This window comes from Paenibacillus sp. R-74696, assembly GCF_055814915.1.
The window spans coordinates 57,672-115,342 of record NZ_JBPULM010000042.1 but is presented as its reverse complement, the minus strand read 5'-3'; the positions used below and the strand labels follow the sequence as shown (position 1 = coordinate 115,342).

47 protein-coding genes and 1 other annotated feature (2 of these 48 cut by a window edge) are annotated in these 57,671 nt (G+C 51.2%); of the genes, 35 read left to right on the top strand and 12 right to left on the bottom strand.

The window, feature by feature from the left end; all coding sequences use genetic code 11:
* The 10 genes from ACSR9A_RS20180 to ACSR9A_RS20135 all read left to right on the top strand — a co-directional run.
* Positions 1 to 332: the final stretch of a glycosyltransferase gene (locus ACSR9A_RS20180; RefSeq protein ID WP_473759169.1), read on the top strand. 970 nt of this gene lie to the left of the window's left edge; the window shows 332 of its 1,302 coding nt (coding positions 971–1,302); the start codon falls outside the window, past its left edge; the stop codon is at positions 330 to 332.
* Between the two features lie 103 nt (positions 333 to 435).
* A complete protein-coding gene (gene murB / locus ACSR9A_RS20175; protein WP_341279563.1) occupies positions 436 to 1,311 on the top strand; it encodes a UDP-N-acetylmuramate dehydrogenase in 876 nt (291 codons plus the stop codon).
* Between the two features lie 198 nt (positions 1,312 to 1,509).
* Entirely contained in the window at positions 1,510 to 2,847 is a 1,338-nt protein-coding gene (locus ACSR9A_RS20170) for a UDP-N-acetylglucosamine 1-carboxyvinyltransferase (protein WP_473759168.1), read from the top strand.
* A gap of 1 nt (position 2,848) precedes the next feature.
* Positions 2,849 to 4,156: an oligosaccharide flippase family protein gene (locus tag ACSR9A_RS20165; protein WP_473759167.1), complete on the top strand. Its 1,308-nt coding sequence runs from the start codon at positions 2,849 to 2,851 to the stop codon at positions 4,154 to 4,156.
* 27 nt (positions 4,157 to 4,183) lie between these two features.
* Positions 4,184 to 5,173, top strand: coding sequence for a glycosyltransferase (locus ACSR9A_RS20160; RefSeq protein ID WP_473759166.1), 990 nt, complete (start codon positions 4,184 to 4,186; stop codon positions 5,171 to 5,173).
* Between the two features lie 211 nt (positions 5,174 to 5,384).
* Entirely contained in the window at positions 5,385 to 6,818 is a 1,434-nt protein-coding gene (locus ACSR9A_RS20155) for a sugar phosphate nucleotidyltransferase (RefSeq protein ID WP_473759165.1), read from the top strand.
* 13 nt (positions 6,819 to 6,831) lie between these two features.
* Positions 6,832 to 8,586: a phospho-sugar mutase gene (locus ACSR9A_RS20150; protein WP_473759164.1), complete on the top strand. Its 1,755-nt coding sequence runs from the start codon at positions 6,832 to 6,834 to the stop codon at positions 8,584 to 8,586.
* 38 nt (positions 8,587 to 8,624) lie between these two features.
* Positions 8,625 to 9,956, top strand: coding sequence for a UDP-glucose dehydrogenase family protein (locus ACSR9A_RS20145; RefSeq protein ID WP_473759163.1), 1,332 nt, complete (start codon positions 8,625 to 8,627; stop codon positions 9,954 to 9,956).
* Positions 9,957 to 10,286: 330 nt separating this feature from the next.
* Positions 10,287 to 12,470 carry an S-layer homology domain-containing protein gene (locus ACSR9A_RS20140; protein ID WP_473759162.1) on the top strand — a complete coding sequence of 728 codons (2,184 nt, stop codon included), beginning with the start codon at positions 10,287 to 10,289 and terminating at the stop codon, positions 12,468 to 12,470.
* 108 nt (positions 12,471 to 12,578) lie between these two features.
* The gene (locus ACSR9A_RS20135; protein WP_473759160.1) at positions 12,579 to 13,667 is read left to right on the top strand and encodes a hypothetical protein; all 1,089 of its coding nucleotides are present in this window, start codon (positions 12,579 to 12,581) and stop codon (positions 13,665 to 13,667) included.
* 10 nt (positions 13,668 to 13,677) lie between these two features.
* On the opposite strand, the gene ACSR9A_RS20130 is transcribed toward ACSR9A_RS20135, so the two are convergent.
* Both ACSR9A_RS20130 and ACSR9A_RS20125 read right to left on the bottom strand, forming a co-directional pair.
* Positions 13,678 to 14,046 carry a helix-turn-helix domain-containing protein gene (locus tag ACSR9A_RS20130; protein WP_341279554.1) on the bottom strand — a complete coding sequence of 123 codons (369 nt, stop codon included), beginning with the start codon at positions 14,044 to 14,046 and terminating at the stop codon, positions 13,678 to 13,680.
* Positions 14,047 to 14,454: 408 nt separating this feature from the next.
* Positions 14,455 to 14,709: a GlsB/YeaQ/YmgE family stress response membrane protein gene (locus ACSR9A_RS20125; RefSeq protein ID WP_473759158.1), complete on the bottom strand. Its 255-nt coding sequence runs from the start codon at positions 14,707 to 14,709 to the stop codon at positions 14,455 to 14,457.
* A 538-nt stretch (positions 14,710 to 15,247) separates the two neighbouring features.
* Between ACSR9A_RS20125 and ACSR9A_RS20120 the strand changes: the two genes are divergently transcribed.
* The 7 genes from ACSR9A_RS20120 to ACSR9A_RS20090 all read left to right on the top strand — a co-directional run bounded on the left by ACSR9A_RS20120 (position 15,248) and on the right by ACSR9A_RS20090 (position 23,021).
* A complete protein-coding gene (locus ACSR9A_RS20120) occupies positions 15,248 to 15,676 on the top strand; it encodes an SRPBCC family protein (RefSeq protein WP_473759157.1) in 429 nt (142 codons plus the stop codon).
* On the top strand, positions 15,660 to 16,067 hold the full coding sequence (locus ACSR9A_RS20115; protein ID WP_473759156.1) for an ArsR/SmtB family transcription factor: 408 nt from the start codon (positions 15,660 to 15,662) through the stop codon (positions 16,065 to 16,067). The genes ACSR9A_RS20120 and ACSR9A_RS20115 overlap by 17 nt, the downstream gene beginning before the upstream one ends.
* 167 nt (positions 16,068 to 16,234) lie before the next feature.
* Positions 16,235 to 17,548, top strand: coding sequence for a glycosyltransferase (locus tag ACSR9A_RS20110; protein ID WP_473759155.1), 1,314 nt, complete (start codon positions 16,235 to 16,237; stop codon positions 17,546 to 17,548).
* A 128-nt stretch (positions 17,549 to 17,676) separates the two neighbouring features.
* Positions 17,677 to 19,071, top strand: coding sequence for a threonine synthase (gene thrC / locus ACSR9A_RS20105; RefSeq protein ID WP_473759154.1), 1,395 nt, complete (start codon positions 17,677 to 17,679; stop codon positions 19,069 to 19,071).
* A gap of 95 nt (positions 19,072 to 19,166) precedes the next feature.
* On the top strand, positions 19,167 to 19,913 hold the full coding sequence (locus ACSR9A_RS20100) for an SDR family NAD(P)-dependent oxidoreductase (protein WP_473759152.1): 747 nt from the start codon (positions 19,167 to 19,169) through the stop codon (positions 19,911 to 19,913).
* 705 nt (positions 19,914 to 20,618) lie between these two features.
* Positions 20,619 to 21,365 carry a UMP kinase gene (gene pyrH, locus ACSR9A_RS20095; protein ID WP_473759151.1) on the top strand — a complete coding sequence of 249 codons (747 nt, stop codon included), beginning with the start codon at positions 20,619 to 20,621 and terminating at the stop codon, positions 21,363 to 21,365.
* A gap of 132 nt (positions 21,366 to 21,497) precedes the next feature.
* Positions 21,498 to 23,021 (top strand): stalk domain-containing protein, encoded by a 1,524-nt coding sequence (locus tag ACSR9A_RS20090; protein WP_473759149.1) that lies wholly within the window; start codon positions 21,498 to 21,500, stop codon positions 23,019 to 23,021.
* 191 nt (positions 23,022 to 23,212) lie between these two features.
* Here the strand turns inward: ACSR9A_RS20090 and ACSR9A_RS20085 are convergent, their stop codons facing one another.
* The gene (locus ACSR9A_RS20085; protein WP_473759147.1) at positions 23,213 to 23,617 is read right to left on the bottom strand and encodes a GNAT family N-acetyltransferase; all 405 of its coding nucleotides are present in this window, start codon (positions 23,615 to 23,617) and stop codon (positions 23,213 to 23,215) included.
* Between the two features lie 526 nt (positions 23,618 to 24,143).
* Positions 24,144 to 25,406, bottom strand: a complete 1,263-nt coding sequence (locus tag ACSR9A_RS20080; protein WP_473759146.1) for a glucose-1-phosphate adenylyltransferase — start codon at positions 25,404 to 25,406, stop codon at positions 24,144 to 24,146.
* Positions 25,407 to 25,569: 163 nt separating this feature from the next.
* On the opposite strand from ACSR9A_RS20080, the gene glgB reads away from it, so the two are divergent.
* The 3 genes from glgB to ACSR9A_RS20065 are packed head-to-tail and all read left to right on the top strand — an operon-like array spanning position 25,570 to position 29,875.
* On the top strand, positions 25,570 to 27,483 hold the full coding sequence (gene glgB / locus ACSR9A_RS20075) for a 1,4-alpha-glucan branching protein GlgB (RefSeq protein ID WP_473759144.1): 1,914 nt from the start codon (positions 25,570 to 25,572) through the stop codon (positions 27,481 to 27,483).
* 49 nt (positions 27,484 to 27,532) lie between these two features.
* Positions 27,533 to 28,963, top strand: coding sequence for a glycogen synthase GlgA (gene glgA, locus ACSR9A_RS20070; RefSeq protein WP_473759142.1), 1,431 nt, complete (start codon positions 27,533 to 27,535; stop codon positions 28,961 to 28,963).
* A gap of 30 nt (positions 28,964 to 28,993) precedes the next feature.
* Entirely contained in the window at positions 28,994 to 29,875 is an 882-nt protein-coding gene (locus ACSR9A_RS20065) for a hypothetical protein (RefSeq protein WP_473759140.1), read from the top strand.
* 90 nt (positions 29,876 to 29,965) lie between these two features.
* Here ACSR9A_RS20065 and ACSR9A_RS20060 read toward each other — a convergent pair whose 3' ends face one another.
* Together ACSR9A_RS20060 and ACSR9A_RS20055 are read right to left on the bottom strand one after the other, a co-directional pair.
* The gene (locus ACSR9A_RS20060) at positions 29,966 to 31,711 is read right to left on the bottom strand and encodes an alpha-glycosidase (protein WP_473759138.1); all 1,746 of its coding nucleotides are present in this window, start codon (positions 31,709 to 31,711) and stop codon (positions 29,966 to 29,968) included.
* Between the two features lie 40 nt (positions 31,712 to 31,751).
* Complete coding sequence (locus ACSR9A_RS20055; RefSeq protein WP_473759136.1) at positions 31,752 to 32,564, bottom strand: SDR family oxidoreductase; 813 nt, start codon at positions 32,562 to 32,564, stop codon at positions 31,752 to 31,754.
* Positions 32,565 to 32,832: 268 nt separating this feature from the next.
* Between ACSR9A_RS20055 and ACSR9A_RS20050 the strand changes: the two genes are divergently transcribed.
* The 5 genes from ACSR9A_RS20050 (at position 32,833) to ACSR9A_RS20030 (ending at position 37,878) form a co-directional block, all read left to right on the top strand.
* Complete coding sequence (locus tag ACSR9A_RS20050) at positions 32,833 to 33,567, top strand: response regulator transcription factor (RefSeq protein WP_473759191.1); 735 nt, start codon at positions 32,833 to 32,835, stop codon at positions 33,565 to 33,567.
* Positions 33,564 to 35,033: a sensor histidine kinase gene (locus ACSR9A_RS20045; RefSeq protein WP_473759134.1), complete on the top strand. Its 1,470-nt coding sequence runs from the start codon at positions 33,564 to 33,566 to the stop codon at positions 35,031 to 35,033. The genes ACSR9A_RS20050 and ACSR9A_RS20045 overlap by 4 nt, the downstream gene beginning before the upstream one ends.
* 102 nt (positions 35,034 to 35,135) lie before the next feature.
* Positions 35,136 to 36,230: a TolB-like translocation protein gene (locus ACSR9A_RS20040; protein WP_473759132.1), complete on the top strand. Its 1,095-nt coding sequence runs from the start codon at positions 35,136 to 35,138 to the stop codon at positions 36,228 to 36,230.
* A gap of 59 nt (positions 36,231 to 36,289) precedes the next feature.
* Complete coding sequence (locus ACSR9A_RS20035; RefSeq protein WP_473759130.1) at positions 36,290 to 37,108, top strand: hypothetical protein; 819 nt, start codon at positions 36,290 to 36,292, stop codon at positions 37,106 to 37,108.
* 491 nt (positions 37,109 to 37,599) lie between these two features.
* Entirely contained in the window at positions 37,600 to 37,878 is a 279-nt protein-coding gene (locus ACSR9A_RS20030) for a hypothetical protein (protein ID WP_046233598.1), read from the top strand.
* 76 nt (positions 37,879 to 37,954) lie between these two features.
* Here ACSR9A_RS20030 and argS read toward each other — a convergent pair whose 3' ends face one another.
* Entirely contained in the window at positions 37,955 to 39,655 is a 1,701-nt protein-coding gene (argS, locus tag ACSR9A_RS20025) for an arginine--tRNA ligase (RefSeq protein WP_473759129.1), read from the bottom strand.
* Between the two features lie 67 nt (positions 39,656 to 39,722).
* Positions 39,723 to 39,960: a binding site (T-box leader), on the bottom strand.
* Between the two features lie 53 nt (positions 39,961 to 40,013).
* Positions 40,014 to 40,979, bottom strand: coding sequence for an L-lactate dehydrogenase (locus ACSR9A_RS20020; protein WP_473759128.1), 966 nt, complete (start codon positions 40,977 to 40,979; stop codon positions 40,014 to 40,016).
* Between the two features lie 401 nt (positions 40,980 to 41,380).
* On the opposite strand from ACSR9A_RS20020, the gene ACSR9A_RS20015 reads away from it, so the two are divergent.
* The 3 genes from ACSR9A_RS20015 (at position 41,381) to ACSR9A_RS20005 (ending at position 45,157) form a co-directional block, all read left to right on the top strand.
* Positions 41,381 to 42,412 carry an EamA family transporter gene (locus tag ACSR9A_RS20015; RefSeq protein ID WP_473759127.1) on the top strand — a complete coding sequence of 344 codons (1,032 nt, stop codon included), beginning with the start codon at positions 41,381 to 41,383 and terminating at the stop codon, positions 42,410 to 42,412.
* A gap of 125 nt (positions 42,413 to 42,537) precedes the next feature.
* Positions 42,538 to 43,701 (top strand): iron-containing alcohol dehydrogenase, encoded by a 1,164-nt coding sequence (locus ACSR9A_RS20010; RefSeq protein WP_473759125.1) that lies wholly within the window; start codon positions 42,538 to 42,540, stop codon positions 43,699 to 43,701.
* A gap of 226 nt (positions 43,702 to 43,927) precedes the next feature.
* Entirely contained in the window at positions 43,928 to 45,157 is a 1,230-nt protein-coding gene (locus tag ACSR9A_RS20005; protein ID WP_473759124.1) for an aminotransferase-like domain-containing protein, read from the top strand.
* Between the two features lie 144 nt (positions 45,158 to 45,301).
* Here the strand turns inward: ACSR9A_RS20005 and ACSR9A_RS20000 are convergent, their stop codons facing one another.
* Positions 45,302 to 46,201 carry a YwqG family protein gene (locus tag ACSR9A_RS20000; protein ID WP_473759123.1) on the bottom strand — a complete coding sequence of 300 codons (900 nt, stop codon included), beginning with the start codon at positions 46,199 to 46,201 and terminating at the stop codon, positions 45,302 to 45,304.
* A 194-nt stretch (positions 46,202 to 46,395) separates the two neighbouring features.
* Between ACSR9A_RS20000 and ACSR9A_RS19995 the strand changes: the two genes are divergently transcribed.
* Together ACSR9A_RS19995 and ACSR9A_RS19990 are read left to right on the top strand one after the other, a co-directional pair.
* Complete coding sequence (locus ACSR9A_RS19995) at positions 46,396 to 47,511, top strand: hypothetical protein (protein ID WP_473759122.1); 1,116 nt, start codon at positions 46,396 to 46,398, stop codon at positions 47,509 to 47,511.
* Between the two features lie 74 nt (positions 47,512 to 47,585).
* Positions 47,586 to 49,196 (top strand): SMI1/KNR4 family protein, encoded by a 1,611-nt coding sequence (locus tag ACSR9A_RS19990; protein ID WP_473759121.1) that lies wholly within the window; start codon positions 47,586 to 47,588, stop codon positions 49,194 to 49,196.
* Positions 49,197 to 49,345: 149 nt separating this feature from the next.
* On the opposite strand, the gene ACSR9A_RS19985 is transcribed toward ACSR9A_RS19990, so the two are convergent.
* Positions 49,346 to 49,888 (bottom strand): hypothetical protein, encoded by a 543-nt coding sequence (locus ACSR9A_RS19985; protein ID WP_473759119.1) that lies wholly within the window; start codon positions 49,886 to 49,888, stop codon positions 49,346 to 49,348.
* Positions 49,889 to 50,731: 843 nt separating this feature from the next.
* Between ACSR9A_RS19985 and ACSR9A_RS19980 the strand changes: the two genes are divergently transcribed.
* From ACSR9A_RS19980 to ACSR9A_RS19970, 3 genes are all read left to right on the top strand, one after another.
* The gene (locus ACSR9A_RS19980) at positions 50,732 to 51,088 is read left to right on the top strand and encodes a DoxX family protein (protein ID WP_473759117.1); all 357 of its coding nucleotides are present in this window, start codon (positions 50,732 to 50,734) and stop codon (positions 51,086 to 51,088) included.
* A gap of 69 nt (positions 51,089 to 51,157) precedes the next feature.
* Positions 51,158 to 51,928, top strand: a complete 771-nt coding sequence (locus tag ACSR9A_RS19975) for a pirin family protein (protein ID WP_473759114.1) — start codon at positions 51,158 to 51,160, stop codon at positions 51,926 to 51,928.
* Between the two features lie 37 nt (positions 51,929 to 51,965).
* The gene (locus ACSR9A_RS19970) at positions 51,966 to 52,415 is read left to right on the top strand and encodes a MarR family winged helix-turn-helix transcriptional regulator (RefSeq protein WP_473759112.1); all 450 of its coding nucleotides are present in this window, start codon (positions 51,966 to 51,968) and stop codon (positions 52,413 to 52,415) included.
* Positions 52,416 to 52,587: 172 nt separating this feature from the next.
* On the opposite strand, the gene ACSR9A_RS19965 is transcribed toward ACSR9A_RS19970, so the two are convergent.
* Both ACSR9A_RS19965 and ACSR9A_RS19960 read right to left on the bottom strand, forming a co-directional pair.
* Positions 52,588 to 53,943: a dicarboxylate/amino acid:cation symporter gene (locus ACSR9A_RS19965; RefSeq protein WP_473759110.1), complete on the bottom strand. Its 1,356-nt coding sequence runs from the start codon at positions 53,941 to 53,943 to the stop codon at positions 52,588 to 52,590.
* Between the two features lie 172 nt (positions 53,944 to 54,115).
* Positions 54,116 to 54,997, bottom strand: a complete 882-nt coding sequence (locus ACSR9A_RS19960) for a helix-turn-helix domain-containing protein (RefSeq protein WP_473759108.1) — start codon at positions 54,995 to 54,997, stop codon at positions 54,116 to 54,118.
* Positions 54,998 to 55,353: 356 nt separating this feature from the next.
* Here ACSR9A_RS19960 and ACSR9A_RS19955 point away from each other — a divergent pair, with 356 nt between their 5' ends.
* The gene (locus tag ACSR9A_RS19955) at positions 55,354 to 56,184 is read left to right on the top strand and encodes an amidohydrolase family protein (protein WP_473759106.1); all 831 of its coding nucleotides are present in this window, start codon (positions 55,354 to 55,356) and stop codon (positions 56,182 to 56,184) included.
* Positions 56,181 to 57,671: the 5' portion of a tagaturonate reductase gene (locus ACSR9A_RS19950; protein ID WP_473759104.1), read on the top strand. 21 nt of this gene lie beyond the right edge of the window; 1,491 of the gene's 1,512 nt are visible here — the first part of the coding sequence; its start codon is at positions 56,181 to 56,183; its stop codon lies off the right edge, out of view. The genes ACSR9A_RS19955 and ACSR9A_RS19950 overlap by 4 nt, the downstream gene beginning before the upstream one ends.

The window sequence follows — 57,671 nt, the reverse complement described above, 5'->3', positions numbered from 1 at the left end:
CGCTGCCAGCGGTTCGGGATTATTACTCCTACTGCTATGTTGCGGCAGATGCTGATGCCTTCGACAAGCAGCTGGGGCTGGCGCTGAATGAGGGACTGCTTGGCAATTACGAGCAGTTGATCATGGATCGCGTCGCCGAAGCGAAAAAGCATGACTGGGAATCGCGCATTGATACGATGCTTGCCGTAGTGGAGGCGCATATCAAAGGTGCAGGCGCACCTGAGGCGCTGCGGGCAGCGAACTTGCCAGGAGCAGCGGCGCTGGGCGCACCTGCTTCACCAAGAAGCAGCAAAACTAGCAAAGCCGCTCGCAGCGTGGGCAGCAAAGCGTAGTCTTGCAGCCTAGCATCAGCGGCCAGCTGCTGTATTTGTGCTAGCTGTGCTCTATCATGCAGCGATATTAATCGAAAAAGACGAGGACAGAGGAGTGGAGAGCTTGTTCGAACATATTGTGCACGAAGCGAATGTTCCGCTGAGCCGCATTACGACGATGAGCGTTGGCGGCCCTTGCCGTTATTACGTCGTTCCGAAAAGCGTGGAGGACATTCGTTTTGTAACGGCGATCTGCGAGCGTTTTGGCTGGAAGCTGCTCATTATCGGCAATGGCTCGAATGTGCTTGCAGGCGACGAGGGCTTTGATGGCGTCGTCATGCATGTCGGCAAAGGCTTGAAGGAATACGGTCTTAAGGATGGCGAGCTGTACGCCGAAGCTGGAGTAGCGCTGCCAAGGCTGGCGTATTCCATGGCGAACGAAGGCATCGCCGGATTTGATTTTATGGCTGGCATCCCCGGCAGTGTAGGCGGCGGACTCGTCATGAATGCTGGCTGCATTGGCAAGGAAATCGGCGATGTCGTCAGCAGCGTCACGCATGTCAGCGACACGGGCGAGGTGATTACGAGCAGCGCCGAGGAGCTGCAGTTTTCCTTCCGCCGGAGCTGGTTTCTGGATCGGCGGCACATTATTGTGAGCGCGCGCTTCCGGGCTGAACCCGCAACGGATTCAGCGCAGGTGATGGAAGCAACGAAGCGGGCGGCGGATATCCGCAAGGGCAAGTTCCCTATCAATGTCAAAACGGTGGGCAGCACCTTCAAAAGCCCGCCCGAAGGCCCGCATCCCGGCAGACTGATCGAAGAGGTCGGGTTGAAAGGATTTGTTATTGGCGGCGCACAGATTAGTACGGTGCACGCGAACTGGATCATTAATCAAGGCAGTGCAACAGCCAGCGACGTAAAGCGGCTCATTGAGCTGATGCAGACGACAGTAGCCAAGCAGCTCGGCATCCAAATGGAGCCAGAAGTGTTGTTCGTATAAATAAAACAAAAGGGTGAGGGAAAAGGCGAGCGGAGTGAAAAGGCTGGTTGGAGAAGTGGAACGTCCGATTTTTGCAGCTTGATTTATACCGCTAGAGCGGTTGATTCAATAAATGAAGTTGCAACAGCGGTCGGAAACCAGCCTTTTCGCGCAGCGATGTTCCTTTTTCTGCCCCCTTTAAAAAGGGAGAGAAAGCATATGGTACAAGCTCATTCAAGAGCGCTCGGCACAAAAAGGATTTCGGAGCCTTATTTATTAATTGAGGGAGGTTATCCCCTTTCAGGTGAAGTGTCGCTTCCCGGTGCCAAAAACTCGGCGCTGCCCGCTATTGTGGCCGCCTGCCTCTCCGATGAGGAGGTCGTGCTGCATAATGTGCCGCTTGAGCTAAATGATGTAGCCAAGCTGATCAAGCTGCTGAACGATTCCGGCGCAAACGTCGAAATCAAAGGCGACGAGCTTCACTGCAAGGGCAGCGCGTGGATGGGCGGTACGCTGAATGCCGAGCTGGCGGGCAAAATCCGCCACTCCTTGCTGCTGCTCGGAGCGGCGGCGCACTGGCGCAGCTCGCTGTTCCTGCCACTGCCGGGCGGCTGCAACATTGGCAGCCGCAAGCATGACATGCACGTCAGCGCGCTGCAGGAGCTTGGCTTCGCGATGGAGGAGAGCGAGCTGGGGCTTCACTTGCGCGAGAGCCAGCCGAAGGAACGGACGGTTATTACGTTCCCGTATCCAACCTTTGGCGGGACGCTGAACGTTTTATTCGCATCCGTTCGTTCGAATGCGGTTGTTGAACTGCATAACGCCGCCCGCAATCCCGAGGTGCTGGATGTCATCAAGCTGCTGAACGATATGGGGGCAAATATTGAATGGCTGTCATCGAACAGCCTGCAAATTACGGGCGTAGATCGTCTGCACCGCGCAGACTTTACAGTGATGAGCGACCGTATTATCGCTTCAACGATTATTTCGGCAGTTGGTGCAACGAAAGGCTCGGCAACGATTCGCAATGCAACGACCCGCATCCTGGAGTCTGAAGTAGCCGTATGGCGGCAGGCGGGCCTGAAAATAGAAGAGATCGACAACGGCATTTATGTGGAATGGAATCGGCCGCTGGAAGCAGTGAACGTCACGACGGCTGCTTATCCGGGCTTCCATACCGATATTCAACCGCTGCATACCGTATTGATGATGAATGCAAGCGGCACGAGCGAGCTCAAGGAGACGATTCTCGATGGACGTTTCTCCTACTGCTACGAGCTGAATAAGCTTGGCGCGAACATCGAGGTGAAGGATGGCGGCTTCCTTTGCGTCAATGGGGCAGCGGGACAGACAGCTGTCATTCACGGCGTAGATGAGCTGTATGGCACCGATCTTGTTGCAACCGATATTCGCGGCGGAGCGGCGGTCGCGGTTGCTGCGCTGGCTGCTGTTGGGACAAGCCGGATTACGAATTTGTATCAGCTGGAGCGGGGCTACGGCAACTTCACTGAAATTTTCACAGCGCTGGGCGCGCAGATTATGAAGGTGAACCACTAGCATGCTGTTCCAGATTTTAACGACGATCGGCACCCGGCTGCTTGTATTATTCGGAGCTTTTATCGTTTCGGTACTGACAGCCAGGCTGCTGGGTCCCGAAGGCAAAGGGATGATAACGGCCATACTCGTCATCCCTACGCTCGTTGTGACAATCGCCGATCTTGGCATCCGGCAGGCGGCTGCTTATCTCATCGGTAAAAAATTATTTAACTATAACGATATTGTATCGACCTTATTATTTATGTGGTTAATTTCCTCCTCCCTCAGTGTGGCTGTCGTTATGGGTATATTGCTGCTCCAGTATGGAGGAGAGTACAGCTGGGAGCTGCTCGTCATTTGTACGCTGACGGTGCCCGTCAATCTAGCGATTCAATATTTACGCGGCATTATGCAGGGCAAAGGCAATATTGGCAGCATTAATAAGGTGGAAATTATTAAGACGGCACTTAATTTCATCATTTTGCTTATTTTTGTCTGGGCGCTTGGCATGGGAGTTCTCGGAGCGGCTCTGACGCAGCTGCTGATGGCGGCGTTCACGTTAGGCTACTCCATGAAGCTGCTGCTGGGCGAAGTGAAATTCAAGTTCAAATACATTCACCCCATTCCGCAGCAGATGATGCGGCAGGGCTTCTCTTTTGCGCTTGCGCTGTTCATTATTCAGCTTAATTACCGGGTGGACGTCATTATTTTGGAGCGGTTCACGAATGTCATCGAGGTCGGCATTTATTCGGTTGGCACGAATCTAGCAGAGCTGATCTGGCAGCTGCCGGCTGCTATTGGGCTCATTTTATTTTCACGCAGCGCAAGCTCAAGCAGCAGTCAGGCGGCAGTAGAACGGACGGCAAAGCTGATACGCGTCATTATGCCTGTACTTATCGTGTTCGGCGTCTTCTTCTGGTTCATGTCGCCGCTGTTTATCCGCCTGCTGTATGGCGCTGATTTTGCCGAATCGGGACAGGTTATTCGCTACTTGCTGCCGGGCATCATCGCCATGGTGCTGTTCAAGCTGATTCATTCGGACCTGTCGGGCAGAGGCGCGCCGCTGTTCTCGCTGCGGGTATCGATTATTGCACTCATTATGAACGTCGTGCTTAATTTCATTCTCGTTCCCAAATACGGGGCGGTTGGGGCGTCGATTTCCTCCAGCATCAGCTACATGTATGCGGGCGTCGCTTTTATTATTTTTTACGCAAGGCGTGAATCAATCAGCTTGAGCAGGCTTTTAATTTTAAACAAAGAGGACTGGACGCAAATCAAAAGTAAAATCGGCTCAATCGGCGTTCGTTTCATGAAGCTGCGAAGCCGCTAAAGGGCCAAGGATAACGGAGATGAGGACATGCTGGTATCGATCATCACGGTGTATTACAACCGGGTCAATCAAGTGAAGGAGTCGATTCAAAGCCTGCTTGACCAGACGTATGCGAATACGGAAATTATTTTGGTTGATGACGGCTCGACGGACGGCACGCTGCAGGCGCTGGAAGCTTTTGAAGATCCGCGCATTCGGCTGATCAGCCACAGCAATCGCGGCTTCACCCGTTCGGTCATTGAAGCGGTGAAGCAGAGCAAGGGCGAAGTCGTAGCCATTCATGGCTCTGGCGATATTTCGTTCCCAGAGCGTATTGAGGAGCAGGTAAAGGTGCTGCAAAGCAGGCCGGATGTTGGTGTCGTTGGCTGTATCGTCGAGAACGTCAACAAGGTGACGAACACAACGACGATTTATAACAAGTACAAGCAGGGCATTAAGGGCATCGATCAGCTGCTGCAAAATAACTTCTACACCCACGGCGAGGTTATGTTCCGCCGCGATGCTTACGAGCAGGCGGGCGGCTACCGCGAGCTGTTCAAGTTCACGCAGGATTACGATTTATGGCTGCGGATGGGGCTCGTCACGGAGTTTGCGCTCGTCGAGAAGCTGCTGTATCGCAGATACACATTGCCTGACGGCGTAAGCGGCTCCGTTGAAAAAATGATGGTGCAGCAATATCTTGCTGAGCTGGGCAGACAGTGCGCTGAGCTTCGTATTCGCGAAGGGCGCGATCTGATTGACCGCTACGGCGTGCATGCCCTATTTTTCCTGAAAAGATCGAAGCGCCTCGCGCTCAAGCTGTTTAATCTCGGTGTTTCCGCCATTGTAAATGAACGGGACATGGATAAGGCGAAGCGGCTCGTCAAGCTCAGTCTGGAGCAAAATTGGACGGCAAGAGGCAGCGTACTATCGGGGCTGCTGGCTGTGCTGACCCGTTTCGAGGGCGGCAAAAAAGCGATGCTGTCGATGCTGCTCTTGCTGCGGCAGGTGAAGAAAAAGGTAGAGAAAGCGGCGTAAAGCTAGTGCCGCTATATTGAAGCATTTTGAAGCGTGGTGAAAAAGCGGAGCTTTTCAAAATATAAGAAAGTATAAGTATTCTCTTTATACTTGGCTTATATTTCACCGCGAAACGTTAGCATTACTGCCAGAGGACGGCAAAGCCGTTTACGCTTGTGCAGCGCAGCTTTACTTCACCACAGTTTCAATTGCAAAAGGAGGAGCAAAACCAATGAAGCTGATTCTTTTATCCGGCGGTTCAGGCAAACGGCTGTGGCCGCTGTCTAATGATGCAAGGTCGAAACAATTTTTGCGAATTTTGGATGGGCCCGGCGGGCTAAAGGAATCGATGGTCGAGCGGGTATGGCGCCAGCTTGGCGAGACGGGCCTGCAACGCTCATCCTATATCGCCGCCGGCAAGGCGCAGGAGGAAATGATTCGCGTGCATGCGGGCTTGTCGGTGCCGCTCATTATTGAGCCGGAGCGTCGTGACACATTCCCGGCTATCGCATTATCGGCGGTTTATTTGTACTCCGTTGCTGGAGTCAGCCTGGATGAAGTCGTGACGATTCTCCCGGTTGACCCCTATGTGGAGGATGCCTTCTTCCATAAAATAAGCGAGCTTGCGCAGGTCATTCACGATTCTGGCTGCGATATGGCGCTGATGGGCGTCAAACCGACCTTCCCATCGGAAAAATACGGCTACATCGTGCCGGAGACTGACGAGCCTAAGCTGATTATTAATGCGGCAGGCGACGTCATGGAAGCGGAAGTGATTGACGCAGAAACAGGCAATGCCCGCTCGTACCGGCTTGTCCGGCACTTCACTGAAAAGCCGCGCGAGGACGCGGCATCCGAGCTGATGCAGCGCGGAGCGCTTTGGAACTGTGGCGTGTTCGCCTTCAAGCTGGGCTATTTGATTAATCTGCTGATCGAGAAGCGGATTCCAATTCAATACGATGAGCTCGTCAATCAATACAGCACGCTGGTGAAGACAAGCTTCGATTACGAGGTCGTGGAGCGGGCGAAGCAGGTCGCCGTGCTTCCTTTTGACGGCTGCTGGAAAGACCTTGGCACCTGGAACACACTGACGGAAGAGATGGGAACGTCGGAGCTTGGCGAGCATATTACAACAGAGCTTGCAACGGATACGCATGTCATTAACGAGCTTGGAATTCCGATTACGATTCTTGGCATCAAAAATGCCATCGTCGCTGCGAGTCCTGACGGCATTCTGGTGTCCGACAAGGCGTCCAGTCCGCGTATTAAAGAAGTGCTGAAAAATCGCGACAAGCGCCCGATGTACGAAGAACGCAGATGGGGCTACTATATCGTGCTTGATTATTTGAAATATCCGGACGGCAGCGAGGTCATGACGAAGCGCGTCTGCCTCGATAGAGGGAAAAACTTCAGCTATCACTATCATAACAATCGCTGCGAGGTGTGGACGATTTTGTCCGGCGAAGGCGAAATGATGCTCGATGATCAACTGCGGACTTTAAAGGCTGGCGACATTATTAACATCCCTCTGGGCAGCAGACACTGCCTGCTTGCCCGGACACCGATGGAAATGATCGAGGTGATGAGAGGAACGCAGCTTGTAGAAGAGGAGAGCGTCAGGCTGGAAGCGGATTGGAATGACATTATGCAATATTGCATGATTTGAAGGAGCTAACAGGATGATGAATGCTATTGCAGAGCAGCTGGATTATGCGATTGATCGGAGATACGAGCGCTGGAGGGAAGCAGAACTGCCCTTTTACCTTCGAAAAGAGCTCGGAGAGCTTGGAGCTGGCGATTTGACCGACCGCTTCTACAAGCATCTTCACCTTGGGCCGGAAGGCGTGCGGGAGAAGGTGGGCGCAGGAACGAACCGGATGAATATCTACACGGTGCGCCGCATCGCGCTGGCGCTTGCTGGGGAAATTCGCAGCGGCGGCGAGGAGGCGAAGCAGCGCGGTGTTGCGATTGCTTTTGACAGCCGAATTTTATCGCGGGTGTTCGCGGAACAGGCAGCGCTCGTGCTGGCCAAAAACAGAGTGAAGGTTTATCTTTTCGAGCAGGCCCGTCCTACGCCAGAGCTCTCCTTCGCTGTCCGTTTTCTGCATGCGGCAGCCGGGCTGATGATTACAGCCGGCCATTATCCTTATGATTACAATGGCGTCAAGCTGTTCAGCTCAGATGGCGCTGTTATGGCGCCGGAATACAACCAGCTCGTAGCAAGGCGCATGGAGGGCATCGAGGAGGAGGTTGCGATCAAGCTGATGGATGCGGAGGAAGCGGTGCGACAGGGGCTTCTTGTACTCGTCGGTACGGAGGTGGACAAAGCTTACCACCACAAGCTTGCGGGCATCATCGTTCGCCCAACTGCCTTTCGAGCGGGGCGCACGCGTCTGCGCGTCATTTATACGCCGCTGCATGGCAGCGGAGGGCAGACGCCGCTTGCGCTGCTGAAGCAAATGGGCTATCGCGATGTGGAGAGCGTGCCAGAGCAGTTTCAGCCAGACCCGCTTTTCCCGACCATCGATGAGCCGGACCCTAACAATCCCGATTCTTACAGGCAGGCGCTGCTGCTGGCCGAGCGGAAGCAGACGGATCTGATTATGGCGACCGATCCCGAATCGCAGCAGCTTGGTGCAATGGCAAGGGACAAAAGCGGCAAGTGCCGCCTGCTGTCTGCGAACCAACTGGGTAGTCTGCTGCTTGAATATCTTTGTACGCAGAAGCGGGCGAATGAGCCGGTTTACCCAGCAACGTTTTACAAGTCGCTGCTAACGACGGAGCTTAGCACAGCGATAGCAAGGCGCTACGGTCTTCATATCGTAGAGACGCCGCCGGGCTTCCGCCATATTGCCGCTCGTATAGCGGAAGAAGAGCAGCTCGGGGCGAGAAAGTTTTTTTTCGCCTTTGATGAGACGGGCGGCTGCCTGCCGCAGGCGTTCGTCAGAGATAAGGATGCGATGCAGACGCTGCTGCTCACAACAGAGATGGCGGCTTTTTATAAAAGCCGCGGCCTGACATTATGGGATCAGCTGTACAAGCTTTATGAGGCATATGGCTTTTATTTGGAGGATCAGGTCAGCCTGTCCTTTCCCGGCCTTGAAGGCTCGCAGCGGCTGCGCAATGTGATGCGCAAGCTGCGGGGCGAAGTGCCGGAGAAGCTTTCCTCGCTGCGGATTCTCAGTATTTATGATTCCGAGGAGCACGGCGTGAAAGCGCTGGGCTTCAGCAAGGAAGCCGCGAATCAGGAGCTGGGAGCAAATGTGATCAAATATGTTTTCGAGGATGGAGCTTGGTGCGCATTGCAGCCTACCGGAGCAGGAACGTCGCTGCGGCTTTATTACGGAGCGAAGGAATGGAGCGAGGTGCGCTGCAGGCGCAGGCTGGCAGCCATTCGTACGGCGCTGCTCTACGATATGGAGACGATTTTATAATAGAATATTTTAAAATAAATGATAGGAGCTGGAGCTTGATGAACGTAACAGTGATAGGAACGGGATATGTAGGGTTGGTATCGGGCGTATGTTATGCGGAGAAAGGCAATCATGTCATCTGTGTCGATAAGGATGTAAGCAAAATCGAGCGCCTTCGCAGCGGTGAAATTCCCATTTATGAGCCGGGGCTCAAAGAGCTGGCCGATAGCAATACGGCGGCCGGTCGCCTCTCCTTCACCGATGATCTGACAGAAGCGATGGCTCTGGCGGATGTTGTCATTATTGCGGTAGGCACGCCGCCACTGCCTAATGGCGAGGCAGATATGCGGTTCGTCGAGCTGGTAGCGCGTGAAATCGGCTATGCGCTCAACGGCTATAAGGTTGTTGTTGTGAAAAGCACAGTGCCGGTCGGCACGAACGAACGCGTTCGCGGCATTGTGGCAGCGATCAGCGATTACCCGTTCGATATTGCCTCCGTTCCTGAGTTTCTGCGCGAGGGCTCAGCCGTCAAGGATACTTTGAATCCAGACCGCATCGTTATCGGCTCGGAGAGCACGCGTGCAGCAGAGGTACTGACAAGCCTGCACAAGCCGTTTACCGACCAGCTGATTATGACGGATATTCGCAGCGCCGAGATGATCAAATACGCCTCCAATGCGTTTCTAGCTACGAAAATATCGTTTATCAATGAAATTGCCAACATTTGTGAAAAGGTAGGCGCGGACGTGACGGAGGTTGCCCACGGCATGGGGCTGGACCGCCGGATTGGCTCCTCCTTCCTGCGTGCCGGCATCGGCTATGGCGGGTCCTGCTTCCCGAAGGATACAAAGGCTCTCATTCAAATAGCGGGCAACGTCGAATATGACTTCAAGCTGCTCAAGTCGGTCGTAGAGGTCAATCAGCATCAGCGCTACGGCGTCATCGACAAGCTCAAACGGGCGCTAGGCAGCATGCATGGCAGACGCATTGCCATTTGGGGCCTTGCATTTAAGCCGGAAACCGATGATGTAAGGGAAGCGCCCGCGATTGAAATTATTGAATCGCTGCTTGCGCTTGGAGCGATTCCACGTGTAACTGACCCCATTGCGGTCGAAAATTTCCGTTCCCTGCTGAATCACCCATCTATTGAATGGTGCGATTCCGCGCTTGATGCAGCGAAGCAATGCGACGCTGTCTGCCTGCTCACGGAGTGGGAGGACTATACGAAGCTCGATCTCAAGGAAGTAGAACGCGTCATGGCGAGCCCCATTCTCATTGACGGCCGCAATGCGATCAGCAAAGAGCAGCTGGAAGGCACGCTGTTTGCCTACTATCCGGTGGGCAGACCTATGATGAACATCGAAGACATTGCGATACATGAATTGATTTAAGTCGATTAGTTGGATTAGCTTGATGAAAAACCAGCGAATTCAATAGATTTAAACGGTTTTGAACGGTTTCAAATAGGTGATACATAGTGTTCACCGCTGCTTTTCCTACTGTTAAAAAAGAAATGCTAGAAGGATTTTTGAAAAGGCAAGCGGAGTGGGAGGTTTGAGTTGGAGAAGCGGGAGCGTTCGTATTTGCCCCTTGATTTCGACCGCTTAAGCGGATTGATTCAAGGAAATCAGGGGGCAATAACGATCGGAAACCAAACCTTCCACGCAGTGCAGTTCCTTTTCAACAGGCTTTTAATCATCGAAAGAAGAGGTGAGGACGTAATGAGGTTTACGAAAAAAATCGTATCCGCTGCCCTGGCGGCAGCTGTTGCGGGTACGGCGCTGTCCGGATTGCCGCTCAGCGAGCGGGGCGTGCTGGAGAAGCTCGGCTTTGTCCAGACGGCGCATGCGGGTGCCGCTGATTCCTTTTACAGCAGTGATTTTGTCAAGCGCCTGCTGGAGCTGCATCAGTATTTGCAAATGGGCGATCCGGCTGACGTACAGGAGGTCAGAGACCTGCGTGACGAAATTGCAACGCTCAGCTTTGAAGCCAATGGCGATTTGATTGCACCGATATGGAATAAGCTATCCGGCAAAATAGATCCCTCCGTTCAGCAGCCGCTTTTCGACTTTATGGTGGCGGCGGGAAGCCTGCAATATGATCCTTCTTTTGATAATTTGGAGGCGATTCGCAAAAATCCCGCCTATAGCGGCGCTTTGCAGGTAGTAGCAGCACTCGCGAGGCAAAATCATCTAACAGTCGATGACGCCATGCAGTTTATGAATGCGCTGGAGCAAAAAACGACTTCGCTCGTTTCGGAGAAAAGCAATACCGAGCTGCTGATGCTAATGGCGAGCGAGAGCGAGCAGACGAAGCTGCTGGGCGATGCTCTGGAAACGGTTCTATCCGATACCTCGACCTACAAAGTGAGTGCTGTATTGGCCAAGCTGGACATTACGAAAAAAGACATGGTAGATACGGTCACTAACTTCCGCAAGCAGCTTAAGAAGGAAGTTCCGGCTATCCGCTCCATGATGATTGCTTATATGCGTTCAGGTGCGAAGGAGACGGTGGAAATCGACCATGAGGGCCGAAAGCATACGTACAAGCTCTCGATTTTTGGTCGTGAGGTTCCAAAGGAACTGCTGGTCTGGTCCAAAACGGCAGGCAGCAAAGATGTAAAAGTTGCGCAGTCGGGCGTGGTGACGATACCAGGCTCGGTCGTTTCTGCGAAAGCGACGCTGCGGGCAAGCCTGCTCGGCAAAGTGCTTTTCGAGAAGGAAGTGACGCTTGGCAAGGAAGAGCCCGAAGTGCCAGTGGACGATCTTCTAGCCGATTACCACAAGGAAATGAATACGATCATTGCGCAGTGGTCGCAGTCGACGTCTGAGCAGCAGCAAGTGCTGCTAGGCCAGGCGGTAGAACTGCTGCAGACGACCTGGAAGCAGGAAAACACATTCGATGTTACACCATTTATTACGGTGGACAAGGGCTATATCATTTTCAAGCCGCCGGTTGAGGTGATGCAAAACTATTTGACTCGCCGCGAAGCGGTATGGAAGGTGCTCGGCGAAAGCTTCTCCAAGCTGGAAACGGGCAGCGGCATTGACCGATACATTGTGAATACGCCTTATTTCAATTTTAGCGAATATTTGAGCGGCTCGACAGCGTCAGCGTCAGCGGGAGCGCAAGAGGGAAGCGAGAGCGATGAAACAGCGGCACTTGCTCCTTCAGATGCTGGCGAGGCTGTTGCCGAAGCTGCGACGGAGACCGTAACAGAGGCCGTTGCTGAAGCAGCCGCAGAAGTTGTAGCCGAAGCCGTAACAGAAGCCGTGCTGGAGGATACGCTTGAGACGGAGCTGTCGATTGTTATCCCGACGCAGCAAGCAGCGGTGATTGAAGATCAATCGGCCCCATCCTTCCAAGATCTAGACGGCGTATATGAATGGGCAGGCAAGGAGATTGAAGCGATAGCAGCCAAAGGCATTATTGACGGTGTGGAGGATTCGCGTTTTGATCCGGGCAAAATGGTGACACGGGCGGAGTTTGCCAAAATGCTCATTCGTTCGCTCGATTTTAAAAATGATTCATCAGCCAGCACATTTAAAGACGTGCCTTTAACCCAGTGGTATGCCCCGTATGTGGGTACAGCCGTGGAGAAAGGTCTTGTCCAAGGCCGAAGCGGCAATCGCTTCGAGCCGGAGGCGACCATTACGCATGCTGAAATGGCGACGATGATTGCAAGGGCAGCGAAGCTGTCGAAGGGGCTGGAAGAACCAGCCGATGTAAAATCAGCACTTGCCGATTTGAAAGATGCGGATAACCTGCATCCATCGTTGAAGGCGGGCGTTGCTTTCGCGGCAGCAAACAGCCTGCTGCCACTGGAGCAGGGCAGCTTTCCGGTCAATGCTAATACGACTCGCGCCGAAGCAGCGGTCATGCTGTATCGTTTGATCAATCTATAGCGCAAGCTATTGTTCAAGTTTTAACCTGCTGCAGGATGGCCCAAATGCCGGATAAAGGTGACAACACCTTTGTCCGGCTCTTTTCGCGTAAGAAAGGATGGATACAGGATGAAAAAGCGCATTTGGAAAACGATTTTAATAACCACAGCAACGATCGCCATTTTGCTTATCGGCACCGTTGGTTTTTTCTATTGGAAAATCAGCTCAATCAGCTTGGAGGATATCCAGCAGCGGCGTGCCGCTTTAGTAGCTGAGCAGGATGGAGCGGCGCCAGCCTCTGGAGGGGCGGGCAATCAGGTGGAGCTGCCGTCCTCACTGGATAATGCGGTGGGCAAAGCGGAGCAAATTGCAGGCAAAACAATCAAAAGCGATGACGCGCTGGACGTAGCCGCTATTTTGCTAAACTCCGGGTTGTCATTCCGCGAAATGTATATTTTGCTGGGGCAATCGGACGAGGAGCTGACGACGGAGGAAAAGCAGGCGATACGCGATTTGCTGCTGGCAAAGCTGACGACGGAGGAAATCGACGCCCTGCGCTCCATTACGAAGCAATATGGAAAGTATTTGGCGATTGTGGATGTGAACTATCCGATTGAAGCGGTTGGCGAGAAGGACGATGCGAAGCGCAAGGCGATTTTGGAAAAAGCAAAGCAGGCCAAGAAAGACGAGGAGGGCAAGCAAGCTGCGGAGGCGAATGCTCAAGAGACGGCTTCCTCTCAGGCAGGCTCGGCAGGCAAGACGGACGTTGCAGCTGAAACGGATGAGTCAGACAAGCAGTCAGGCGAGAAAGCGAATACGGGTACAGGTACAGGCGACAAGACTGCCAGCACGGCGAAGGATGATCAAAGCAAGACTAAAGCACTGGGCAGCAAATACGAGTCACAGCTATCCGCATTAAAAGGAAAATGCGTCAGCAATGCCAATCAATTAATGACACAGGTCGTTGCGGCAATAAACAAAAGCACGGAACTGGATGAAAAGGCGTTGCAAGGGGAGCTGCTGGGGAAAATTGCTGCTGCAGAGGCTTCTTGCGATAAACAATACCAAGCATTAATTAACAAGGCTGAAACAGAATATAAGGAAGCTGGTATAGCCTTTGCTAAAAAATCAACGTGGACGCAGGAATATCAATCCATTAAAGCGGAAATTCGCAGCAGCGCCATCAACAAACTGAACGCTGTTCAAGCAAGCGGATAAGGGGCACCGACTAGGATGGATTTTGCGAAGGGTCGCCGGATGAAGTGCGGTCGCGCACAACGCGTTCAAGCAGCATCCGGACAAGCTCTAAATCCTCCTGCTCCAGCGGAACGCCGTCCCAATGAAGCTGCTCATGGTTGAAAAACTCCTTGGCATTGTTGCTCGGCTCCTGTTGGTCAGGATAGTCCGTTAATCCTAGCAAATAATCGGATGTCGTAATTAATTTCTTCGCAATGCTTTGAATGGTCTCCAAAGTAGGCTGCCGATAGCCGGATTCATAGCCTGCATAGGTACTTTTAGCCACGCCTACGGTATCCGCTAGTTGCTGCATGGAGTATTTTCTTTTTTTTCTGAGTTGTTTAAGGCGTTTAGCAAACATGAGGACCTCCTATTAACCTTCGGTAACTACAAACATTTTACAGATATTAAAAACCAATTACAACCGATTCCAGCCCCCGCCGAATGGCGTAAAAGGCTAGATTTTTCAACGGCTGATCATTTAGGCCTATGTCTAGATTAACAACCTCGGAGCAGCAACACAAGTCTTGTAATTTGAACAATTTCTTGAATAAATATATTTTTTGAGCATAGTGAAAAATAAAGTATATATTATTACAAATTATGACACGATATTCGTTTTTCGACATGGCGTTTTGTCGCTAATGGTCGTTAAATGCTTGCGAAAAAAATACCCTGAAAAACCAAACAACCTGACATTATGCCTTCTGGCGTCAGGTTGTTTAGTTATTCTACATTTATTTGTTCAAAAAATATTGGTCTTAAACGATTATGATCGTCTTCTTCGTCCAGCCAAGATCAGGCTGAGAATGAACACCAGTACAACTGCGCCAATTAACGCTGGAATGAAATAGAAGCCGCCGATGACCGGACCAAGCTCGCCGAAGATCAAGCCTCCGAGCCATGCGCCGATAAAACCTGCAATAATATTTCCAATGATGCCTCCGGGAACGTCACGTCCAACGATCATTCCTGCGAGCCAACCGATAATGCCTCCTATAATTAATGTCCATAAAAAACCCATATTGATCACTGCCTTTCTCTTTGTGTTTGTGCTGTTCACCAATGTGTGGCTTGTGTCAGCTGTTGTAGTGTCTCATGTTATCTATGTAACCATATTTACGCGCCACTAATCAAAATCATACAGGGAGATTTTGGTTAAGCTATGTGGAGCCGTACTTATTGACATGAAACCAAAAGGTTTCGTAAAATCCGAAGGGAAACCTAATGGTTTCGTATGTATACGCATGACTAGCTGCATAACTGATGGCGTAGATGAGGCAGTGAATGAAAGGACAACAGGCAGTCAAATGTCTGCCCGTCCTCACGGACACAGAATCCGTTATTTGTTATAGAAAGTGAACTTACCCTAAGGCAGCGGACAGGAGAGGCGTTATTTGCCCGATAGAGCCGTAAAATGACGTTTAAAAGCACAAATAAGAGCGCTGGTGCCCGAGAGAATAGGAATTGCAATGATTTTGCGTATATAACGGCTTTGGTGTCCGCAAGAACTTTAGATGATACTTAGATGATAAAGCGATTATAAGAGGAGACGATCAGCAATGAGCAGCGAAGCGGCAAATACGCTGCCGGATATCCGGCAGACGCTGGTGCTTAAAGCGCCTATAGACAAAGTGTGGAAGGCAGTAGCGACGTCTGAGGGCATCGCCGCATGGTTTATGCCCAATGATTTTCAGCCGGAGGAAGGTTATGAGTTTCAGTTGGAAGCTGGCGCGTTCGGAAAGTCTTCCTGCAAGGTAACGGTCATTGATTCGCCTAACCGCCTCTCCTTCAAATGGGGCAAGGATTGGACGCTTTCCTTCGAATTAAAGGCTGTAGGAGAAGACACGGAGTTTACGCTCGTTCACAGCGGCTGGAATGCGGATACAGTGACGGAGTTTGGACAGCCTCATGAAATTGTGCGCGGCCATATGGACAAGGGCTGGACGGGCATTCAGCAAAGGCTGGCATCGTATGTCGAAGCGCAGTAGCGACGCGGCGGCGGAGCCGAAGGCAGAGGTGTTCCAAGCGATTGCCGATCCGACCCGCCGCAGCCTGCTTCGGCTGCTTGTAGATGAGGAGATGCCCGTCACTGTCATCAGCAGCCATTATGAGATGAGCCGGACGGCGGTATCGAAGCATTTGCGAATTTTGGCAGAGGCGGGACTGGTCAAGGAGCGCAAGGTTGGCCGGGAAACCCGTTACCGGCTCGATGCGGAGCCTTTGCAGCAGCTAAAGCGATGGCTCGCTTTCTACGAGCGTTATTGGGAAAATAAGCTCGGTGCGCTTAAGCGTTACGTAGAGGAAGATGGTCAGGGGGAGGGAGCGGATGCTTTTTCGGCTCCAGCAGTTGTGAATGAGCCAGCTGCGAAGCGGGATTGAAGCATGAGCTCCACTCATCTGGCTGCTCCGTTTGTCCGATGCTTCCGTCCATATGATCTCTGAGCATAGGTGTATACGACAGATGAGTTGACAATTTCCTGATTTTTCGTCATACATATATAGAGCAAGGAAGAGAATGGTCAGCAAGGAACCGGAGGTTATGGACAATGGGCAGGAAAATTATGTTTACAGGCGGAGGGACGGCAGGCCATGTGACTGTAAACTTGGCGCTGATTCCCCGTTTCGCGGAGGCTGGCTGGAAGATCCATTATATTGGATCGGAAAACGGCATAGAAAAGCAACTTACTGCTCCACTAGAGCAGCTTACATATCATGGTATTGCAACAGGCAAGCTTCGCCGCTATTTGGACTGGCAAAATGTGAAGGACCCTTTCAAGGTCATCAAAGGGGTTTTTCAAGCTTATCGGCTCATTCAGCGGGAGAAGCCGAACGTTATTTTTTCCAAGGGCGGATTTGTTTCCGTCCCGGTTGTGCTGGGCGCTTGGCTTAATCGGGTGCCGGTGCTTATTCATGAATCGGATCTGACGCCGGGACTGGCAAACCGAATTGCGATCCCTTTTGCAACGGGCGTGTGTACGACTTTTCCCGAGACAGCGCAGCACTTGCCTTCAGGCAAGGCGCATTATGTCGGCGCAGTCATCCGTGATGAGCTGAGGCAGGGCGTAGCCTCGCGAGGTAGAGCCTATTGCGGTCTGCTGCCCGCATCCGGAGCAGCTGATGCAGAAGCCTCAACAGCCTCAGGTGCAGCAGGCAGCTTACAGACGCTAAGCCAGGCGCCGCAAGTGCAGGCGTCAAAGGAAAGCGCCGACTATGCGACTAATCCTGCCAAGCTGGTCGTGAACATTTCGGGAAAAAGCGTGAGAGCAGAAGAGCCTGCGGTAGAAACAGCAAAAGTAAAAGCAGCAGTAGAGGTAAAGGGTGCGGCGCGCGTAGAGACGGGCGGAGCGAAGCCTGTTCTGCTCATTATGGGCGGCAGCCTCGGATCGCGGGCGATTAATAAGGCGGTGCGCAGTGCGCTTAGCGAGCTGACCCGCCAATTCAGCATCGTACATTTATGCGGCAAGGGACAGGTGGAGCCAGCCCTAGAAACGGCGGATTACAAGCAGTTCGAATACATCAATGAGCAGCTTCCCGATGTGCTGGCGATGAGCGATATCGTCCTTTCCCGCGCCGGCTCGAACGCGATTTTTGAGTTTCTGCATTTGCGCAAGCCGATGCTGCTTATTCCGCTTACGAAAGCACAGAGCCGGGGCGACCAACTGCTTAACGCAGATTCGTTTAAGTCTTCTGGCTTTTGCGAGGTGCTGCATGAGGAGCAGGTGACGCCTGATACGCTGCTGTCGGCGATTGAAGACGTCTACCGGAATCGCGCCGCATACATTAAGCGGATGGAGCAGGAGGAGCGCCGCGACACCTTGTCGCAGCTGTATGAGCTGATTGTATCGTCCGCGCGGAAATAACAGGCAATTCCGTATAGCGCAGCAAAGGCGTTTAGGCGATGAAATACAGGCGAGATTTCAATAATCCATTCGATTTTAACTGGAAACGATGATATGATGTTACAAAAGAATGTCGGAGGGATTACCCGGTGGAGTATATTAGTACAAGAGGAAATGTAGGCAAAATCGGATTTATCGACGCTTTTCTAATGGGTCTTGCAGATGACGGAGGTTTGCTCGTTCCGAGTGAAATTCCTGTTTTTTCGGCTGAAAAGCTGAAGGCGTGGCAGCACCTGTCTTATCAGGAGCTGGTGCTGGAGATTTTCGGTTATTTCACGAATGATGAAATTCCGGCGGAAGACTTGCGGGCGATGGTGAATGCCAGCTACGGAACATTCCGCGATCCAGGCGTTACGCCTGTTCGCCGCTTGAAGGACAACCTGTATTTGCTGGAGCTGTTCCACGGCCCAACCTTTGCATTTAAAGACATTGCGCTGCAATTTATGGGCGAATTATATACGTATGTATCCCGCAAGCAAAGCAAGACGATTCATATTCTTGGCGCGACATCCGGCGATACGGGCGCATCGGCGATTCAAGGCGTACGTGGAAAAGACGGCATCAAAATTTGCATTTTGCATCCGCATGGCAAAGTCAGCAAGGTGCAGGAGCTGCAAATGACGACAGTTCCGGACGACAACGTCTTGAACCTGTCGGTCGACGGCAATTTTGACGACTGCCAGCGCATCATTAAAGATTTGTTTGCGGATTTGGAGTTTAAGTCCGCGAACCATCTTTGTGCAATTAACTCCATTAACTTTGTGCGCATTTTGGCGCAGACGGTTTATTATTTCTATGCTTACTTCCAGGTTGCGAAGCAGCAGGATGTGCAGGAAGTCAATTTCAGCGTGCCGACTGGCAACTTTGGCGATATTTTCGCGGGCTACCTTGCGAAGCGCATGGGTCTTCCGGTGAACAAGCTGATTTTGGCAACGAACGAAAACAACATTTTGGAGCGTTTCATCAAGGAAGGCGTGTACATGCCGGGAGATTTCCGCAGCACGTACAGCCCTTCGATGGACATTCAAGTGGCAAGCAACTTCGAGCGTTATTTGTATTATGTGCTGGGTGAAAACCCGCAGCTGATTACAGAGCTAATGAACCAGTTCCGCAAGGAAGGCAAGCTCGTTATTTCTGGGGATGATCTGCAGCGGGTTCAAGCCGAATTCGGCGCTCATGGCGTTGGCGGGCAGGAATGTCTCGATACGATCAGCAAATACAATGCCGAAAGCGATTATTTGCTTGACCCTCACTCCGCTTGCGGCGTGGCGGCAGCTGATCAATGTGCACAAAGCGGCGATGTAACGATTTCGCTGGCTACGGCGCATCCAGCCAAGTTTGATGAGGCGATACGTCTTTGCAGCATTGAGCAGACCTTCCCTGAGCAAATTTCGTCCTTGTTCGAGAAAACGCAGCGCCAGACTCGCGTAGAAGGCACGCAGGAAGCGATTGTCAGCGAGCTGTTGAAATTTTATAACGCATAATCGCGCTTAAACAGCGGGAGCAGCCGGTCAGAGCCTATCTGATCGGCTGTTTGTGCACAATGAGGTAAAGGACGTAGAGAGGAGGCAGCTTGTTTATGGACTATAGTGGAAAAATAGTGCTGGTAACCGGCGCCGCGCGTGGCATCGGCTTTGCTGTTGCCGAAGCCTATACGAGGCAGGGCGCCTTCGTTATTGCGGCAGACCGCGACAGCGAAGGCGCCAAGAAGGCGGCGCTTCGTATACAAGAGCAGGGTGGCAAAGCTGCCGCCTATACCATTGATTTGGCTCAGCCAGCGGAAATTGAAGCGATGTTCGCTTTTATAAGCGAGACCTACGGCGGCCTGGATGTGCTGATTAACAATGCGGGTTATGCGGTGTGGAAGTCGCCATACGATCTGGAGGTTGAAGAATGGGATGCGCTGCTCCATACGAATTTGCGCGGCACTTTTTTGTGCGCAAGGGAAGCCGCTAAGCTGATGCGCGGCAACGGAGGAGGAGCCATCGTCAATATGGCCTCGACGCGTGCCCTAATGTCTGAGCCCAATACGGAGGCGTATGCGGCCTCCAAGGGCGGCATTGTTGCGCTGACGCATGCACTGGCCCTTTCTTTTGGCCCGGATCGCATTCGCGTGAATGCCATCAGCCCCGGCTGGATCGAAACCGGCGATTATGAAGCACTACGGCCGGAGGATCACAGCCAGCATCCGTCCATGCGGGTCGGCAAGCCGGAGGATATCGCCAAAGCGTGCTTTTATTTGACCGATCCGGGCAATGATTTCGTTAATGGCATTAATCTCGTCGTTGATGGCGGCATGACGCGCAAAATGATTTACGAGGAATAGCGTCATTTCGTATCAGTATCGCAAGCCCTAAGCCTAAGCTACTATTGCAACTTGCATAGCGCTGGCGTAGAATAAGACAAAATAAAGCAGGAATAAGGGAAGGAGATGGGAGTATGGAGCGAAAGCCAAGGCAATGGCGCAGCCGGTTTTGCCCGTCCAGCCCGAAGCGCGTTTCTATTTCCATTCCTTTGAAACACCAAGGCATTTGATGCTTTGGTGTTTTTTTATGTCTTTTTTCAAAATATAAGACTTTATAAGTTTTCCCCCTTATAGTCTGCTTATATTTCTCGGACTGAAACGAGCCGCGCCGCCAGAGGACAGCAAAGCCGTTTACGCTTGAAATATAGGAAAGTATATGATTTCGTCATACTTTCTCTATATTTCATCGCGAAACGAAAGCTTTGCCGCCAAAGGACGGCAAAGCCGTTTACGCTTGAAATATAGGAAAGTATATGATTTCGTCATACTTTCTCTATATTTCATCGCGAAACGAAAGCTTTGCCGCCAGAGGACAGCAAAGCCGTTTACGCTTGAAATATAGGAAAGTATATGATTTCGTCATACTTTCTCTATATTTCATCGCGAAACGAAAGCTTTGCCGCCAGAGGACAGCAAAGCCGTTTACGCTTGAGTCACTCGTTAAATGGCTCAGTCCCCCATGTTCTGCTTCTTGCGAACGTTAATCTAACTGGAGGTGCATGATCAATGACGAACAACAGGTATAAGAGAGTGCTGATTAAGCTGAGCGGAGGAGCGGTTGCAGGTGGAAGCGAGTTCGGCTTTGAGCCTGAAAAGCTGGAGCATATCGCGAGCGAGGTGCTGTCCGTCGTGAAGATGGGCGTAGAGGTATCGCTCGTTATTGGGGGTGGCAATATTTTTCGCGGCAATATGGGCGAGAGCTGGGGCATTGAGCGTGCGGAGGCGGATAATATCGGTACGCTGGCGACGGTTATTAACAGTCTGATGCTCAGAGGCGTGCTGAAAGCCAGAACGAAGAAGGAAGTGCGCGTCATGACGGCACTGCCGGTCAGCAGCGTTGCCGAGCCTTACATCCGTTTGCGCGCGGTGCATCATTTGGAGAAGGGGTATATCGTCATTTTTGCTGGCGGTAACGGCCAGCCGTATGTGACGACGGATTATCCATCCGTGCAGCGGGCGATTGAGGTAGGGTGCGATGCGCTGCTGGTCGCCAAGCAGGGCGTAGATGGCGTGCTTGACGCCGATCCCAAGCTGCATAAGGGAGCGCGAAAATTCAAATCGCTGCACTACAACGATGTACTGGATCAGCAGCTTAAGGTGATGGACCAGTCGGCCTTTATTTTGGCGCGGGACTATAATCTGCCGATTCATGTGTTTAATTTCGACAAGCCGGGCTCGATGAAGGCGATTTGCCATGGCAGCCATGTCGGCACGCTGATCAGCAACAGCTCTGTGCTGGAAATGGATGCCTGATTTTTTTAAAACCCCCTCTTCTATCAACCTAATGACTGAATGAACAAATAGCCATGCAGCCATCAAGCTGCAACCTTCCAATTGGGAACACCGTCCATATAGACAGCTTGTAAATGGTCATTGGGGGTAGGGATGAAGATGTTCAACACAACGACGACAAGGCAGTCTAACAAGAGCGGGAAAGCTTGGCGCGGCTTGCTGGCGCTTACTCTTCTAGCAGCGATTGTATGGACGGGGGGCCCGCACAGTGCAGCGATTGCCAGCGGGGAGCAAGCAGCAAGCCAATTGCAAAAGCAAGGGCAGGAGCAAGCTGTCGAAGCTGCTGAGGCCGTCCCCAAAAGCTTTACGCAAATAGAAGCCGCCCATAACTATACGATTGCGCTGCGCAGTGACGGCACGGTTTGGGCCTGGGGACGCAATTTGTGGGGAGAGCTTGGGCTGGAGGGAAATCCAGGTTTTCGCAATACAGTAGCGCCCGTACGTTATGCCGGACTTTCCGATACTGTCTATATTCATATCAATAAGAGTGATCAAAACTATATGGCGGTAAAGGCAGACGGAACGGTCTGGACCTGGGGCCACAATGACAGCAGCGGAAAAGATGCAAATGGGCTTCGGCAGGTAGCGGGCGCTGCTGGCGTAGCGAAGGTGGCAGGCGGATATGGCTATGATATAGCTTTATTGAACAATGGTACGGTCTCAACATGGACGAAGCAGCAAGACGACACCGGAAAGCTCAGCTTTGGTAAACCAGCTGCCGTGAAGGGCTTAAATCAAGTCGTGCAGGTTGCATACGGTTATCCTAAGGCTTACGCCGTGAAGAAGGATGGAACGGTATGGAGCTGGCAGCCTGTGGCGGCGCCCCGAGAGGGTACGGAGACGATTAAGCCTACAGCTCCTGCTAAACTATCCGGCTTGTCTGGCATAACCTCCATCGTTGCGTATAACAGCGGTGTGATGGCATTAGATACGAAAGGAAAAGCGTGGAGTATTGCTGAAAATGGCAAAAAACAAGCTCTGTATCCGATACTTACGCTGAAGGAAATAAGCGGGAATGAGGACAGCCAGCTTTTGCTGACGACAGGTGGCGAGGTTTTTGCTTATGGACAGACCGCTACTGGCAAGCAGGGCAAAGTGCGAGGGCTCACCCGGATCAAGCATATCGCAGCCGGGGAAGACCACGGCGTTGCCATTGATGAGGATGGCAAGGCATGGGGCTGGGGCCACAACAAGTTCTATGAAACAGGCGGACCATCCGTGCGCAGTGATGGCATGGTTTATACGCCTATGCTGGCAAGGCCGGCTGTTGATACCATCATAAATGGGCAATGGCTAAGCAGCATTTACCCTACACTTCCGCAAGGAGAGACGGTATATGTGCCGATAAAAGACGTAGCCAAAAAATTAGGCATGACGTTGAGCTCCGTTCTTAATAAAGAAGGCTTTAGAATTTATACGCTTAAATATAAGGAACGCTCAGCAACCTTCCGTATAGGCGATACCCAGGCGAAAGCAGGCAATGTAACGTTTGAGCTGCCAGAGGCTCCGATTGTTTATTCCGGTGCAACGGCCGTTCCGTACCAGTTGCTGGAGCAAGGCTTGGGGCTCACGGTTCAATGGAACGAGCAGCTCAGTCAGCTGACAATTTCGAATTAGTTGTCGAAAGAAAATAAAGAGTTAGACTGAAATCGTTAATTTAATGTTTTTTTTATAATTAAGAATCTTCAGCTTTTGAAAAATAAATTTTAGACTGATCCATTAAAAGAAGCAGCGGCGGACCAAGACTTGAAAAATAAAGTCTTAGACTGCCGCTGTTGTCATTCAACTAACGTCTCCAGTTAGCTCAATCATATCAACTCTGAGATAAACATTGGTGTAGCTCCATCCTCTATATTAAAGCCAAATTTATTATAGAAATCCACTGCATGAGGATAAGAAATTAATACTTTTGTTTTACACCCTTTATATCTATCAAGCATTATATTCATCATTTCCTTACCTATACCTCTACTCTGATAACTCGGATTAATAAGCATATAATGAAAATATACCGTTAAAACACCATCTGACAAAGCATTTATTAAACCGACAAGCTTTCCTCCTTCCCAAGCGGTAACAATGGAATGAGACCCTCCGATTGCTTGTAAAAGCTCGTTTGGATACTTGCCAGACTCCCATTCTACCGAAAGAAATAACTCTTGGAGTGCATCCTTAGTGATATCCTCTTTGCTTGAAGCGTAATAAATACTCACTCCTATACCTTCCTTTCATTAAACTAACTATGGCACAACATCTGTTTTAAAATCCCATATTTAGATGTTTTTGAAATCCTTACGAAACCATAAAATAATACCGTCAAAGCAATTTCGGATTTCTCAAAGTGAATAATCACTTTATTTATCTCATTATACTATTAAAAATATGTATAGAAAATGGATTAACTGAAGTGAAATTTGTATTTATTCACATTAGAGAACATTAATCTAACCAAAAGGAAAAACCCTTTAACAACCTCAAATACCCCTCGGCCCGCCTTGCTTCGTGGACCGAGGGGTATTTTTTGAAATATAGGAAAGGATATGATTTTCCCATCCTTTCTCTATAGTTCTCAGAATGAAACGCGCTGCACCGCCAGAGGACGGCTTTCGGCCGTTTCACCTGGCCTAAGCCGCTATATAATTTGCTGCTTCGGCAAGCAGGGTAAAGCGTGCGTCTTGTCGAAAGTAATGGGATACAGCAGCGTTCATGCTGCAAGACATCCACTCACGACACAACACATTAATAGTGCAAGACGCTATTGCTGAATCGTTCTTCTCCTGTACCAACAAGCTCTGTCGCAGAATTCTCATACTGTTCTAATTGTTCAAGCGCCTTCAATTTGCTGCCGCTGCTAGTTATAAGCTGAGCCACAATTGCTTCGCCGGGGGCGACGACGGTTATGTCTCCGTGAGTTCTCTCCCCGATGATTGCGCCGTCATGAATAACGGCGTTTTCGCCAATAATGGCTCTATGAATAATAACATTGCGCCCAATTTTTGCACCGGGCATGATGATGCTTTCGGCGATGCCGCTGCCTTTTCCAATGCTGACTCCTGCGCCCAGCACTGAGCGTGAAATCCGGCCTTCGATTGTGCAGCCAGGGTGGGCAATGCTATTGCTCAGCACAGCTTGCGGGCTGACATAGGGTTTTCGTACCGGCTGAACCTCTTTGGATCGCAGAGGCCACGTTTCTGTAGTCAAGCTCATCTCGCCGTCAAGCAGCTCCATATGCGCTTCCCACAGGCTTTCTACGGTGCCGACATCACGCCAGTAGCCCTCATATGGATAAGCGTTCAAGTTTTCCTCTGCAGCCAAAATGGCGGGAATAATATCTTTGCCAAAGTCATGGCTTGAATGAGGGTTTGCGGCGTCCTCCAGCAGGATGCTTCTCAAATCTTGCCAGCGGAATAAATAAATGCCCATAGAAGCCAAGTTGCTTTCCGGGGTTGCTGGCTTCTCTTCAAACTTCACAATGCGGGACTGCTCGTCCGTATGCATAATGCCGAAGCGATGGGCTTCACGCCATGGGACCTGCTTGACGGCAATGGTGGCCATTGCCTTGCTTGCCTTGTGAAATTCCAGCATTGGGCGATAATCCATTTGGTAAATGTGATCGCCTGATAAAACAAGCACATGCTCCGGATGATGCTCGTCCACATAAGCAACGTTGCGAACAATCGCATCGGCCGTGCCCGTATAGCAGCCTGAGCTTGATACCCGAGAAGCTGGCAGCATCGTAATTTCGCCAGAATGCTTCGTCGTTGTTGAGCGCAGCCAAGCTTCTCCATCCGTAATGTGGTCACGAACCGAATCGGAGCAATATTGAGTGAGCACGCCAATGGTGCGAATGCCTGAGTTAATGCAATTGCTTAATGGAAAATCAATCATGCGGAAGCGATCGCCAAAAGATACGACGGGCTTGGCCATTTGGCCTGTAAACGGTGCTAAACGACTTCCTTGTCCTCCAGCTAGCAGCATAGCGATGCAATCGGTATTATGCATTAGGCTTTTTCCCTCCAGGCCGTCCGTGACGGGTTGTTGTAAGGTATTTTTAAACGACTGAAGGGCGCTTGAAACGATTGAGTCAAAACCAATTTTTAAGGTTAATATTAGCTTTCGTGTGCTTTACTATACGTTCATTGCGAACATAAAGCGGGTGAAATGGATGGAAATCTCCACATTGTCCGAAGAAGAAATTTTTCTGTTTCATGAAGGAACATGGGCGCATAGCTATCGAAAAATGGGCGCTCACCAAGCAATCGAGCATGGAATCGAAGGCACTCGCTTTAACGTTTGGGCGCCGGAGGCGCGGGAGGTTCGTCTGGCGACGGATTTTAACGGGTGGCATGGCGGCAATGAGCCGCTAAACCGGCTTAACAAGTCCGGCATCTGGACAGGCTTCTTCCCGAATATGCCGAAGGGCGCTTTGTATAAATATGAAATTGTAACCCAAAATGGGGAGAGGCTGCTCAAAGCCGATCCTTATGCCGTATATGCCGAGGTAAGGCCGCAAACGGCATCCCGCGTATGGTCGCTGGACGGTTATTCATGGCAGGATGAGGCGTGGATGCGCGGAAAAAAAACGCCGTATGCCCGTCCAATGAACATTTACGAGGTGCATCTTGGCAGCTGGCGCAGGCATAAGGATGATACGCTGCTTTCCTACAGCGAGCTGGCTGATCAATTGGTCGCTTATGTAGCGGACATGGGCTATACCCATCTGGAGCTGCTGCCGCTAACCGAGCATCCATACGATAAATCATGGGGCTACCAGCCAACTGGCTATTATGCCGCGACTAGCCGCTACGGTGAACCGCAGCAATTAATGGAGCTGATAGATCGGTGCCATCAAAACGGGATTGGTGTCATTCTCGACTGGGTGCCGGGGCATTTTGCCAAGGATGCGCATGGCTTGCGTCGTTTTGACGGCTCGGCTTTGTTTGAAAATGAAGACCCGCTCATTGCCGAGAAGCCCGGCTGGGGAACGCTCGCCTTCGATTACGGAAAGCCGGAGGTTTGCAATTTTTTAATTTCGAATGCATTGTTTTGGTTTGACCTGTTTCATATTGATGGCTTGCGCGTTGATGCGGTCACCAGCATTTTGTATCATGATTTTGATAAAAAACCAGGCCAGTGGCGTCCGAATGAATTCGGCGGCAAGGAGCATCTCGAAGGCATCGCTTTTTTGCGGCAGCTCAATAAGACCGTTTTTCAATATTACCCGCATGCCCTTATGATGGCCGAGGAGTCGCATGCTTATCCCGGCGTTACGAAGGCAGTTGATGAAGGCGGGCTTGGATTTAACTACAAGTGGAATATGGGCTGGATGAATGACACGCTAAGCTATGCGAAGCAGTCTTTTTTCGAGCGGAAAAATCATCATAATTTGCTGACCTTTCCGATTTGGTATGCTTGGCAGGACAATCATGCGCTGCCGCTGTCTCATGATGAGGTCGTGCATGGGAAAAAATCGCTGCTGAACAAAATGCCCGGCAGCTATGAGCAAAAATTTGCCGGTTTGCGGCTGTTCTACGGCTATATGATGACCCATCCTGGCAAAAAGCTGCTGTTTATGGGCGGCGAATTTGCCCAGTTCATCGAGTGGAAGGACGACGCGGAGCTTGACTGGCTGCTGCTGGATTATGAGCCCCATTGGCGGATGCAGGCTTATACGCGCAGGCTGAATCAGCTGTATGCCCAGGAGAAAGCGCTGTGGAAGCTGGATCATGATTACAAGGGCTTCGAATGGATTGAGCACGAGGATCATTTGCAAAGTGTCCTTTCTTATCGCAGATTAGCCAGCCCGAAGGGTGAAGCGCTTATCATGCTGTGCAATTTTACCGATTACGCACATCCGGTTTATCGTATTGGCGTGCCGAGCGCAGGGGATTATGAGATCGTGCTGAATAGTGATGAGCCTGCTTATGGCGGGTCGGGTTTTCAAGCGGAGCTGCTGCGGGAAGGTGGAGCTATTGCATCCCAGCGCATCAACTGGCATGATAAGAAAAACAGCGTAGAGCTGCCGCTGCCGCCGTTATCTGTCCTTATTTTGCGGCGGGTAAAGGTGAAGCGTTCCTGATAGATCGGCATTGCAGCATTATGAAACCAAAGAGCAGGGGATGAAAAGCATGAACGTATTGTTTGCGGCTGCGGAATGCGTGCCATTTATGAAGACGGGTGGCCTTGCTGATGTAGCAGGCTCTCTGCCGGAAGCATTGAATGAGAAGGGAGCGGATGTCCGCGTCATTATGCCGCTTTACGCTTCGGTGAAGGACGTATATCGGGCGCAGATGAAGGAGCTTGGATTCATCTATGTATCGGTAGGCTGGCGCCATGTTTACTGCGGCATCAAGGAGCTTGTCCATGAAGGCGTCGTTTATTATTTTATCGACAATGAGCATTATTTCCGTCGCGGCTCGGCTTATGGCTATGGGGATGACGGCGAGCGTTACGCTTTTTTCTGCCGGGCGGTGCTTGATGCGCTGCCGGTGATGGGCTTCATCCCGGATGTGCTGCATTGCCATGATTGGCATACGGGCATGATTCCTGCTTTGCTCAAGCATCATTATTGGCATCGGCCGGAATATTCCCACGTGAAGACGGTGTTCACCATTCATAATTTGCAATATCAGGGCAACTACCCTCATCAAGCGTTGGGCGACTGGCTGGGGCTGCAAAATGAGATGTTCACTCCGGACGGAGTCGAATATCATGGTTCGGTGAGCTTTATGAAGGCGGGCATTCAGCTTGCTGACCGGGTGACAACAGTCAGCCCGACCTATGCCAATGAAATCCGCACAGCTGAATACGGTTATGGCATGGATGGCACGCTGCGGGCGAAAGGCGAGCGGCTCCTCGGTATTGTTAACGGCATCGATGCGCGCAGCTACAACCCGGAGACCGATCCGTTCATTCCATTCCCATACAAGGACAGCCTTAAGCTGAAAAAGCAAAACAAAACGGCACTCCAGCAGGAGCTCGGACTGCCGGTCAACGATGCGATTCCCCTCATCGGCATGGTCGGCAGGCTTGTGGATCAAAAAGGGCTGCCGCTCGTGCTGGAAGTGCTGGACGAGCTGCTGCAAACAGAGGATATTCAGCTTGTGCTGCTTGGCACCGGTGAACCCGAGATGGAGCACGCGTTCCGCGCCGCTCAGTATCGTTATCCAGGCAAAATGGTTTCATGGATCGGCTTTGATGATGGCGTAGCCCGCCGTATTTATGCGGCATCCGATATGTTCCTCATGCCGTCCTTATTCGAGCCATGCGGAATTAGTCAGCTTCTGGCGCTGCGTTACGGCAGCTTGCCTATCGTACGCGAGGTTGGCGGGCTCAAGGATACCGTTCAAAGCTACAATGAGTGGACGGGAGAGGGCAACGGCTTCTCCTTCGCCAAATACAATAGCCGTGATATGCTGAATACGATTCGTTATGCTATTCATATTTGGTGGAATGAGTCCCATCGAAGCAAGCTGACTGCAGCCGCCTTTGCCGGCGATTACAGCTGGGGAGCGTCGGCCGAGCAATACATAGCCCTGTATAAAGAGCTGAGTCAATAAAGTTTCGGGACAAAAGGAGTGTGACCGCCGATGATAGAGCGCTTATTGGAGCTGCAGAGGCGCATTTACCATTATCAAATGGACATTAAGCAAAGCTATGATCCGGATCATGCGGTCTGGTCTCCCTATCGTGATGCTAAAGTGAGCTTTGCCCAGGTAGGCGACCAGTACGAGCTCCTGTTTTATGGCGTAGGCTATGATGAAAATCCGACGATTGCGGCAGATGATTTCGACTACGAGACGAACTATCCTTTTGTAAAGTTTCTGGAGTTTATTTGTTTGCCTGACGTTGCTCCTTATCTTGCTTCGCTCACCTTCACGGGGCCTGATGAAGGGGCGAACGGCATGAATGAATGGAATTTCTCGCGTATGGTTCATTCCGAGGCGGAGTTTTCGGCTCTGCGTTCCTTCCTCGTGCAGCTCACAGATTCAGGCGATCATAACGTCCGCTTTATCGGGTGCGACTATGATGAGGAGCATGGCATGGTGACGAAGCTGCTTGCTAAAATGCCAGCTGTTCTCACCTTCCAGACGCCGACTGTGCCGGATGAAGCTTTTTTCGCGATTGAAGGCCATCCGCTCCGCGAATTGAGGCTGCAGGTAGGGTTCTCAGAGGAATCCTTTATTACCCGTCTCGCCGAGTGCCCCTATTATTCTGAATTGCGGCAGCTGGACTTTTCTGAGCGGATTGAAACGATCGATGAGGTGCCGGAGGATGCGATTCCTTATGCAAGCTATGAAGCATTGTTCGCGTCTGACCGTTTTATCCGCCAGCCGCATTTTCATTTCAAGCTGCGCCATTCTACGCTGACCTTGGATGAGGTAATCGCACTCGGCAAGCTTCAGCCCCATGTGCAATTTCTGTTTATTCAGGGACGTGGCGGACGATATGCTTCGCATCTGTGCGATTAAGCTATAAAGAAAGGACAGGCCGGAAAATCCGACGCCTGTCCTTTTTTTTGCTGCCTTTGTAAGCCCTGCTCAAGTCCTATGCAAGCTGCTTCAAATGTTCCGGTACAAAATCCGGTAGCCCATCGGTTCAAGCTCAATGCGGAGCTGGTTCTCGAATGTCGCTACTTCTTCCTCGGTGAGCGCATCACGCCAACCGCCAGCCAGCATGGGGTGGGCGAGAAATACATCCTCCTCTGTATTGTTCATCCAAATGGTGAAGTGCTGCTTATTATTCATCCGCTCATAGACGAAGGTGCCTTTCTCGCTGCTCGCCTGGAGGAAACGGAAGCGTCCGCAGCGCAGCGCCTCATGCTTTTTGCGGAGCGAAATGATGATTCGATAAAAATCGTGCAAATCCCGATCCTGCTTGGCCTCATCCCATTCCATGCATTTGCGGCAATCCGGGTCGCCGCCGCCTTGAATGCCAACCTCGTCGCCGTAGAAGACGCAAGGTACGCCCATCGACGTCATCATAAACACGGCCGCCAGCTTCGCCCGCCGTTTATCGCCGCCCATTCTGGTCAAGGAGCGCGGAATGTCATGGCTCGACAGCAGATTCAACAGCGCTTCGTTCGTCTGCTGCGGATAACGCATGAGCAGGCGGTTTACCTCCTCGGCAAAATCCGAAGCGTGTCTGTCGTTGCTGGAGAAAAAATCGAGCACGCTGTTCGTAAAGGGATAGTTCATCGACGAATCGAATTGGTCGCCTTGCAGCCAGCGCAGCGCATCTCCCCACACCTCGCCGATAATGTAGGTGTCATGCTTCACGGCCTTGACTGCGCCGCGAAACTCCCGCCAGAAATGATGGTCGATTTCGTCGGCGACATCGAGCCGCCAGCCGTCAATGTCCGCTTCGCGAATCCAATGGACGGCAACGTCGAGCAAATATTTTTTTACTTCAGGATTGGCGGTATTAAGCTTGGGCATGTTGCCATAAAAGCCGAACGTATCATAGTTCGCCTTGCCATCCTGAACAGCTACCGGAAAGTGATTCAGATGGAACCAGTCCTTGTATTTGGACTTTTCTCCGTGTTTCAGCACATCCTGAAAATGGGGGAACTGCTCGCTCACATGGTTGAACACTGCATCCAGCACGACACGAATGCTGCGCTTATGACACGCGTCAACCAGCTTCTTAAGCAGCTCTAAATCGCCGAACTGTGGATCAATCATGTGATAATCAACCGTATCGTATTTATGGTTGGAAGGCGAAGTGAATAAGGGGGTCAAATAAATGGAATTTACGCCCAGGTCGCTAATGTAATCCAGCTTATCTAATATCCCCTGCATGTCGCCGCCGAAATGCGAATGAATATCTGGCGTTTCTCCCCATGGCCTGACATAATCATGGTCGTTTTCCTTGTTTCCGTTATTGAAGCGGTCCACCATGATTTGATAAAAGACCGCGTTTTTCGCCCAGTCTGGCGCATCGAATAAGTCAACCTCATGAATGTAGGGCACCTCAAAATAACCGCCCGGAGGCGTCGGCTGCTGCGCATAAAAGCCGGTCTCGATCTTCCACATCGTCTCTGTGCCGGCATGCAGGCGAAATCCGTAGGAGAAGCGTTTATATTTCGGAATAATAACACCTTCCCAATAATCAAACAGCTGATCGGAGGCGATTTTTTCCATAACAATTTCTTGGAGGTTGCCGTTCCAGTCGTATTTGTCTCCGGCGACCATGACGACGTCCTCCACATCATTTTTTCGCGTGCGCAGCCGAATGTGATAGGTGCTTAGATCATAGGCGTAGGCCCACTTGTGGCTTGGGGTGTGGTGAATGGCTTCTCTTAGCATAAATAGTCGTTTCTCCTCTCCTGTCAAGCGGTTGGCCTAACTAGCCGTGGAGCAAGGATTCCGCTCCGTCAATGTAAACCGTTGTGCCCGTAATATGATGCGAATCATCCGATCCGAGGAACAGGGCAAGCTGGGCGACCTGCTCGGGCGAGCCAGGGCCTTTTTCCAGCGGCTGATCGCCTTCAGGGAAGTTGACCGGAATTTGCACCTCCTCCAAATAGGGCGAGCGTTTCGTGCTTTTATCAATATTCGTCTTAATCGAGCCGGGGCAAATGGCATTAACGCGAATGCGGTAATTGGCCAGCTCCAGCGCCGCCATCTGTGTGAATGCGACCTGGGCCGCCTTCGTGCTGCTGTATGCGCTGAATCCGATATTCGAGAAGACGCGGTTGCCATTAATGGAGCTCGTAATCAAAATGCTGCCGCCCTTTTCCTTAAGCGCGGGAATAGCATGCTTCACAGTTAGAAACGTGCCGTTCAAGTTAATGTTAATCGTCTTGCTCCAATCCTCCAGCTTCATTAGCTCAATGGGAGCCATGGAGCCGTTAATGCCAGCATTGGCATAAACGATGTCGAGCTGGCCCAGCTTGTCTAGCGCGACTTTATATGCCGCTTCGATTGCTTCCTCGCTTGAAATATCGGTCACGGCTGTTGCGCAGGTGACGCCGAAAGCTTCTGCCTCCTGCTTGACTGTGGCGAGCCCATCCTCATTCACATCAAGCAGTGCCAGATTGGCGCCTTCCTTGGCGAACAGCAGTGCCGCCGCACGGCCGATACCGGAGCCGGCTCCGGTGATTAGGGCAGCTTTGCCCGCGAGTCTGCCGCTGCCAGTCTTCGTTTGTTCATTCGCCATTATCGAAACCCTCCCGCAATGTATAATTATGTTCAGGGAACAAACCCTGCAAATTCGTATTCTGTTAAGATGATCTAATTTCTCTTACCCTAAACCCATTGGGTAAACCCAACTATTTCATTTTTTTAAGTGCGTGCTGCACCGTTGTTTACAAGTTGGAAACAAGTTCGATATATTGGCGATGTATAGCTGCATTATGCTAGGTGTTAAAGGGTAATATGGGTTAGACAGACGCGGGGGGGAGCGGTGACGCATGACAGGTCAAATGATAGATAAAAAAATATTGGTCGTGGACGATGAAGCGAGTATCGTCAGCGCCGTTGCATACGCGTTCAGACGCGAGGGCTATTTGGTCGAGACGGCTGGCGATGGGGAAGAGGCGCTGGAGAAAGTCGCTGTTTTCCAGCCGCATGTCATTATTTTGGACGTAATGATGCCGCGCATGAACGGCTATGAAGTATGCCGTAAGCTGGAAAATCGTCATGGCGTCGGCATTATTTTACTCACAGTCAAAAATGACATCGTCGACAAGGTGCTGGGTCTTGAGCTGGGAGCCGACGATTATATGACGAAGCCGTTTGATTTGCGCGAGCTTGTCGCCAGAGCGAAGGCGCTGATGCGGCGCGTCGAGAAGCTGGCTGGACGCGAGGAGGAGTCAGATGTGTATGAGCTGGGCAGCATTCGCTTGCATATGCAGCAGCGGCTCATTACGGCTGGCGGTGCTCCGCTTGAGCTGACGCCGAAGGAATTCGATCTCGCAGCGCTGCTGCTGTCGCATCCCGAACGGGTGTATACCCGTGAGGAGCTGCTTGATCTGGTTTGGGATATGGAATACGCGGGCGGGACGCGCACGGTAGACATTCATATCCAGCGGCTGCGCAAAAAGCTCGGCGATTCGAGCCAGACGCTGCTTCAGACCGTCTATGGCATCGGCTACAAAGCTTCAAAAGCAGGAGCGTCGATAAAAACGAGTGAGCCGGGGCAATCCGGTGAGCCGTCATGAAAATTAGCTTGAAGCTGCGGATGAGCATTGTGCTGGTCGTGCTGCTGGCGCTCACCGTGAGCGTACTGAGCATGATGGTGCAAAGCGGAATCGAGCGCGATCAGCAGGAGCGAACCGAGAAGCTGCTGGCCAAGCAGAGCGAGGTAGCGGCACAATACGTTCGCCAAAGCTTCGCTACTAGCGAACCGCAGCTTGCGCGCGAATCCTTCATGCCCTTAAGAGGGCAGCGGCTCGCTCTCTATATCTCTATGATCAGCGGCATGCAGACGACGCTTTATGACGCGCAGGGCAAAGAAGCCGGCAGCTCCATTCCCGTTGGCGGAGAAAAAGGAGCAAATTTGTCCGATACGCTGCAATACGCCCTTAACGGCAAAATCGCCTATCAAACGGCGGGAGATTCCTTGATTTATTTTGCACCTTTGCAGGGCGAGGACGGATTGCTTGGCGTGGTCAGCTTCCATTACTCGTTGAAAAATGACCATCAGTTCGCCCAGACAATCCGCGAGCTGTTTCAAACCGCGGGCATTATTGCCGTGGTGGCAGGGGCGGCCATGGGCTATGGGTATTTCTATAGGCTTGCGGCTGTCATTTCCCGGCTGAGAAGTGCAGCAGGCAGCATTCGCGAAGGGCGGTATTTGCGGCAAAATCCCGTACGCAGGCGCGATGAGCTGGGCGACTTAAGCCAGGATATTTTTTTCATGAGCAGCGCCATTGAACGGCATATTGAGGAAATGAAGGAGGAGCAGCGCAAGCTTACGCTCGCCATCCTTAAGCTGCAGCAATTGGAGCAGCAGCAGAAGCAATTCATCGGCAATATCAGCCACGAGTTCAAGACGCCGCTTACGTCGATTCGAGCGTATGTGGATTTGCTGGATATGTACCGCGATGATCCGAAGCTCATTGATGAGGCCATTCAAAGCATGGGAAAGGAATCCGGGCGGCTGTACGATATGGTTGAGAAGGTGCTGCATTTGGCGGCGCTGGAAAAGTATGAATTTGAGCAGCAGGCAGAGGTGCTGAAGCTCGATGAGCTGCTGCTGGATTTGTGCACGCGCATGCAGGGCAAGGCGGCAAAATTTGATTTGATGCTGCATACGCAGCTGGAGCCTGCTGTTATCTGGGCGGATCGGGAGAGCCTGATGCAAATATTCATCAACTTAATTGATAATGCCATTAAATATAATCGTCCTGGCGGACAGATTGAGGTTGCGCTGCATGTGGACGGAAATCGGGTCAATGTGGTAGTGCGGGATACGGGCATCGGCATTCCGGCGGAAGCGCATGACAAAATTTTTGAGCCCTTCTATACGGTTAACCGTGATCGTTCCCGTATTTCTGGAGGAACGGGGCTCGGCCTGTCGCTCGTTAAGCAGCTTGCTGAGGCGCAGCAGGGTGAGCTTGTGCTGGTCAGGTCGAGCGAGGATGGAACGACGTTCAAGGTCTATTTTCCGCTATATAACGTTTAATAATGGTTAAAGGTTTACAGGCCCGAAACAAGCTGGAGACGAGGCGGAAACATTCGCTGATTACAATTAGCGCATAGCAATAAGGGAGAGGGGCAATACGAGATGAAACAAACCTATTTTAAATGGATAAATACAGGTGTGGCTGCTTGCTCTGTTGCACTGCTGCTCGCGGGCTGTGGGGACGGTAATGCGCCAGCACGCGAAACGATACAAAAGCCGGATAAAACGATTACTGTCGTCGAGCCGGATCAATCGACCGATACGAAGGTAGCTGTCAGTCAAATTGCCCAAATGGATAGAACGCGGGGGATTAGCTTTATTACCGAGGATCAGCTTGTCACCGTCAAGCGCAATGAGAATGAGCAGAAAATAGCGGTGGAAGGGGAGATGATGTTTCCCAACAACTTGTATGTGCATAATCTGGTGACAAAGCAGGAGGAAGCCTTGTACGAACAGCCTGCCCATCAGGGATTTGCGAAGCCGTCACCGGATGGGAAATATTTATTTTATAAGCTGAATAACGAAGAAAGTGCCCACGGCTATATTATGAATTTGGAGACGAGAAAGTCAGTGGAGCTGGGCAAAGATGTGATCGATACGACAACAGGCATGTGGATGGATGATACGCATGTGCTGTTCATGACGATAGAGGGCAAAGTGATCAAGGCGGGCGTCGATGGCACATTGGAGACGATATACGATAGCGAGCAGAGGATTTTTACGGCGATGCCAGGCGAAGGCGGCATTTATTATGTCGTGAATGAAGTGCTGTATTTTCTTCCTGATGGCAGCAAGCAGGGGGAGAAGCTGGCGACGGACGTCGTCTGGGTCATTCCATCGCCAGAGCGCAAGCAGCTCGCTTTGGTGAAGCGCACCACGAACACGACGCGGACGCTGATGATTACCGATGCAAAGGGCAATGAACCGATTGAGCTGGGCAGCGCGACACAGGTATTTGGCACAAGCTGGTCGCCAGATGGCAAGAAGCTGGCCTACAGCCTGACATCGGAAGGTACTGGCGGCGACAACGGCGTGTTTGTGGCGGATGCCATTAGCGGCGATACGGTGCCGATTAAGCTCGATGTCCAATATTTATCCGACGATCTCGGCTGGAGCCCTTCAGGCAAAAAAATCGTCGCCGCGACTTATTCACAGGAGCAGAACGATTTTATTACGTTTGTGATTACGTTGAAATAGAAATTCAATGAAATCAATATAGTTCTTTTGTCTTATTGGATTAAAATTCGGAGTGAAGTATGATTGGAAAAAAAGGGAGTGATTGGATTTTGAGTAAAAAGTTTATAAGTTTTTTGTTGATTATGACGTTGGTTTTTTCAAATGCTGTTTCAGTAGTATTTGCAGAGAATGCAAATATACATGTGATATCGGATACAACAGAATTTAAGACAGTAGAAGGAGTAGTATTAGGAAATGTCACTACCGTTACCACAATAGAAAGAAGTGAAGGCACGCAGGGTGTTAAGAACGTTATCACAGAGTCTAAAAAATTTAGTCTTTTCCCTGAATATGAGAACAACAAAAATTATACGGAGATATTTTCGGACACTCTAACGGTAAATACGATATTTGCTACTTATGACTACAAGGTTTATATAAACGGGGAGCTAATGGATGATAAAGAGCCTAGCATGGGACTGAGGGCCATTGATAAAGCTGGTATACCATCCGTTTGCCATTATTACAGTAATAATTCAATGACTAGCTATACTTTTGCCTGCTATGAAAGTATGAATTATAATTGGGTGGGTGATCATGCAAAACCTGATCCTGAAGGAAGCAATACTCAGAAGCAAGCTACAGCTTCTAATCAATGGTTTGCTACCGCGAAAAATGGGGTTGATTTGTTCGCTATGCAATTCAGCACGTTTGATGTTGCTTTAATGAGTTTATGGATAGAAGTGGGTGGAACGGTAGCAGCATTATCTTGGAGCGTGATAGGAGCTATTATTGTTGGTGGAGGAACAGCTGCGATACTAGCAGGGGTAGCTGCAAACCAATGGAGTAGTGCAAAGAGTTACTTAGGTAAAGCTTATAGTTATATTGAAAAACTTTAATAAACATTTACGCCAAACGGAATTATTAGAAATAGAGACGTATTATTCGTCTTGAATATAGGCGGTGAATTTTTGCTTAATTTAATTGCGTTAATCTTTTATGTGCTTATTACATTATGGGTTATTGTCAGTATCGTAAAAGCAGGATGGGAGCCTCGAAGAAGAGTAGAAAATATCTTCTTTCTGTTTTCAGGGGGACTCCTTATGTTTGTAACGGCTCCGAATGAGCTTTGGAAAATGATCCTCCCCCTATTCAATCTTGCTCTAATCATAGCCTATCTGATATTTATCTTTGTTTTGAGAAAAAAAGTGTAAGAGCATAAACCATGCATGTCTCGTTTTTAAAATGGATACGCCGAAGCGGGATTTCCTTACTTTCGCATGAAGATTTTTATACCCAAACGATGGTCCTGGCCGCAGAAATATTGACTTAAGGCGCTATAAAGGGTATTATTACACAATCTTGAATACGAACAGTAAGGGTGAAAATCTTGAATTCGAAACTGCAGATTAAGAACGTTATTTTAGCCGACAAAGATCTTGCCTCAGGGTTATATCAGTTCATCATGACACTTAGTGAAGGTTCCAAGGCGCGTTTGTTCTACAGCCAGAAGCCAGTATGGAGATTAACAGGCGTTACGCGGATGCTGAACGTACCTTGTCCATTGTGCCGGAAAGACTACTACTGCAATTGCTTTGAGAAGAACATCGCTCATTTCAATCAGCAGATCATCGAGAAGGATCTTATTCCGGAACCGACGAATAGCTAATACTTGTTTGAAAAAGATTTAAAAAACAGGCACCCCCGCTTCTGGCTGGTGGATGCCTGTTTTTTGTGCTTTACGTCTAAATTTCCTTCGGCGTTTTCAAGCCGAGCAGCTCTAAGCCTTCCTTAAGCACAGCGGCAGCAACCTGCACCAGCTTAAGCTTAACGATCCGCTCGCCAGCGTCCCCGGCAAGTACCTTGTCATGATGGTAAAAACGATTGAACGCCTGCGCGAGCTGGATCAAATATCTGGCGAGAATGGACGGCTCATGCCGCTTGGCAGCGTCACCCAGGGCGGCTGTGTAGCGCAAAAGCATCTTCATCAGCAGCCAGGCATAATCGCCTGTAACATGCTCATAATCGGCAGGCTGAGGGGCAGCAGCCACGTCGCTGCCGGCTGCTTTTGCCAATATCCGCTGCGTTCTGGCGTAAGCATATTGCACGTATGGGCCCGTCTCCCCTTCAAAATTCAGTACATCCTCCAGAACTAAATCGACCGCAAGCATTCTCGTGTTTTTGAGATCCCCGAATACGACGGCGCCAATGCCAACCGCCTCGGCCACCTCAAACTTTCCTGCAAGTGCAGGGTTCTTTTCCTCTATTTTCTGCAAAGCCCGCTGCACCGCTTCATCCAGCACTTCTTCTAGAAACACGACCTTGCCGCGGCGAGTGGACATTTTTTGCCCGTCCAGCTTCATGAGTCCGAAGGGAATATGCTTGCAGGCTGCTGCCCACGCAAAGCCCATTTTTTCAAGCACGAGAAACAGCTGGCGAAAATGCAGCGATTGCTCCGAGCCGACGACGTACAGCAGCTCGCTGCCCCTCATCTCTTCATGGCGATATATCGCGGTCGCTAGGTCACGTGTCGCATAGATGGAGGTGCCGTCGGATTTGCGAATGAGGCAAGGCGGCAGCTCATGCTCATCCAGACGGACGACCTGTGCGCCTTCACTTTCCTCCAGCAGCTGTTGCTCCTGAAGCTGCTGCACGACGGCATCCATTTTATCGTTATAGAAGCTTTCGCCGAGAAAATGGTCAAAGCTCACGCCGAGTCGGTCATACAGCTTGTTGAACTCCTTCAGGCTGTCAGCAATAAACTGGCTCCAGCAGCGAATGGCTTCAGCATCGCCAGCTTCCAGCTTGGCGAACCAGCCGCGCGCCTCATCCTCCAGCTCGGGGTGCTGCTCAGCTTCCTCATGGAAACGCACATACAGCTCCAAATACCCTTTAATGGGATCGGCTGCAAGCTGCTGCTCGTCGCCCCATTTGAGATAGGCGGTAATCATCTTGCCGAACTGCGTGCCCCAATCGCCCAGATGATTGACGCTGACCGTCTCATAGCCAACCTTGTGTAAAATATGATAGAGCGCATTGCCGATCATCGTCGAGCGCAAATGCCCGATGCCGAACGGCTTCGCAATATTGGGCGAAGACATGTCGATAATGACGCGCGCTCCATTCCCAATGGCTGCCTGCATAAGGCTTCCACTTTGCCAATCTGCGATAAGCTGCACTGCGGTCAGCTCCCGATTCCATTTGAAATTCAAATAGGGGCCGGAAGCCTGAACGCTCCAGCTCGCGTCTATCAGCAGGGGCTCAAGCAAAGCAGCGATGTTAGCAGGGCTTTGTTTCATCGTACGGGCCAAAGTAAAGCAGGGGAAAGCAGCATCGCCAAGCTCCTCATCGGGCGGATATTCCAGCAAGGGCCGAATTTCTGCTTCGGGCAGAGCGAGTGCATTAGCCAGAGCCAGCGCAATTTTGTCCATTAACAGCATCATCATCTTCCTCTCCAAAATAAATGTTCAGGCAAGAGCAGAGCAGCACGCAAAAAAGACCCCGTCTCTAAAAATAAGAGACGAGGCCTGTTATCCCCGCGGTACCACTCTTGTTGCCGCCTCCGCACAAAATAAAGGAAGGGCATCTCGCCGTTGTAACGGTGCTGAACCGGACGTCCCTAGCGCGATTACTCGTTTCAGGCCGCCATCTCCCGGGTGCGCTTCACCTAACCGTCCATTGCCGGCTTTCACTGTTCCGGCTCGCTTGAAATGGCGCCTATTTAGGTTACTCTCCCGTTCCTTGATGTTAATTAACAGCTATCATATCGAATCCTTTCAGAAAAATCAATCCGTTTTTAGTCGGCTATTCTTTCTCGGTTACGAGAGACAGGCTCTCAATCGCCTGGCGTATAATCGAGCATGAGCGCTCCATCAGCCGCTGCTCCCGCGTCGTCAGCTTGAGCTCGACGATTTCCTTAACCCCGCTGCGGGCGATAATGGCGGGTACGCCGGCGCATACTTGCCGCTGGCCATATTCGCCGTTTAATATCGCCGATACGGCAATAATGCGATGCTCGTCGTTTAGAATGGAGCGGGTAATATGCGCCAGTGCATTGCCAATGCCAAAGCTGGTCGAGCCTTTGCGCGTATAGATTTCCCAGCCGGCATTGCGGGTCTGCTCAGCGAGCGCTCCGAGCTTCACATGTCCAAAGCGCTCGGGATGCTGAGCCAAAATATGCAGCAGCGGCTTGCCGCCAACCGTCACATGCGACCAAGCGGGAAACTGTGACTCGCCATGCTCCCCAAGCACATAGCCCTGCACGCTGCGGGCATCAACGGGGAAATGCTCGCAGAGCAGCGTCTTGAGCCGCGAGGAATCGATGGACGTTCCGGTGCCAATCACTTGGCAGCGCGGCATGCCGGACAGCTCCCACACGACATACGTCACAATATCCACAGGATTGGCGGCCGCTACAAAAATTCCGCAGAACCCGCTGTTCATAATGCGCGGAATCATCGTTTCATAAATCTCGCGCACCGTATGCAGCACATCCAGCCGATCATCGCTGCCCACTGGATATGCCCCTGCACATAAAAGAATCACATCCACATCTCCGCACTGCTCCAGCGTTCCAGCAGCGACCTTCGTCCGACCATGGACAAAATCCATGCTGTGCGATAAATCGAGCGCCTGTGCGTAGGCCCGGTCGAACGTGCGGTCAATGAGCAGCAGCTCATCGCAAATCGACTGGTTAATTAAGGCATACGCGCAGCTAGAACCGACCTGACCGACACCTACAATGGCGACCTTGCGCCCTTTGTTTGCCATCCTTTTGCATCTCCTCTGCCGTTAACCTCTTTACGCTATTATATGCGGCAGCCAGCCCATCATGTGACGGCCATGTTCATTCCATGTTTGTCTATGTCACATGGATGAAAAAGCGTGAAAATATGCACATTTTTATCTGCCAGCTAGTGGAGGTGCAGGCTCTGTTTTTCAACATATCCACAGAGTTATACACATTATCAACAGTGTTCAAGTTAAGTATTTTCCGCTGCCTCCAATACTTATCCACATGTAAACAGGGAGGATTGTCCACAATGTGCAGGTCGGAAGACCTAAGGTTGAATAGAGATAAACCGCTTATTTTCGTGCATTTACAATCTAACCTTCAGCTGTCATGATAGGGAAAGTATGTGTGGGCAGACAGAGATGGAGGAATGGCATTCATGTGGCTTGTATTATCCTTGCTGGCGGCTACGAGTTTTGGGCTGCGGGGGATTTTGTATCATTGGACGAGCCAGCAGGCGCTTAATCGCAATGCGCTGCTGTGTGGAGTATTTTTCTCGGGAGCGCTGATTACACTTGTTTGTACGCTGGCAACAGGGTCGGCTTTCACCGTTTCATCGCTCATTGGGGTGCAGATGGGGCTGCTCTCTTTCGGGGCAAATGCGAGCATGTTCAAGGGCTTTGCCGTGGGCAAAGCTTCTATTGTTGCGATTTTGACCGCACTGCCTTCGGCGATTGTTGTCGTTGTCGCCTTCGCGGTATGGGGCGAGACGCTGAATATGGCGCAGCTAAGCTCCTTTATTATCATTATCGCGGGTATATTGCTGGTGCGTTATTCCAATGATATTACCCGTGGCAATTTGCAAGGAGCGCAATGGGGGCTGCTGGCCATGCTGCTGTTTGCCGGAAACGATCTGTCGGGAAAATGGTCGACGCTGATGGATGCGCCGTTGTTTCCGACGCTTGTCTGCATGTTCAGCAGCGGATCGATCTGCTTTGGGCTTTGGTGGCTGCGCGATATGCGCTCGATGCGTTTTGCTGCCCTGGCAGCAGGCCAAGCTGCGCAAGAAATAGCCGCTGGGTCCGCTGCAATGGCGGTTACTCCTGCAAATGCTGGTTTCACGGGTGGCGCTAGAAACGGGAATACGAGTCAAAACGCTAAGCCAATCGCAGCTGCTGAAGCTAAAGCAGGCAATTCAGCAGGCTTGGTGATCAAAAGGAGCTGGAGCTTCCGCCGCACGTTTTCCGTCGGGATGGCAGTCGGCATTACCAATGCGGTTGGCATGATGTTTATTGTGACGGCTTTTGATGTGGGGAAGGCGGGACTGGTGTCGGCGGTAACGGCGCTTAATGTACTGATTGTGCTGCTGTATACACGCTTTGTCGTCAAGGAGCGCTTCTCCAAATTGGAGACGATCGGGATATCTACTGCCTTTGCAGGCATTCTGCTTATGCGTTTGTATGGTTCATAAAGCGGAGCAGCCCGCGCTGAATACAGGCGAGTTAAGTACGAAACGTCTATAACTTTAGAAAACTCAGTGAAAGTGTTATAATACAACCGTTCACTTATTTTAATTAACGGGAGGTTTCACTTACTATGAAAGATTTTGAATTGTACAACCCTACCAAGCTCGTATTCGGAGCAGGGAAGGTACAGCAGCTTGGAGAGCTGGTCAAGCCATACGGGACGCAAGTTCTGCTCGTATACGGTGGCGGAAGCATCAAGCGTTCGGGGCTTTATGACGAAGTGATTTCCCAATTAAATAGCATTGGCGCAACCGTTCATGAACTGTCTGGCGTGGAGCCGAATCCACGTCTGACGACGATTAATAAAGGCATCGACATTTGCCGCAGTGAAAAAATCGAATTTGTGCTCGCCGTTGGCGGCGGCAGCGTGCTGGATGCTTCCAAGGCGATTGCAGCTGGGGCGCTCTATGAAGGCGACGTATGGGATTTCACGATCCGTAAAGCGGTCATCCAAGAGGCCTTGCCTATCGGCACCGTGCTGACGCTTGCTGCTACTGGCTCGGAAATGAACGGCAACGCGGTTATTTCCAACTGGGAAACACAGCAAAAACGCGGTCTTGGCAGCAAGCTTGTCTATCCGAAGTTTTCGATTCTTGATCCGAAGCTGACGTATTCCGTACCGAAGGATCAGACAGCGAACGGCATCGTCGACATTATGTCTCATGTGTTCGAGCAATATTTCTCCCTGACGACCGATACGCCGCTGCAGGAGCGCTTCGCTGAATCGATTTTGCAAACCGTTATTGAAAACGGTGAAAAAGCAATCGAAAATGGCTCTGACTATGACGCCAGAGCGAACTTGCTGCTTGCCGGCACCTTTGCGCTCAACGGCACGCTGCCGATTGGCGTTGTGACGGACTGGGCGTCGCATGGCATTGAGCATGAGGTAAGTGCGATTTATGATATCGCCCATGGCGCAGGGCTTGCGATCATCTTCCCGAACTGGATGAAGCATGTGTATCAAGAGCGTATCGACCGCTTCGTGCAATACGCAGTACGGGTATGGGGCATCGACCCGAGCGGCAAATCCGATGAGGAAGTGGCGCTTGCGGGTATTGAAGCGACACGCGCCTACTTTACGCGCATTGGCGCGCCTGCAACACTCGGCGAGCTGGGCATTAACGGCGAGAACATCGACCGGATGGCGGCGGAAGCGACCGTATTCGGCCCAATCGGCTCCTTCAAGAGCCTGGACAAGGAAGCAGTCAAGAGCATCTTGACGGCGAGCTTGTAAGTCAGGCAGCTTTCTAGAAGCATTCAGGTACTGCTGCGCAAGCAGCACGCCTGAATGCTTTTTTTCTGGCCAGCGATAGACCCAATTATTCTCGAATGCTTGTAATTTCAATGATGAAATAGAAAATCTCTATTATCCGTGCTGTTGACCGCTGCATATATGGAGTGATAAGTTAAATTCATATAAAATAATCGGAATAATCGGATATTTGAGGAGGCTTTTTCATATGGGAGATCAAGCAGCAGCGTATCGTTTTGCCCGCAACTTGCCCGCACGATCGATTGGTGGAACGAAGGTGACGGATCCGCAGCATGTTCATTTGTCCTATGGTTTTCCAGCAACGGATTTGCTGCCGGTTGAGGAGCTGCAAGCAGCGGCGGAGAAAGCGCTGAAATGGGACAGGGCGGATGCGCTCCATTATTCGGGAGCGAAGGGACCAGCCCGTGTCAGGGATTGGGTGCTGGCACGTTCCCGCAAGTTCGGCATTCATGCCGGGGCGGAAAACTTTATTCCGACCTTTGGCGCCATTCAAGGCATTGATCTGACTGCGCGAATTTTGCTTAACCCGGGAGATGAGGCTTGGGTAGAAGCGCCAACCTTCTTTAATGGCCTGCAGGCTTTCCGTGCAGCGGGTGCCGTCATCAGGTCAATCCCCGTTGATGAGCAGGGGCTTCAGGTCGAGCTGCTGGAGGCGGCTTTGAAGCAGGCGGCTGAGCGCAATGAGCCGATACCGAAGCTGCTGTATTGCATGCCGAACTATCATAATCCGACGGGCGTCAGCCTGTCGCTTGAGCGCAGGCAAAGGCTAGCGGAGCTGGCGGTGGCCTACAATTTCCTCATCCTTGAGGATGATGCTTATGCCGAGCTGAATATTAGCGGTGATACGCTTCCTGCGATCTATTCGTTTGCGCCGGAGCAGGTCATCTACGTCAGTACGTTCTCGAAGACGCTGGGTCCTGGGCTGCGCCTTGGCTGGGCAATTGCCGCACCGGAGGTCATTTCGCATATGGCGACGCTGTCGCTGGGAAGCCAGCTCAATCCTTTTACCCAAGAGGTAGTCGGCGAATTGCTGCAGCATTATGGGTTCGATGAGCAGGTTGAAAAGCTGACCGAGCGGTATAGGACGCAGCGAGATACGATGATTCGAGCGCTCAAAAGGGAGTTTGCGGAGCATGTTGTGGTGCAGGTGCCAGCTGGCGGATTTTTCGTCTGGGTGACGTTTGATGAGCAGGTAGATGTGAGGCAGTTTGCGCCAGCTGCACTGGCGAAGGGGGTCAGCTTTGTGGCAGGCAATGCTTTTTTCGCCGATGGGCAGGGCTCGCATCATTTGCGGCTATGCTTCAGCTTTTGCATCCCGGAGCAGATCGAGCGCGGCATTAAGGCGTTGGCAGAAGCTTATTTTGAAGCTTTGCAAGGCCGAGCAGCGCAGCAAGCTGTTACTGAGCTGCAAGCCTAGAACCGAGCCTAGCTGGCGATCCGCAGCATCTTGAGATCCACCTTGTCGATTCCCAACCTAAAGCGCGAAGCCTCGCCGTCAGCAGAAAATCTGCGGGGTGAAGCTTCGCGCTTTTTATATAATCCATCTGTTCCTTTGAGAGGACTAGCTAGAGTAAATCGAGCAGTAGGTACGGCTGAAATTGCGAGCAAGCAAGTCCTCTTTTCGAATGAAAAAATGAATGACGCCAGCATTTTGCCACTGAAAGCTGACCCGTTCATTGCTGTCAATTTCCAGCAGCATAATCATATCCTCGATTTCCGCTTCGGCACGCTCTCGGCTTTTGCCAAGCATGTCCGCCAAATGCTTCATCGCCTTCTCGCTGTCATACTCGGCCGTCTTATCCGCCAAAATGAATAGCGCCGCTTCCAACTCGGCGTCATGATGCTGCCCGGCCGGATAGCCGAACATCGTTCCCCAATTGGTTTTGCGATCCCCCTGCATCTCGGCGGCAAGCTCAAAATAGCGGTCTGTCGAGCCTTCCTCAAAATCAATGACCTCATAATCCACATAAGGCATGTTCGGCAGCTCAACCGCTGAAACAGCTGCCGCTTTGTAAGGTTGAAACGACGTTTTATATATATCCTCAAGAATCGTTGCTGTCCCGGGATGGCGGAAAGCAAGCTGCTCAGGGTACTCAACAAAAATAATGCGATGCTCGATGTTCGCAGCACCTTCGTCCATGCCGCAAAAGAAATACAGCATCCCGGTTTCCGGCAGCCAGCCCTGCCTGCTTGCAGGCGCTATGTCCGCCAAATTCAATTGGACGAGCGGGGTCATCAGCTTGCCGGACGCATCCGTTGGCCATTCCATCGCCTGCGGAAGATCCGGATAGCCGCCGACGCGGGAGTTGCCAATCTTTTCATATAAATCAGGCTCTATTGCAGACAGCTTCACTGTGCTGCGGGCTTGCGGGAGCAATTTTTCGGCAGCGGGAGCAAGATGATGCTCGTTCAGCAGCTGCTCTAGCGCGTGTGACAGCTGTTCGTTAAGGTGATTGGACATAAGCATGAACACTCCATTCTGGAATTAGGTTAGTCGTCATAAACCATGTCGTATTGAACCATTACCCCGCTGCGAGGAAAGCTTACCAAAATCGTATGGCACGATAGATAGAGTTTGCGAATAAAAGGGTATATTTCCCTATGTAATGTTTTACCTGAATCAAAGTACGATAGAAATAAGGGGCTGATAGTCAGATGGAAGAATTGAAAAGCTGGAGTAAAGCTTGGAATGTCGAAACGTTAACCAATTCGGTTGGTCAAGTGACCCTATTGAAGCATCCGGGCGGCATCTCTCCAAAAGGAGCCATTGCCGCTCCAAAGGGCGGCACGGTGATTGCGGCATATGCCTATCATGACGATCAAAACGGACTTTATGATGTCGTCTATATCCATGTGGATGGAAGCGGCACTATTCTCGATACGCAGCATGAGCAGGAGGGCGTTTTGCCTGAGCTGTTCCATAGCCCGGATGGCGGGGTTTGGGTTTCACTTGGAACGACACATGGCAAGGAGCTTGATATAGCGCTGCCGCTATACGGGCGGAGCGAGCATGCTGCTCCGAAGGGTAGCCGTCCTTTTCCGGGGAAATATGCCGCTGCGGCCGGGACGTTGGCCTGGTTTCACGATGAGGATTGGTTCAGCGATAAGAAGCCGGATCGCCTGCTGCGGCTGGAATTTGCGGACGGCAGCATCCAGTCAAGCAAGGTCATTAAGCTGCCGATGCCCAAAAACAATAAAATCTCCCTTGATTCGGAGGGCAGGCTTGGGCTGCTCGCTGTCCTGCATCAAGAGGAGGAACTGCTGCACCGTACGCTAGATGAGCAAGGGAATGTGATTGAAGAACGCCGTTTGAGTGGGTTCGAGGCGGACATGCTGCAGGTGCTGGAGCTGGGAAGCGAACGGGATATGAGGGTTATTTTTACGATGGGAAATGTGCTGAATCTCGGTGTTGTTGCGCCGGATGGGCGGCGGGAGAAGCATGCGCTGTTTGAACTTCAAAGCCCGTTTTACAGCATGTGGGAGCCTGTTCGTCTTGCAGACGGGACGGATATTATCCGCTTTACTTTTGAAGAGGGCAACGGGTGGGCGATTGTGCAAAATAAGGAGCTGCGCGCGATTTTTACGCATAGCGGAGAACGCGGCTACACGAATCAGCTGACAGGCGAGCTGCTGCCTATTCCAGCCAGCCAATCGCTCGTATTAAACGATATTTGCCGCGTCAGCGATCAGGCTTATCGGGTCATTATTTATTCGATGATGAATGGTGCGGCCAAAGCCCAGCAGCTGTTTTTAGCGCAATTGGAGCTGTAGGAGTTGTAGGAGCTGAGAAAAAGGAAAGAGGCGCATAGTAGAGCTATAAAGTTATAGAGCTATAGAGCGCTGAAATGGACAAGCGGAAGGATGGAGAAGCGATGAGCGTCATCACATATATGGAGGAAATCAAGGAGCTGCTCAAGGAGGAACTGCCGGAACTGGTGGCATCCTTGAACGCTCCTGCAACGGAAGCGGAAATTGCCCAAGTGGAGTCGCGGCTGGGCCATTCTTTCCCTGACGAGCTGCGGAGCTTGTATTTGCTGCATAACGGCGAGGAGAGTGAGGGGCCGGGCCTGTTCATGGGGCTTAGGTTTCTGTCCTTGGAGGAGCTTGCGTCGCAGTGGCAGGTGTGGGCGGATTTGGAGGCGGACTTTGGTGAGGAAAGCGGTCATTATTCCGTTCCGCTTGGCTGGATAGAGGAGCGATACATCAATCGCGGCTGGCTGCCGATCAGCGAGGATGGCGGAGGCAATCATCTCGGTGTAGATATGGCGCCTGCGCCGAGCGGCGTGACGGGCCAGATCATTAATTTTGGCCGGGATGAGGAGACGAAATATGTGATTGCTCTAACGCTCGGCGAGCTGCTGAAATTTATTCGGGATACGATCAAGGAAGGGCAGTTCAACATCAATCGGGATGAGGAGTGGGTATTCTGGAACTATGGGCGGGAAGAGGGCGGACATTTCCATGACGCCGTGCGAGCTTTGCCGCTGCCACTGGGGCGTTCAGCTCTAGAAGCTGGTTTGAGTGGACCTGAAGGGGCTGGAGCAGTGGGAGCCAATTTGGCAGAGCAGCTGGAGCGCTTGCTGGATGCCAGCTGGCTGGCGCGTATTAGGGAAAAGTCGGGCTCGGTCGCTGCCTTTTTGACGGCGAAGCAGCTTTATTTTATAAAGGAGGGGCTGACGGATGCGGAGCCCTTCGCGTATTGCGGCGAGGTGAGGGAGCTGGTGTTAAGCGCCAATGAAATTAGCGATGCTGCGCCGCTCAGCGGCTGTACGCAGCTTAAGGTGCTGTACATTGGCGGCAATCCAATTATGGATGTGAGCGCGCTGTCGGAGCTTGCTTATTTGCAGGAGCTGTATTTGACGGGAACTGGTGTCGTGGATATTTCCCCACTGGCTAAGCTGCCAAAGCTTAAAAAGCTGGAGGCTGAAAATGTGCCGATTGTCGATTTTTCACCCCTATCCCAGTCCAAAAGCCTGCGCAGTCTCGCCGTCTCAAACATCAATGGGGAGCAGCTCCGTGCGATCTGTGAACTGGAGCAGCTGCAGGAGCTTTCGATACAAGGCTTTGCTGATGGCATGGCCAAGCAGCATATCGGTCTGCTCAGCAAGCTGAAAAAGCTGAAGTCGCTCCAGTTGAAGCAGCTGGAGCTGGATGATCTCACTTTCGCAGCGCAGCTCTCCAAGCTGGAAAGCTTGAAGCTGAAGGATACGTCCGTTACGGACGTGTCGGCTGTAGCCGCGTGTAAAAGTTTGAAGGAGCTCGAGCTGAATGGCTGTGAGCAGCTCGGCCAGTTGGAGGCGGTGGCGAAATCGGCCTCGCTGCAGCAATTCGCCGGCAGCTTCGCACAATTTAATGTGCTGAAGGATCTTTTTGTGCAAAAGGTAGATATGAGCAAAATGATCGGCAGCATGACGAAAGAAGAAGAGGAAATTTGGCTGGCATATAATAGGGCATAGGGTTCCACAGCGAGCGCAATGCCACCATGCTGGACACAATGCCACCATATCGGGCACAAGTGTAATAGCTAGAATGAACTTAAGCATAATGTGATCACATAGCGCGGTTGCAGCCAAGTGAGCTTTTTGGCGGCAGCCGCTGTTTCATTTTAAGAATATAACTGTTTTATCAGGGAATCATCCCATAATTGCACTTCTATATATCTTTCCGGACCTTTGTCTCCTTGGGCATTCCATGCTTGGGGCAGATCGTATTTGGTTAGGATATCGGCAATCTCACTGAGCGTATAGACTTGACCACGATAGGGCTTTCCGTCATTGTATCTCATTGCAGGAAATAAATCGCCATATGTAAAGCTAAGGATATCAGGTTCAAAGTCAGACATGGAAAAGAGAATCACTTTGCCTTGTGGATACCAATCCAGAAGCCAGGGGCACTCTCCAAGAGTCATGTAGTGAGGAAAATTTTGCAAAGGCCTGCCTCCCTTAACTACGAATAATTCTCTTGCCCTCCATTCAAGTTGACGCCTAATATCCATGTAATCCTTGGAACGTTTACTTGCAAATCCCCTTTGCTGAGATCGAATTTGTTGAAGAACCTTTTCAGCCTCCTGAGGTTCTAGAGCGGATAGATTGCGAAATGGGCCAGTAGATTCATCGTAATAATGATACAGCTTCATTTTCATTTTCATCTTGGTTCACCTCGCCTATTCCTCATTTAAATAGCTGGATTAAGCATTAATATATCAAATTTATGGAAGGAAATCGTTCTAGAGTATGCAAAAAAAAGGACTCGCCTGCTGTAACTTGCTTAACGCATATTTGAGGCCAATCACCTCTGACAATTCAAGGCTTAAGGAACCGCAGCATGGGATTGTTGCCGAGACCTCGAAGTTCGGAACGTCCCTCCTTTTTTGGAGGACTGAGGTTCCGTTATTTTGGCTTTTGATCTGATTTCAGGCCGTAAGCGGACAGGAGATCCGTTATTGCCCTCATTCTCCAGTCAAAGAGGCCATTTTCAGCGCATTAGCGTCTCCTGAGTCCGCGGCCTATGTCAAAATCTATGATTCTATGGAAATAGCGTCTCCTGAGTCCGCAGCCAGTGCCATAATCCCAGATTCTGATGAAATAGCGGCTGCTGTGTCCAGTAAATCTATTTTTGTACGGTAAGCAAATCCCTGAAACGGAAAGGATGAAGCTATACTTCGGTACGTTGGTTCACATTCATGAGGGGGATCATTGCCGATAGAAGAGGGGGTATATTTGACGCTGCCTTTTATTCAGATCAAATCTAAATCTGATCCAAATCTGCTCAAGACCTGCTCAAGACCTGATTTGGACCTGCTCAGGATCTGATCTGCATCTAATCTGCATCTAATCTGGCTGGCTTATCTTTGCTTAAACAGCCTAATATGCGCCAGCCACTTTCTTTTTCAAAGCCCCTTGACAGTCGATTACTCTAATGTTAGAGTAATTATATTCTAATATTAGATTAAATAATTTAAGAATAAAAAACGACTAGTGGGGGAATTAAAATGAGTATCGTATCTATTGTCATTCAAGTGTTGTTGGGAATGGGTTTTCTAATGTTTGGTTTTATGAAGCTGGGCTCGAAGCAAATGGTCGATGAGTTTAAGCGTTACGGCTTGCCTTCGGGTGTTCGACTGTTCACAGGCTTGGCTGAAATTGCAGCGGCGGCTCTTGTTGTGGCGGGTATTTGGTACAGCAGTCTGGCTGCTTGGGGTGGCCTGATCATCGTGGTTATTATGGCAGGGGCTGTCGCGACACACCTTAAGGTCAAAGACCCGGGCTCGAAAATCGGCATGCCGCTCGTATTGCTAGTGCTTGGTTTGGTCGTATTGCTGCTCAACTGGAGCGCATTGGCGGGCTAATAATGTAATGGGCGTAACTGATTCGTTAACGCTATTACATTTTCATTCTTATAAAGGAGATGCATTCAAATGAAAATTCGGGTTGTAAGTCCAGACGAGCAGGGCAAAGGCGAATTTGACGGTGGCAAAATAAAAGAGCAGAAGCCAATCGGCTTTTCTGGCGAGGGCTCTATTTTTAACCGGCTTGGCCCTTTGTTTTATTGGGCATGGGCCCATATTGAGGAAGCGGGCGAAATTGGCGAGCATCCTCATAAGGGCTTTGAAATTTTAACGTATGTGCTGGAAGGCAAGAGCTCCCATCGGGACTCGCTTGGCACACAAAGCGTGGTGAGTGAAGGCGGCGTTCAGGTGATGCAGACCGGCTCCGGGATGTGGCATGCAGAAGGCTCGGACGGCCCGGCAGAGCTGTTCCAAATTTGGCTGGAGCCGCATCTAAGCAAGGCGGTGAAACGAGAGCCGATATATGCGAAATATACGCATGAGCAATTTCCTCGTACATCCGAGAACGGGGTATCGGTTAAAACGATTTTGGGCGGGCAATCGCCAATTGAGCTCGTAGCCGATGCTGCAATGGTCGAGGTGGAACTGGAAGCTGGAGCATCGCATACGTACAGCTATTCGCTGGGACGAAGCCGCATTGCGGGCATTTTGGCGATCAGAGGGGACGGCATGCTTGCAGGCGAGCAGGAGATTTCATTTGCAAATAAAGATTTTATAGTGGTACAGTCAGAGGATGGCGGAGAAATTCGTATCAGTAATCAAGGTCAGGCGTTGCTGCGTTTCAGCATTATTGATGTTCCGGCCGAGGTAGATTATCCGCTGTACAACAAACCGCGATAACGGGTTTATTTTAGACGGGAAAGGAGGTTGGGTATATATGTATCAAGCCGATGAGCGCACCGAGCTGGACTTGCGGCTGTTCCGAGTTTGGAGCAAAGCTACTATGGCTGTATTTGGAAATGTCAAAAAAGACATCGCAAGCCACGGCGTTGAGCCGGAGCAATTCATTATTCTTGAGCTATTATACAGCAAGGGGCCACAGCCGATTACGAAAATCAGCGAAACCTTCTCCATTCCAACCGGAAGCATCACTTATGTCGTAGACAAGCTGGAGAAAAAAGGGTACGTCAAGCGGCATCCCAGCCCGACCGATCGAAGGGCTTCCAATGCCGCGCTTACCGAATCGGGCACACAGCTGTTTAATGAAATTTTTCCCAAGCATGCGGAGATGATTTCACGCAGCATGTCCTTCATTGATGATTCGGAGAAAGAGCTGCTGATCCAGCTGCTCAAAAAAATCGGGCTTGGCGCAGAACAGCTAAGCTGATGCTTGAATAACGGCAGAGCTGTTTCCGTCTAATATCGGGAATGCCTCTGCCGTTATTTTATAGCTTAAACCATTGAACGGATAGTTTCGATCGCTGGAGTAAATGCCAATAGCCCCGCATGATTATGAAGGCAAGCTTCATGATCATGCGGGGCTATTTTTCATAGGCGCATTAAGCGGGGCTTAGTTCAAGCTCATCATTATCGTTGCTGTTAAACACATCGCGATCCAGCTCGCCTTCGGCTTGGGCGACGAGCACGGAAGTGACCGTCGTTCCCGTTGCATTGACGGCTGTGCGGCCCATATCAATAAGCGATTCGACAGCGACAACAAGCGCAAGTCCTTCCAGCGGCAGGCCAACGGCAGTGAGCACGACCGTTGTCGAGATGGAAGCAGGGCCTGGCACGCCAGCAACGCCGATCGACGAAATGACGCTGACGAGCACGATCAGGATGTATTCGGTAACGCCGAGCGGAATGCTATAAATATGCGAAACGAATACGGCGACCACTGCCGGCCATACGCCGCCACAGCCGTTAAAATTCATCGTGGCTCCGAGCGGAGCGACGAAGCTGGCAACTTTAGGCGATACGCCGAGGCGCTTCGTAATGACCTCCAGATTGATTGGCAAGGTCGCATAGCTGCTGCGCGTCGTGAAGGCAACTGCAATCGTCGGATAAGCCTTTTTGAAAAAACGCAGCGGATTCAGCTTGGCGACGAAGGAAATCAGTCCGCCAAATACGAGCACGAAATGCAAAATCAACGCAATGTAGGTGACGATAATGAGCATGCCGAGCGGCTTCAGCGTTTCAAGGCCATATCTGGCAGCCATCACAGCTATTAGCGCATAAACACCGTATGGCGTGAAGCGAAGCACGAATTTGACGACCTGATGCAGCACCTCGGTGAGCGAGGCGAACAGCGCTTTAACGGGCTGAACGGCATCGGGCTTCTTCGCGCCAACCTTGACGATCGCAATAGCGATGAAGATGGCGAAGATTAGCACCGGAAGCACCTTGCCGGTTGCGGCTTCATTAATCGGATTGGAAGGCACCTGGTCCAAAATAACCTGGAAGAAGCTCGGCACCTCTCTAGCCTCAAAGCCTTCAGGCGAAGTGGCTTCAAAAGTACCGGCCGGATTCAGGGCTACAGCGACGAGCAGGCCGATAATAGCGGCGACACCCGTAGTAGCGAGAAACCACGACACGGTCTTGATGCCGATTTTTTTCAGGAAAGCGATATTGGTGATGGAAATAATACTGTTCACGACGAGCACAAAGACGAGCGGAATAACGATCATGCGAATCAAGCTAATATAGATGGAGCCGATGGTGCCAACCCCTTCAAATTGCAGCTCGAATTTATTGAAAATAATGCCGGCGACAAGTCCAAGGCCAAGCGCCAGCAGCACCCTCGTGCCGAAGCCTACGCGTTTCTTCGCCAAATAATAAAGCACGGCGAGAATGACTGCCGATATGAGCAGCGTAAGCCAGTTGTTCTGAAAAGCGGATACTAAATTGTTCTCCATTGCCAACATCCCTTCTGCTATGACGAGTAAGAATAATATATAATTCCTACCTGTTTACTAAGTATTAGAGTACGAAATGTAATATAGCATTCACCTTTCACCCCTGTCAATTATAAATTTGGTAAAAAAAGAGGGAAACCGCTTACTTGCGGCTTCCCTCTTATAATGGGGTTTACGCTTGATCGGCTGGCGTCGCTTTTTTATAAGCGGCCGGCGTTTGTCCGGTGACTTTTTTAAACATGCGGTGAAAATGGGGCAGGCTCTCAAAGCCGCAGGCTTCGGCAATGAGACGAACGTTCTCGTCGCTTGCCAGCAGCAGCTCCTTGGCGCGAATAATGCGCTTTGCCGTCACATAGTCGGTGACATTCATGCCGGTGAGCTGCTTAAACACGCGGGAGAAATGGGCCGGCGTGACCGCCGCCATTTGCGCCAATACGGACAAGCCGAGCGGGCTCTCGGGATGCTCATCGATATAGTGAAGGATGTTCCGCATCCATAGCGGGCCGATCAACGGGCTATCCGCCTTGGCATATTCGCGGCTGCTCGCAATAATCCGGCGGTTCATCAGCAGCAATATATGCTCCAGCTGCAGCAATATCGCCTGCCGATAGCCGGGCTGCTGATCACGGAGCTCAAGCTCTAGCTCATCAATGAGCCGCTCCAGCTTAAGCTGCTCCTGCATAGTCGGCTCAAATTTGTAGCGTTTATGCTTTTTGGCATGGTCGAAGCAGCGCAAATAAGAGAAGCTGTCCCCGAACGACGCGGTTTGGACGAATAAGGTGCTGAAGAAAATCGCCGTCGACGTCACCGGCTCCTCCTTGTCGGGAAACGAGCGATGTATCGTATTGCCCGGGATAATGAATAAATCGCCAGGCTTCATATCGTAAAAGGTTTGGTCGATAAAAAAAGTGCCCTTGCCCTCATAAATGTAGACGAGCTCATACCAGTCATGCAGATGATCAGGCAGCTCCGTCTGCCAATGCTTGCGGTCACGGTAGACGAAATCGAAAGGGAATGAGCTGCCAACCTCGAACGGCTTGCGAAACGGCTTCATAAGCGAAACGACTCCTCCTTGCGCCAGTCTAGGCCAAGCGCGTTATGTTTCTATAGTCCAGCATAGCAAAAATCAAAATACAGTACAAATATGCAGGAATACGTTATTTTTAATATCATTATTGGCATTTATAATAAGAGCAAAGGGATAAACAGCAGTGGGCGCAGGTTTCGGCATTAGAGCGGCTGCTGCTTTGAAAACGTTAACAATTACACGTTCATTTTAAAATATAGGAAAGGATATGATTTCGCCATCCTTTCTCTATATTTCTTGGACTGAAACGCGCTGCGCCGCCAAAGGACGGCGAAAGCCGTTTCACCTTGTGTGAAAATATCGTTTTATAGGGGGCAGCAACGATGAGGATTGATGCGCATCAGCATTATTGGGCAATTGAGCGGGGCGATTACGGCTGGATTACAGCAGAGGTTCCCGTGCTTTACCGCGATTATGGGCCGGAGCACTTGCAGCCGAGCCTGAATCGGCATGGCATTAGCCATACAATTGCGGTCCAAGCCGCTCCAACGCTGGCAGAGACCGATTATTTACTCGCCTTAAGCGACCGCACGGAGTCGATTGCTGGGGTTGTCGGCTTTCTCGATTTGTTCGATCCCGAGCATTTAAGCCACTTTGCACGATTTGAACGTCATCAGCGGTTCGTGGGGTTCCGCGTGATGATTCAAGAGCTGCAGGATGCGGGTGTGATTTTACAGCAGACGTTCGTTGAGGCGCTGAAGGAGTATGAGCAGCGGGATACGCCTATTGACCTGCTCCTCACCTCGCATCAGCTTGATTCGCTCGTTCAGGTTATGAAGCAGGTGCCGAATTTGCGCGGTGTTATTGATCATTTGGCGAAGCCGCGGATCGCTGCGGGCGAGCTTGACCCTTGGCGCAGCCAGCTGACGGAGCTGGCGCGTTATCCGAAGCTGTATTGCAAGCTGTCAGGAATGGTTACAGAGGCGAGCCACGACAGCTGGCGGCCAGAGCATTTTATCGCGTATATTCGCCATGTGCTGGAGGCTTTCGGACCGGACCGAGTCATGTTTGGCAGTGATTGGCCGGTGTGTCTGCTGGCGGCGGGCTATGATGAGGTTGTGGATGTGCTGGAGCAGGCGCTGCCAGCCTCATGGGGAGATGCGGAGCGAAGCAAGCTGTTCGGACTAAATGCAAAGGAGTTTTATAAACTATGAGCCAGTTAAATAAGACGCTTTTGGGACAGGAAGACCATGAACGCTATGAGGCGGTTCAAGCAGGCAAAATAACGGTGCTGCAAATCGGCGAAGGCAACTTTTTGCGCGGCTTTGCGGATTGGATGCTTCAGGAATGCCATAAGCAGGGGCTGTTCGGCGGCGGAGTCGCGGTGACGCAGCCGCGTCCAGGCGGCAAGCCGAAAATTGACGCTTTGGCCAAGCAGGACGGCCTTTATACGCTGGTCATTCGCGGATTGGAAAATGGTGAGGCTGTTGAGCGCAAGGAAGTTGTCACCGTTTTTGCAAAGGCATTTGATCCCTATTCGGAATGGGAGTCGCTAGTGAAGCTTGCGGAAAGCAAGGATTTGCGTTTCGTCGTCTCCAACACGACAGAGGCGGGACTTGCCTACAGGCCGGAGCCGCTGCTGGAAGGCCAGCCGATTCAGTCTTACCCGGGCAAGCTTGCTTATTTGCTGTATCGCCGTTTTCTCGCTTTCGAAGGCGCTGCGGACAGCGGGTTGATCTGCCTGCCTTGCGAGCTGCTGGAACGCAATGGCGACGAGCTGAAAGCTTGTGTGCTGCGCTATAGCGAGGATTGGGGCTTCCCGCAGGCGTTCAATGAATGGGTAAAGCAGGATAACCGCTTCCTGAACTCGCTTGTAGACCGAATCGTGACGGGCTACCCTGATGAGCAGCAGGCGCAGCAATGGTTTGCGGAGTGGGGCTATGAGGACCCGATGCTGACGACAGCGGAGCCGTACCATTTTTGGGCGATTGAGGCGGAGCCGGAGCTGGATAAGCAGCTGCCACTGCGCAGCGCAGGGCTGAATGTGCATTTTGTGGAGGATTTGAAGCCATTTCAGCTGCGGAAGGTGCGGATACTGAATGGCGCCCATACGCTGATGACGCCGCTTGCGCTCGTCCATGGGCTGGAGCAGGTACGCGAGGTAATGGAGCATGCGGAGTTTGGCCCCTACGTTCGTGAAGCCGTAGAGAAGGAGATTATTCCGGCACTGCCACTGCCCGAGGGCGAGCTGAAAGATTATGCCGCTGCGGTCTATGAGCGCTTTCTCAATCCGTTCATTCGCCACCGGCTTGCAGATATTGCGATGAACAGCATCAGCAAGTTCAAGGTTAGACTGCTGCCATCGCTGCTGGATTACGCGGATCGCGGCCAGCCAGTGCCAGCACGGCTGGTGCGCGCTTTTGCCGGATTGCTGCGCTACTATAAGGTAGAGAGTGATGGCGCAGGCGCATATACAGGTACGGATTTGCTCGGCAATGTGTATACCGTACGCGACGATGCTGTAGCATTAGCGGAGCTTGCAGCGGCGTGGGCTTCGGAAGGAACGGGTCAAGGCGCAGCAGCAGCGGGCTCGGCACAAGCGCAAGCAGAGCGGCTGCTGGCCTTAAGCGAGCTATGGGGACGCGACTTGCAGGCAGTACCAGGCTTGGTGGAAGCGGTAGCTTCGCAATTAGAGGAACTG

Coding starts and splice junctions, on each gene's coding strand:
- ACSR9A_RS20170 (WP_473759168.1), top strand. CDS start 1,510: ATGGTACAAGCTCATTCAAGAGCGCTCGGCACAAAAAGGATTTCGGAG.
- ACSR9A_RS20165 (WP_473759167.1), top strand. CDS start 2,849: ATGCTGTTCCAGATTTTAACGACGATCGGCACCCGGCTGCTTGTATTA.
- ACSR9A_RS20160 (WP_473759166.1), top strand. CDS start 4,184: ATGCTGGTATCGATCATCACGGTGTATTACAACCGGGTCAATCAAGTG.
- ACSR9A_RS20155 (WP_473759165.1), top strand. CDS start 5,385: ATGAAGCTGATTCTTTTATCCGGCGGTTCAGGCAAACGGCTGTGGCCG.
- ACSR9A_RS20150 (WP_473759164.1), top strand. CDS start 6,832: ATGATGAATGCTATTGCAGAGCAGCTGGATTATGCGATTGATCGGAGA.
- ACSR9A_RS20145 (WP_473759163.1), top strand. CDS start 8,625: ATGAACGTAACAGTGATAGGAACGGGATATGTAGGGTTGGTATCGGGC.
- ACSR9A_RS20140 (WP_473759162.1), top strand. CDS start 10,287: ATGAGGTTTACGAAAAAAATCGTATCCGCTGCCCTGGCGGCAGCTGTT.
- ACSR9A_RS20135 (WP_473759160.1), top strand. CDS start 12,579: ATGAAAAAGCGCATTTGGAAAACGATTTTAATAACCACAGCAACGATC.
- ACSR9A_RS20130 (WP_341279554.1), bottom strand. CDS start 14,046: ATGTTTGCTAAACGCCTTAAACAACTCAGAAAAAAAAGAAAATACTCC.
- ACSR9A_RS20125 (WP_473759158.1), bottom strand. CDS start 14,709: ATGGGTTTTTTATGGACATTAATTATAGGAGGCATTATCGGTTGGCTC.
- ACSR9A_RS20120 (WP_473759157.1), top strand. CDS start 15,248: ATGAGCAGCGAAGCGGCAAATACGCTGCCGGATATCCGGCAGACGCTG.
- ACSR9A_RS20115 (WP_473759156.1), top strand. CDS start 15,660: ATGTCGAAGCGCAGTAGCGACGCGGCGGCGGAGCCGAAGGCAGAGGTG.
- ACSR9A_RS20110 (WP_473759155.1), top strand. CDS start 16,235: ATGGGCAGGAAAATTATGTTTACAGGCGGAGGGACGGCAGGCCATGTG.
- ACSR9A_RS20100 (WP_473759152.1), top strand. CDS start 19,167: ATGGACTATAGTGGAAAAATAGTGCTGGTAACCGGCGCCGCGCGTGGC.
- pyrH (WP_473759151.1), top strand. CDS start 20,619: ATGACGAACAACAGGTATAAGAGAGTGCTGATTAAGCTGAGCGGAGGA.
- ACSR9A_RS20090 (WP_473759149.1), top strand. CDS start 21,498: ATGAAGATGTTCAACACAACGACGACAAGGCAGTCTAACAAGAGCGGG.
- ACSR9A_RS20080 (WP_473759146.1), bottom strand. CDS start 25,406: ATGCATAATACCGATTGCATCGCTATGCTGCTAGCTGGAGGACAAGGA.
- glgB (WP_473759144.1), top strand. CDS start 25,570: ATGGAAATCTCCACATTGTCCGAAGAAGAAATTTTTCTGTTTCATGAA.
- glgA (WP_473759142.1), top strand. CDS start 27,533: ATGAACGTATTGTTTGCGGCTGCGGAATGCGTGCCATTTATGAAGACG.
- ACSR9A_RS20065 (WP_473759140.1), top strand. CDS start 28,994: ATGATAGAGCGCTTATTGGAGCTGCAGAGGCGCATTTACCATTATCAA.
- ACSR9A_RS20060 (WP_473759138.1), bottom strand. CDS start 31,711: ATGCTAAGAGAAGCCATTCACCACACCCCAAGCCACAAGTGGGCCTAC.
- ACSR9A_RS20055 (WP_473759136.1), bottom strand. CDS start 32,564: ATGGCGAATGAACAAACGAAGACTGGCAGCGGCAGACTCGCGGGCAAA.
- ACSR9A_RS20045 (WP_473759134.1), top strand. CDS start 33,564: ATGAAAATTAGCTTGAAGCTGCGGATGAGCATTGTGCTGGTCGTGCTG.
- ACSR9A_RS20040 (WP_473759132.1), top strand. CDS start 35,136: ATGAAACAAACCTATTTTAAATGGATAAATACAGGTGTGGCTGCTTGC.
- ACSR9A_RS20035 (WP_473759130.1), top strand. CDS start 36,290: ATGATTGGAAAAAAAGGGAGTGATTGGATTTTGAGTAAAAAGTTTATA.
- argS (WP_473759129.1), bottom strand. CDS start 39,655: ATGATGATGCTGTTAATGGACAAAATTGCGCTGGCTCTGGCTAATGCA.
- ACSR9A_RS20020 (WP_473759128.1), bottom strand. CDS start 40,979: ATGGCAAACAAAGGGCGCAAGGTCGCCATTGTAGGTGTCGGTCAGGTC.
- ACSR9A_RS20015 (WP_473759127.1), top strand. CDS start 41,381: ATGTGGCTTGTATTATCCTTGCTGGCGGCTACGAGTTTTGGGCTGCGG.
- ACSR9A_RS20010 (WP_473759125.1), top strand. CDS start 42,538: ATGAAAGATTTTGAATTGTACAACCCTACCAAGCTCGTATTCGGAGCA.
- ACSR9A_RS20005 (WP_473759124.1), top strand. CDS start 43,928: ATGGGAGATCAAGCAGCAGCGTATCGTTTTGCCCGCAACTTGCCCGCA.
- ACSR9A_RS20000 (WP_473759123.1), bottom strand. CDS start 46,201: ATGTCCAATCACCTTAACGAACAGCTGTCACACGCGCTAGAGCAGCTG.
- ACSR9A_RS19995 (WP_473759122.1), top strand. CDS start 46,396: ATGGAAGAATTGAAAAGCTGGAGTAAAGCTTGGAATGTCGAAACGTTA.
- ACSR9A_RS19990 (WP_473759121.1), top strand. CDS start 47,586: ATGGACAAGCGGAAGGATGGAGAAGCGATGAGCGTCATCACATATATG.
- ACSR9A_RS19985 (WP_473759119.1), bottom strand. CDS start 49,888: ATGAAAATGAAAATGAAGCTGTATCATTATTACGATGAATCTACTGGC.
- ACSR9A_RS19980 (WP_473759117.1), top strand. CDS start 50,732: ATGAGTATCGTATCTATTGTCATTCAAGTGTTGTTGGGAATGGGTTTT.
- ACSR9A_RS19975 (WP_473759114.1), top strand. CDS start 51,158: ATGAAAATTCGGGTTGTAAGTCCAGACGAGCAGGGCAAAGGCGAATTT.
- ACSR9A_RS19970 (WP_473759112.1), top strand. CDS start 51,966: ATGTATCAAGCCGATGAGCGCACCGAGCTGGACTTGCGGCTGTTCCGA.
- ACSR9A_RS19965 (WP_473759110.1), bottom strand. CDS start 53,943: ATGGAGAACAATTTAGTATCCGCTTTTCAGAACAACTGGCTTACGCTG.
- ACSR9A_RS19960 (WP_473759108.1), bottom strand. CDS start 54,997: ATGAAGCCGTTTCGCAAGCCGTTCGAGGTTGGCAGCTCATTCCCTTTC.
- ACSR9A_RS19955 (WP_473759106.1), top strand. CDS start 55,354: ATGAGGATTGATGCGCATCAGCATTATTGGGCAATTGAGCGGGGCGAT.